The following is a 50,356-nucleotide window of genomic DNA, read 5'->3' on the forward strand; positions in this document are numbered from 1 at the left end:
ACTCGAGCTGATCGTAGCTTGATTCGCGAGTGTATTCTCGATGCGGCGCAAATCTGTGTCGCAACGAACCGTCAGGTACTGACACGTGATGTGCGCAACGCTCTACTGCACGTCGCCACGGACTCGCGCTTACCGGAAAAGCGTCGCGAACGTGCACAGGAAATGGGCGAGTCCATCGATCTCTTTTGCCAGGGCTTCGAGGGTGAACTCTTCGACCGTGAAGGCACTCCGTGGCCGGAAAGCGATGTGACCATCGTCGATCTCGCCACTTACGCTCGCGAAGGCTACGAGGCCCAGATGTCCATCAGCTACATCAGCCTGATGAACACCGTAAACAACCTCGCAGAGCGCGACCAGTACTTGGGCCGACCGATCATCATGGTCACCGACGAGGGGCATATCATCACCAAGAACCCGTTGCTGGCGCCCTTCGTGGTCAAAGGGACGAAGATGTGGCGCAAGCTTGGCGCTTGGTTCTGGCTCGCCACGCAAAACCTTGCGGACTTTCCCACGGCTGCGCAGACCATGCTCAACATGATCGAATGGTGGATTTGTTTAAACATGCCGCCGGCGGAAATCGAAGAAATCGCACGGTTCAAGAAACTCACGCCGGCACAGAAAGCCTTGCTGCTCTCCGCCAGCAAAGAGCCGGGAAAATACACCGAAGGAGTGGTGCTATCGAAGAAACTCGAAACATTGTTTCGGGCCGTGCCGCCTAGTCTTTATCTCGCCCTGGCCATGACTGAGCCAGAGGAGAAAGCCGAGCGCTGGACACTGATGCAAAACACTGGCTGCTCTGAGCTGGAAGCGGCATATCGAGTAGCGGAGCGAATCGATAGAGCGCGAGGAATAGCCCCTGTATAGGTAAACCTATTCAGCGCTCTAAAGCGAATAACATTTATTTCCGTACACCTCGGAGACGCTGCTGAATCCTCAACAAAAATCCGGCTTCGAAGGCATCCTGGCAGTCACCGACAGGAAGAGTCTTGCGTGTTTGCGCCAGCTCCCACCACAGTGGTATTTCGCCAGGTGCATCAAGCCAGGCCTGCGCGCATTGCACGCCACGCTCAATCATTGAGGAAAATTCGCTACCCCACGGCGTCAGAAGACTTGGGCAACCATCCGCCGCAGGAATTGAAACGTAGTTTTCGTCCATACACACCTAATTTTCTGATTTATTTTCAGACGCAAAGGCCAGCTTCTAAAACATTTAGGCTCTAGGTAACAGCCATAAGCATTCAAATGGCATAGATCAGCGCTAATGCAGACTATATCCCGTGGATTGAGAGTCCCTCAAGGCGCAATTTGCGCGCATGACTCACGACTACGAACAGCTGCGTCTGCAATTGGCGGAAAACATCCGCTTGATGCGACGCGTGAAAAACCTTTCCCAAGAGCAGCTCGCGCTCATGGCCGAGGTCGATCGCACCTACGTCAGTCAAATTGAACGATGCACGGGCAATCCGTCGTTGTTAGTTCTTTTTAAGCTCGCGAGCGTTTTCGAAATTACCGCAGATCAGTTACTTGTGGAACCCGAGGTACTGCGTAGCTCCCTTCACGTCAAATAATAGTCTTACGTATCACAAAGCCGATAGATTGGCCTTCATAATTTCCGCTGACAGTCTTCAGCCCCTCACCGAATCTGCCCAGGCCATACATATTGAGCCTGGATTATGACTGCCATTTGCTCATCGATATCGCCTGCAAAGCTAAGACCCTTGGCACTGAGCATCCTGCTGGCATGCGGCCCAAGCGTGGCTCTGGACACCGGAAGCATCACGTCCTCCGTGCTTTCGCCAGACTGCCTCGAATACAGGGTCGTCGGCATTTGTTTCTGGCTGCTCTGCACGCCGTTCGGCTGCACAGTCAAAACCTCGACCAAGGTTCGTCATTTCATTCCTGAGCTGGTGGTCTCGAGCTACTCCACCACCGGCAATAACCCCTGGACAGAGATGGCTACCCTTTCCTCTCCCACCAGCGGCGCGGAAGGAGGCGGCAACCTGATCACCCCGAACCCTCACCGCGACAACCTGCCCCGCTTCAAGAACGTCGATGGTATCGGCCATCCTGGCGGATGGGCAGCCACGCAACTGGCTTCGCAATCCGGCTACGCCTGCGCCAGCGGCGCAACTGCCTTTATGCCCTACTACTTGAGTACCTTGGACTCACTGGCCTGGCGCCATGGGATACCGGAAAATCTCTACCCCGAGTCACTTGTGCCTGGGGTCCGCGAAGTCGGCAGTCAAGTCTTAGGAAACATGTGGGGCAACATTTATCCCCGGCAAGGTTTTCTGGTACAGCCCGATGATTTCAAGGCAGCCGCAGTCATGGCGCAACGGGCAGGTGATGTGGTTACCCGCAACTGGCAGCCGCACGTGTACTTACCACTCATACCAGCCAGACACGACGGCTATTGGCCGCCTGGCCCGATCGTCGAAAACGACGCTTCGACCCACAAATGGCAATTGCTCTCCCCCCAAATTCAACCCATGTGCGCCATCTTCCCCAGCAATCCAGTCCAGAGCGCGGATGGCGGCTACGCCTGGTCGCTTTGGCGTCCCTATAGTTGCTGCAAACGTGAGGGACAGACCTTTCTGTTCAGCATCGACTTCGAAGGAGGTGCTTCATGAGTCGGCTTCTGGCACGACCATGGTTGGGCGCGATGAGTCTGTTGTTCTGTGGACTGCTTGCCATGGCCGCGCATGCCCACTCCGCCGAAGACGATTACCGCCTGGGCACTCAAGGCGAAGTGCTCGATGACCGCGTGATGTACACCATTGGTGGCGGCTCGGCAGTCGGATCACCGAGCTCGCTCTATCGACCCAGTGGTCTCGGTGTCGGAGGGTCTTGGCGAGCGAACATGATGTGCGGAAACATGAGCCTCACCAACACCCTGCAAAACCAGCTGAACGGCGTCACCGAAGGTTTCCAGCAGATCATGGGCAGTATCGTGCAGAACGCGACCCAAGCCGTTATGTCGCTGCCGGCCTTGATCATACAGCGCGCCAACCCAGGTCTCTATGAGTTGCTCAGTAACGGGGTGATGCAGGGGCGCATCGACTTCGACCGCTCCAAACTGACCTGCCAGGCCATGGCCGAAAAGATGGCGGACAAGGTCGGTCAAGCCGGTTGGGGTGCGCTGGCCAAGAACCAAGAAATGCAAGGCAATCTGGAGCAAACCGGCGGTGATGCGGTGGCCGCGGTGAAAAACACCGAGGCCCATAACGGCAACAATGGAGTAGCCTGGGTCGGCGGTTCAAAGGCCGGAGGTGATGGGCAAACGCCCATTCGGGTGACTGCCGACGTGGTGCGCGCGGGCTATAACCTGCTGCATAACCGGACGGTTACTGACAGTACCTCAGTCAGTAACAATGATTGCCTGGGTGGTGCCATTTGTCAGACCTGGGCCTCACCGCGGGAGGAATCCGAATGGGCCGTTCGCGTGTTGGGCGAGAGCGAAGTCTCGACCTGCGACAGCTGCGAAACACTGCGTGCGACCGCTGGCAGCGGATTGACGCCGCTGATTCAGGAGGCCTACAGCGAACACCTCAAAGCACTGCAAGGGTTACTGTCCGGCTCGCTGCCGTCTACTCCTGACAATCTGGCTAAAGCCTCCAGCCCGATGCTGCCGGTAACCCGTGGCGTGGTCGAAGCACTGCGTGACGATCCCGACCAGGATCTGCTGGCACGGCGTTTGGCCAGTGAGACGGCCCTATCCAGCGTACTCGACAAGGCACTGCTGCTACTGCGCACGCTGCTGGCAGGCAGTCACGAACCGAACATCGCCTCTGCCGAGCCGGCCCAGATCGCCTTAACGAAAAACATCGACGCCTTAGAGCGCGAAATTCGCCTGCTGCAGACCGAGCTGCAGGTCAGGCAAATGCTGACGACCAATACCGCCAGCTTGGTGCTCGACCGGCATGCCGGTGGCGCCGATGCTTCGCGCACCGTCGAGCAAGGTGACCCTGAGCCGGGTCGCCTCAATGATGCTGACGCCAGGCGCAAGTGAACCATGAAACGCTCACCGCTATTCACTTTGCTTTCGAGTCTGGGGATTGCCGCAGTGATGATCCTGACCGCCGCACTGGTCGCCTGGGTCGGCCGCGCTGCGCTGGGTAGTTTAGAAGTCTGGCAGCAGGCATTCGAATCCGCACGACCTTACCTGCAGTGGTGGCGCGCCCTGCTCTACGCCGCCCTATTTGCGCTCTGGTGGGACCTGCTTCGGCGCTACCGACATCGACCACAGGATCGACTGCGCGTGAAACGCATAGGGACATTAGGGCTCGTGCTCTTTACCTGCGTCGAACTCACCCGCCTGTGAGGTCACCACCATGCTCATGAGCACAAACAGCTACCTGGAGTTTTACCTCTCTCTGCTCGCCTGGATCATCAACAACGGCCTTTGGAGTGTTCTTTCCGACACCGGGCTATACGCCGCGCCCTTTGGTGCAATCATCTTGCAGGAATGGTTGTCTGCCCGTCAGCAAGGTGCGGATGAGGGCAACAAGGGACTGCTCTCGGTGCCGCGGATCGAAAATCGGTTATGGCTGGCCTACATCGTCGTGTTGTTCGGCTGCGCGCCGGTCTTTCCGTTGAGCCTCTCGTCAATGACGTTCGATGATGTGGCGAGCCAGCGCTGCGGCGTGAGTGTGGCCAAACCAGCAGAAACCGCCTGGGGGACGACCTTCAATACCATTGGCGAACGCTCTGCCAATGTGCCGATCTGGTGGTTTCTGGTGCATGCTTTGAGCAAAGGCGTAACTGCGGCAGCCACAGCCTCCATCCCTTGCGCACCGGATATCCGACAAATGCGAATGGAGATCGACAGCTCGCGCATCGATAATCAGGTCCTGCTGCAGGAAGTCGCCGACTTCACTCGCGACTGCTACGGCTATTCCCGTTCTCGGCTGTTCACCAACCGTCCTCAGTTGGACAAAGCACAAAGTCACGACGCAGCGTGGATCGGTTCAAGCTATTTTCTCGACACACCCGGCTACTACGATAAGGATCGCTCACGTACACCGAGAGTCAGCTGGCCGTATGACGACAACCGCGATGTTTCCTTGCCGCGGCTGGAGAATGGCGCGGGCTACCCCGCCTGCAAGCAGTGGTGGAGCGACAGTGGTGTCGGGCTACGCGAGCGCTTGATCGAGCAGGTCGATCCTTCGTTGCTGACTCAGCTGAAAGGTTGGTTGACTGGGCGTTCAAGAAACGAGATCGAAGATGCCACCCTTCGCGAGCTGGTCAGCCCGCGCCAGCAATCAATGACCATGTCGCCCGGACAGGTGTACCAAGACTACGGCTCCAGCGCTCGTGGCGGTTCGATCAATCAGGGACTCAATAACCTGGCCACCAATACCGGGTTGGCCCTCGGTTCCTTCAGCAACTTCCCGGCAATGAATGCACTACGTGCAGCCTTGCCGATGGTGCAGGCGTTCCTGATCATGGGCGTCATCATCAGCTTGCCGCTGATCCTGCTGGTCAGTACCTACCAGCTGAAGACCGTCATGACGGTGACGTTCGCACTGTTCACGCTGCACATGCTGAGTTTTTGGTGGGAGTTGGCCCGCTGGGTCGACTCCAGCATGCTCGACACCTTGTACAACCAGGTGTCAGCGTCCAATCAGGTGCTGTTGTCGCTGCCCACATCCGGCTTCATGGATGGAACAGTTACGGCGCAGGTGATCGAGTATGTAATGGGGGCGATGTTCATCGTGCTACCGATGCTGTTTCTCGGGGCAATGAGTTGGGCCGGATATTCAGTCGGCAACGGGATTCAAGGCATGTTGGCGAACGGTAGCAAAGCTGCAAGTGATTCAGCGAGCAAAGGTACGGATCAAATATTGGGTGCTGCTAAGCGCTCAATTAGATGACTTGCTGTCGCCTATATAATGTCCATTGTCGTCGAAGTCGCCGATGTAGAGATCAGCTCCTAGGTAGTCTGGCCCTGGATTTTTATCTTCGCGATCGACACCAATAAAAGCCCTGAGCCATAGCAAAGTGATGACAGCCAGCATCATCACAATGAAGGTAACCAGCCAAACACTGACAAAGAGCAATCCTCCGATCAATGCCAGTTTGGCAATCAGAGAACTCCCGCGAACAAGAAATTTACCTGCGGGCACACCTGCGGTCTCCGCACGCTCAACCACGTGGGATTCAAAAGTTTTCAACCTGCGGTAACCACGCTTCACCGAAAGACCACAGGCATACGCCCAGCGGTGGGCACGTGAATTCTGAACAGGCTGTTGAGTCGGCATGGTCTCGTCCTCTTCTGAACGTTTTCATGGTTGAGCCTAGAGGAATAGGCTACTACCGAAAACGGCCCATGCCTGACCGTTTATCAGTTTCCCCGGTCGAAAAATCCTCATTGGAAGCCAGAAGACAAGCTCCGCGAAACATCGTCTCTACAGCGATTGACCCAGATAAATCGTCCGGCTAAATACAAGGTACGGATCGCTGTTATCGACAGCACTTTCCCAGGTAGCCAGAACCTTCAAGGCTACGTCACTTCGATGATGGTTCCCCCCAAGTGCGATTAGCGTTCGGTAGCTCGCACGGTGACCGTTTCTACGGTGATGAACGCCTACTGCTCTTATGAGCGCATTTCGAGCTCTGCTCGTGAGGTAAGCCCTCTTGATTCTCTTCAACCCACTGCGGGGAAATCTTTCTCCGCACGGGACAGGTTTCTTCGCGTTTTCAACGGAGACATACCATGCCCGACTCACTTACACCGGAAACACTGAACACCCTTCGGTTGCCCATCGTGTTCACTCCTGGCGCGTGGCAACGCGCAGTACTGCTCGATCAATCCGATCACGCTGAGAAGCTGCAGGTCGATCGGTTGAGCCACGTATTGCGCGCAGCCTTCGAAGCCCACCTGGCCTTTCCGCACAAGCCTTATGTGCTGTTCGAGGTAATGCATATTGAACCAGCCGATCACTTAGGCCACGACCCGTTGCTGCAATTGAGTCTGAGCCTACTCCAAGAGCCGGATCAGCCTAGCGCCTTGCTGATAGCGCTTGAAGGAGAACACCAGCGCTAAGCGCAATGGGCGGCGTTCAACTCCACATTCGAACGGCATGCAAGACCTGCACCTGTCCAGCACATCACCCAAACGGGGAACCCTCCCCGATGGGCACGGCGTTCCTCCGTTTTTCTCTCGAGGAAATTGCCATGCGCGATATCTACCAAGACGTAACTGACAAGATCGTTACTGCGTTAGACCAAGGCGTTGCACCCTGGATCAAACCCTGGTCCTCAAGTGGCTCCGCTCACATCGGTCATCAACCCTACCCCGTCAACGCCATCACGCGACGTCCGTATTCGGGCATCAATTTACCGCTGCTCTGGGCCGAGGCCAGGTCGCAGGGGTTCGCTCAAGATCGTTGGCTGACTTTCAATCAAGCCAAAAAAGCTGGCGGGCACATTCGTAAGGGTGAGCACAGCACTCTAGCGGTGCTTTACAAGCCGATGGAGCGCGAGGAACAGACCGAGTCAGGCCAACCCGTACTCGATGAAAACGGTCAACCGAAGATCGCTCACTTCGGCATTCTCAGGACGCATTTTCTGTTCAACATCGAGCAAACGGAGGGGCTCGAAACGCTCAATGACACCTTGCTCGAGACGGAACAGATTGATCCCTTCCAGCCCAACAGAGCCGCGGAAGATCTGCTGTTAAGTTCAGGTGCATGCATCGTTCATCGGCCCGCCGACGAGGCCTTTTACCACCCGATCAGGGATCTCATCCAACTGCCGAAAAAAACACAATTTCACGATGAAGGCGGGTACTACGCCACTGCACTTCATGAGCTGACGCACTGGACCGGGCATCACGCTCGGTTGCAGCGCGACGGCGTGACGTCAGCCTGTCCGTTCGGCTCGCCAAGCTACGCGTTTGAGGAGTTGATCGCCGAGATGGGCGCTGCTTTTTTATGTGCCTACGCCGGTATAAAGGGGGAGTTGCGGCACGAGGGCTACATCGACTCCTGGCTCGGCATGCTCAAGGCTGACAAACGGGCGATCTTTCGCGCCAGTGGTCAGGCCCGAAGCGCCTCGGAGTTTGTACTCAACCTGGAGCAGCAACGGAAGCAGATGATAATGGATGACTCACGATGCATGAACGATGTAGTGTGATCATTATCTCACCGCTGCAATCGCATCAAAGGGCCCAACACGAGTTGGGCCCTTTTTTCTGCGCCCAGAAACCCCATGCTGCGGGGGCTCTGATGCAAGGAGTAAGGGATTTGCACACACTCGCAGCCTGTCATTCCGCATCCAGGTTCTGCGCCAGATAATCCACCAGCTCGAGCGGGCTTCGGCTATCGATTACCTTGTAGATTAGATCACGCTTACTGCGCGGCAACTTCTTGACCACGCTCTTCGCCGAGGCCCGGACGGCTTTGTCGGTCCCATGGATACGTGCCGCGAGCAGCAGCACGAGCGTAGCGTCAGTGAGGTTCATGGCAAGACCCAAAAAATATGCACCGCAGTGTACCGACTCTTTTCTTTGCCGTACTAGCCCCAACAAAACGATGCATAGCAGTATCGATATTCCGATTGCCGCGCAAAGGGACACGCGCCAAAAGGACGGTAAGGGTTGGAAAGGAATGGGGGGCAAGGGTAAAAGCCCTATCCGAAAAGGCTAAAAGGCCACTGACCCAGCCACTTCCCGGAGGTCACGATGCTCAGCCTGTTTCGCCGCAAAAGGCAGAAGCCCTCTCCGCCACTGACCGTCAACGTCGCCGAAGGTTACCTGCCCATCGAGTCGGCTCACAGCTTGTTAGCTGCGGAGCACCGCCGCCAGTTGCTCGATCGCATCTGGCAGTACACCGCCCTCTCCCACGCACAGTTCATCCAGCTCTATTTAGATCCGATCCATCGCTACGCCGAACAGGTCCAGCAACTCCCGGCCAGCGAGACCCACCACCATGCGTATCTCGGCGGTATGCTCGACCATGGACTGGAACTGGTCGCCTGTAGTTTGAAACTGCGCCAATCCTATCTGCTTCCCACCGGCGCTGCGCCCGAAGACCAAACCGCCCAGGCCGATGCCTGGTCGGCGGGTATTGCTTATGGTGCCCTACTGCATGACATCGGCAAGATCGCCGTAGACCTGCTGGTCGAACGCCAGGATGGCCGTGTATGGCATCCTTGGCAGGGTGCCCTGGATCAGCCCTACCGTTTTCGCTACCTCAAAGGCCGCGACTACCACCTACACGGTGCCGCCGCAGGCTTGCTCTACACCCAAATTCTCGATCGTCCTATCCTGGACTGGCTCAGTGGTTTTCCGTCGCCGTGGGCGAGCCTGCTGTATGTGCTGGCGGGCCAGTACGAACGTGCCGGCGTGCTGGGTGAGCTGGTTATTCAAGCCGACCGTGTTTCCACTGCGCAGAACATTGGCGGTAACCCAATCAAGGCGCTGCAAGCGCCGATTCATTCGTTGCAACATCACTTGATCAGCGGACTGCGTCATCTGGTTCAGCACGAGCTGAAACTCAACCAGCCGGGTGCCGCGGGTTGGTTGACTCAAGACGCACTCTGGCTGGTCAGCAAGACCGTCACCGACAAGTTGCGAGCCTATCTGCTATCGCAATCGATTGAGGGCATTCCCTCCTCGAATATTGCTGTGTTCGACGAACTGCAATCGCATGGGCTGGTCGAGTCGACTCCAGAAGGTAAAGCGATCTGGACTGCGCAAGTGACACAGGGAGACTGGCAGCAGAGCTTCACCTTTTTGCGCCTTCAGCCGGCGTTGATCTGGGGTAGTGAAGACCGGCCCGAAACTTTCAGCGGAACGGTGAGCATTGCAGCCAATGACACCCCGGCTGAAACTCCAGCAAAGGCACCAGGTCCCAAGGCAGTCAGTACAAGATCAACTCAAAGCACATCGCAACTCGATCCCCTTGCGCTAGAGGATGCCGATTACCTCGGAACGTTGCTGGACATGTTCGAGTTGGAAAAGCCTGAGGCCAGTGATGCACCGTCAAAAAACGCTCTTGAAACTTCAACCCTCCCTTCGGATAACCCTGGCTACGTATTCCTGAATTGGGTCAAGGAAGGCCTCCTAAGCCACAAGCTAGTCATCAACGACAGCAAGGCCAAAATCCACACGGTGAGTGGCAGCATATTTCTGGTCACGCCTGGTCTCTTCCAACGTTATGTCCAGGAGTTTCCTGGCGTTTCGCAGGGTTCAGATCAGGAGATTGAAGAATGGCGTTGGGTACAGAAGCAGTTCGAGAAACTGAAGGTCCACAGGAAGCGAGACAACGGTCTGAACATCTGGACATGCCAGGTACAAGGTCCCAGGAAGAAAACGACCTTGAAGGGATATCTGCTTGCGGAGCCGAAGTCACTTTTAGAATCGGTACCGTCAGATAATCCTTTTCTTAAAATGGCAGAAGCTTAATACATAGCATGAGGGCGTCCGACGTAAGGCTTGAGAGGAAGCCTCAGATGCGTCGATCTAAACGGACACCTGCCTAGGTATGGAAGCGGCTACATGTCCAAAAAAGCTATCGCATTCGGATCGCACCTGATTGCGTGAGTTCGCGATTCCGTGCCTTTACGATGGCCCTCGAATACACCATGATAGCGTTTTGACCACAAGCTTGGGTTCATCATGGACGAATTTTGGAAAAGCGCTGTCAAGTATTGCGGCAGTGCGGCGCTAGCTGGCCTGGTGGGGTACACGGTTTATCCGCAAATCATCTCCTCGCCTTACCTCAAGAATCTGACACATACCGAACTGTTCGCTCTGATGTGCCTCCTGGTGGTTGTGACCGTCGCATTATGCGTAGCATTGATTAATGCCGGTACAAAAGGACGCTCTGGAAGCAATACCGTGAACATCAAGGGTTCCACAGTTCATGGTTCAGTGCGGGCGGGCAACGACACAAACAACTCGTCCAAATGAATAAAGCAAGCATTTGGGGCTCAAGCATCCAGGGCGGCGTACGTGTGGGTGATGACACCAACTACGTCATCAACCTACCCCCTGCAGATCCGACTGCAATTACTCGCGCACTTGCAAGAATCCAAGAGTTGAGTGAGCACGATGAAGATTTCATGTACTTCATCGAACGTCTGGATTTTTTTACCAACCAGAAAACTCAGTCTCCGATGATCGGGCTGGAGCAAAAACTCAAAAACGGGGGGCGTGAGGATTTGGTAGAGGTAGCAATCGAGCGCAAAGATACCTTTGCGAAGAGATTAATGAAGTCCCAGCTCAATCGAAGACGACAGGCTATCTTTCTCTACATTCTCCAAAAAATTAGTTTTGGCTTCGAAGAATCCATTCGACCGCTAATAAAACAAAATGTCCCGAATGATGTTATCGACGGGGTAATCCTCAACGGAATTGTCGATACCATTTACCGGGAGATTATGGCGGAAGACTTCACAATAGATCAGTACATGATTTCAGGGATGTTATATTTTCTCACTGGTAAGTGCCACTTGATCTGGGAGAAGCCAAAATGCTGATGTATCACCCAGCCTTCGATGCAAACCACTGCCTTTACAGAATAATATCAATTCTCAATGCGACTGGTAGCACGCCAATTAGTTGGCCCCTGTTTCGCATGCTTGATTTTTATTATTTGTTCCCTAGTCAGCTGAAGGCGATAAAACCGTGGCCCAGGGAAATCGGCAAGTACAAATCAAAAACCGCTAACATTCATGATCAGTTTGAAGATTTGACAAATCCCGCTCGCACATTCTTTGACCTCCAAAGTTTCCAAAAGGCAGCAACACTCGAGCTTATTGCGAAAGGTTGTTTATCGAAATCCGAATTCGATAAAGGCATCATGCAGTTAGAGCCAGACGCTTTGCCGCCCGGGTATATTGCACTCCTTGAAACCGATGAGTTTTTGAGGAGCGACGCATTCATAGTCATTACAAAAGGTCTGCCAGAAGCACCTTTTTACGGATCAAACGGACTCAAATCTCGCTCCGGCCTAATAGAATTTATTTATGACATCTAAGCCTTCAACATTATTTGTGAACCGATTCATAATTACCAGGTCGGGGAAGGCGGTGTATGACGCAGTATTCCACAAGGGCGTCAATATAATCCGAGGTGCTAACAGTGTGGGAAAGTCAACAATCATGGACTTTCTATTTAGCTGCCTAGGTGGGGATATAGCCGAAGATCGGTGGAATGAAGAAGCACAAACCTGTGATGGAGTTTTTGCTGAAATTGAGATTAACGGTCACGTGATGACCATACACAGGACGGTAGAGCCTGGAAAGAAGCCACCCATGAGCTTTTTCGGAGGGTCATACAATGAACTCCGCGAAGCAGGCACGTCAGCCGTGTGGCAAAAATATGGCTTGATTCGAACCGACGAAAAATTGAGCTTTTCTCAACAAATCTTTGAGCTACTAGATTGGCCTCACGACCAAACTGATGACTTTGCCAACTTGACTATTCATCAGGTCTTGCGACTGATTTATGTCGACCAAGGCACCGCAGTAAACAAGATCTTGAGGGCTGAGCACACAACCTTCGACAAGCCTAGCATGCGGCAGGCGATAGGTGATTTCCTACTCGGCCTTGATGATCTCGGGATTTACTCGCTGAAGCAAAAGCTCGCAAAAGCCGAATCAGAATTCGCCAAAATTGATGGGCAATTAGACTCAATCTACAGATACGTGTCGCCATCCGAAGGCACGTTGCGTGAGACCTCACTCAATACCGCCATCAAAAATTCCAATATCGAACTACAGGAGCTTCTAGCGGAACGCGAGCGCCTGATTGTCCAGCCTGAAGAAACCTCTGACGCGGCGCTTAATGTAGAGGCGGAGAAGGCAGCCAAAGCCATTGGTGAGCTTTCTAAGGAGATCGACATTCGAACTGCTAAGCAGGCGGAGATGGTGAATGAAATAGTAGAATCCGAACTTTTCATTTCGGCAATAGACTCAAGAATCAAATCCCTTAAAGAGTCGAAGACTGCCTATGACTTTTTTGGCGAAGTAAGATTTAAATTTTGCCCAAGCTGTCTTTCCGCCATTACCAATCACGAGAGAGATCAGTGCCACCTGTGCAAAACCAAGATTGATACCAACTCTAGAGAGGCTTCTTATTTAGCAGCCTTGAATGAGCTGATTTTTCAAAAAAAGGAAAGCACTCAAGTATTACTTGAAATGAGGACGAAGTTTAGTGAGCATTCCCATTATCTGGGGTCTAACCAGCTTGCACTTCAAGCGTTAAGGGCCAAACATGTCACAACTTTACGTATAAGCTCCAACCGGACTCTGCAACTTAACGAGGTCTCTACAAAAATCGGAAGCGTAGAGGAGCGGATTAAAAATTACGACACCAAAGCCAAGCTGGTTGCTGCGATAGAGGGTCTCATCGAGAAGAAACGGGTTCTTAATGAGTCCATTCTAAATCTGGCAGAAGACATCAAGATCAAGAGGGGTCAAACTAGCACGCGCAGAGAAACTGTTGAAAGCCGCATTTCTGAAAAGACAGTCGAATTGCTGAAGCAAGATGGTGGTTTCGAGCCGGCCTTCAATAACGCCGAAGTGGTGATGTTCGATTTCGGCAAAGATTTTATGCTTGTTGATGGTCGTTCAAAATTCTCCGCAAGTTCGGAAACGATTCTTAAGAATAGCTTTCATCTTGCGATCCTACTGGAGTCGTTGGAAGATCAGACGATGCGTTACCCTAGGCTTTTGTTGCTGGACAACACTGAAGACAAGGGAATGAACTCCGACCGTAGTCAAAATTTTCAGCGAGTCTTGGTAGAGTCCCTATCGCATCATAATTCCACGCCTTTTCAGGTCATCATGACGACCTCCATGGTTGACCCGGAGCTAGACAAAACTGCACTTTGCGTAGGGCCGCATTATGCGAAGGGGATGCACACGCTGAATCTGTAGAGCAATTGGCTAAGCCTTTGCACAGTGTGAAGACTGACGAAACCGTGTCTAATAAGCTAAGAATCAGTGTGAAACTGTAGAAGTCTCCCAACACGGAAGAGCAACATTGTAGGACGTTTGGCGTCCTTTCCTGATGGCGGGACAGCAGAAAGCATATTGCCCAGACCTGTCTGCAAGGCGTATGTGCGACAGGACGCTCAATCACCACTGGTGAAGACCTTTGCCACAAGGCTTCGCCCGATCAATTTTCGCCTGTCATCTCATTGCGGCTGCCCTTATTAAGTCGATAGCTCCGTCAGACTCAGCCTAACTCCCAGAAGACGCTAAACTGGATAGACATCCAGTGCAAAAACCATATGAGCCGGTGCTGCTCCATGTAGCTGCCCTTACGGCAACGAATTCATTATGATGAACCCCGGATTCGGCTCGCTCGGACATAAATGCGCCAGCTAGGAACGCAGACGAGGAGCTAGGAAGGGATATGGCAGAGACACAGATCGAGTGGACGGACTCTACTTGGAACCCAGTAGCTGGTTGCTCCATCATTAGCGCTGGGTGCAAAAATTGCTATGCCATGGAGATGGCGCGCCGCCTCGAGGCCATGGGCACTCCCAAGTACGTTGGACTGACCCGCAAAAAGAATAAGCGCATCGTCTGGAACGGTTCAATTATTGAAGATCACGACTCTCTGGCCATCCCCTATCGGTGGAAGAAGCCCAGAAAGGTGTTCGTGAACTCCATGAGCGACCTGTTCCATGAGAAGGTCAGTGATGAGTTCATCATCGCGGTCTGGAAAGTTATGCGAGAGACCCCTCGTCATAATTATCAAATCCTAACCAAGCGTCCTGAACGGATGAAGCAGATCCTAAACGAGGTTATCACTGAGGTTTTGCCAAACGTCTGGTTAGGCACCTCGGTTGAGGATCATGATGCCGCTGATCGTGTCCAGTTTCTCAAAGAGACTCCCGCTCAGATCAGGTTCATATCCTTCGAACCGCTAATAGGGCCAGTGGGCAGCATTGATCTGTCACAAATCGACTGGGCAATCGTGGGCGGGGAAAGCGGTACTAAAGCGCGCCCTGTGAAGGAGGCCTGGATCGATGAGATCTACACACAATGTCTTGAAAGTGGTACAGCATTTTTCTTCAAGCAGTGGGGAACATGGGGCGAAGACAATGTTCGCCGCTCTAAAAAAGCCAACGGTAGAGAATATCGTGGCAAGACCTGGGATGAAATGCCTATAAAGCTGGTAGGCATGTCCTAGTAGATTGACCGTAGCCTGATAAGGAAGATCCATGGCTGAGAAGAAATACGCTTGGGAGGAAGGCGCGACCCTTGCTGAGCATTCAAGGAAAAAGCATCAAATTCTTCGTGAGTATTTCTACGAATACGTCATCACGCGCTGCAAGCACCCTCAGGTAAGAAAATTCCGTCTTGCAGTAGTCGACGGGTTTAGCGGTGCTGGTAGGTATCACTGTGGCGCAGCCGGCTCACCTGTGATTTTTGTTGAAGAATTGAGCCGGGCCATCAATGCCATCAATATATATCGCGCCTCAAGCAATTTGCCTCTGGTTGATATCGAATGCAGCCTCATTCTGAATGACGCCGACCGCAATGTGATTGAGATTCTCAAGGGCAATCTAGCCCCAACCTTGATTCAAAGCACCTTATCGAACAGTCATCTGAAAATCATACCGCACTATTTCAGTGACTATTTTGAGACCGTATATCCCGCAATCAAAGCTTTGATTCGTTCAGAGCGACATAAGAATATTATTTTCAACCTTGATCAATGTGGTCATAGTCATGTACGGACTGAGACGCTCACCGACATGATGAGCCTTAATGACTCTGTTGAAGTTTTCTACACGTTTTTCATTACTGCCCTACTAGCTTTTTTAAAACAAAACGACCCAAATGCACTTGGAGCACAGCTCTCTTACCTACAGCTGACTGATCATGACTTTGAAGCTCTCGTTGAGCAGACTTCCAAACGTGCATGGCTGGGTGTAGCTGAACGTATCGTATTTGATAGCTTCAAAAAATGTGCGAAATTTGTCAGCCCTTTTTCTATCAACAACCCTGAAGGTTGGCGATACTGGCTTATACATCTAGCAAACTCTCATAGAGCCAGACAGGTCTACAACGACATTCTTCATCAAAATAGCGAGATGCAAGCGCACTACGGACGATCTGGCTTGAATATGCTTGCCCATGATCCGAACGAAGAAAAAACTCTATACCTTTTTAATACTTCTGCACGAGATCAGGCAAAGGATCAGCTACTGGAAGATATCCCGCGTTTCTTACAAGATGGTGGGCAACCGCTATTGGTGAAGGATTTCTACGAGCGAATTTACAACAACACCCCTGCACATAGCGATGACATCAACGCCGCGATAATCGGAAGTCGCGATCTTTCGGTAAAAACTTCAACAGGCGGTGTCAGGCGCAAGCCAGGACAGATTGATACCAAGGATTATATTGAATTCAAAAAGCAGGCAAGCTTCTTCTTCAAATAGGGAGAGACTCTCGATGGAGTTAGGACTGCAATCATCACGCGTATAACCTGCTCGCGGCTGGGCTGGCAATTTCTATAGCTAAGGACGACAAATGTCCCCACCAATGGCGAATCCCAATCTCGAAATCACAACAACCGAATTCGAGCGGTTGGTCAGGGATCCTCAAGCAGGGTGGTGAACTAACCTCGCACGAGGTGATGCAACACGTGAAGGTAGAGGTCTAGGACTCAAACTACTAGATCGACGTCCTAGTGAAATTCCAGGCGTTTGCAGACGCCAAACTCACGGTTCTGATTAAATCCAAAAAATACCGAAACGCAGCCGAAGGAGAGCTGGTTCAGGTACTGCACGACAATACAAGCAGCAGATTCCTACCACGCTCAAAAATCCATTGAACGTCGGCCGCGCTGCGCCATGTATGCTTCTGGCCTAGGTGGAGCAAAGCCGATCTCTAGGGCATCTAATAAATCCGCCCAATACTGCATCATCTTACGTCTCGGCTCGACGTATTCCGCATGATTGTACGCAGCCCGAATTTGATTGGCATCAGCATGGGAAAGCTGCGCCTCAATCCACTCTTCCACAAAGCCAACCTCGTTGAGCGCCGTTGAGATGGTGGCCCTGATGCCATGCCCGGTGAGCCTTCCTTTGTAACCCATCCGGCTGATCGCGGTGTTAAGGGTATTTTCACTGATCATTTCCTGCGGTTCGTATCGGTGAACCAGCAGGTACCGCGCACCGCGCGCCCTTAACTGCATTAGCCGCTGCACAATTGCAATTGCTTGGGTAGACAGTGGAATTACATAAGGTGGGATCTCATTCCCCTGGGTTCGAACACGACTCCGGAGTTGCTTGACACCCTCCGGCGGCACCAGCCAGATCCCCTTGTCGAGGTCGAATTGGTCTGGCGTCGCCGCCCGTAGCTCTCCTGTACGCACCCCTGTCAACAGCAATAGACGGATACCAAGCCGTGTCGCTTCTGCACACCCATAGTTGGTTACGGTCCTGAGCAGTCCTGGAAGTTCATTTACCTGGAGGAAAGGATTATGGCGAACTGGCCGCGGCGTCTCGGCAACGATATCAAGATCTGCTGCTGGGTTCACATCAACGAGCCCTTCCGCTATGGCAAAACGGAAGATCTGGTTGAGCCAGGTGCGCACCTTTCGAGCAGAGACCAGCGCCCCTCTGCGCTCAATTCGCCTAATGAGCTCCAGCACGTCACCACGAGAAATATCTGAGATCGGAAGATCGCCCAAACACGGCAGCATGTCCTTCTTCAGGTATTTGCTCGCTTGCCCTGCACTGCCCTTCTTACTTTTCGTCAGCTTTTTACTTCGGAACTCATGCCAGCGACCAGCAACCGCTTCAAACGTGTTGTTGGCGGCGTGAGAGGCTTTTTGGCGCTCGGCGCGACGATGTGAGCGGGGATCGATATTGTTGGCCACCAGCGCGCGTGCAGCCTCTCTCCGCTGGCGAGCCTCCTTGAGACTGACGTCGGGATAGATGCCAAGGGAAATACGCAATTGCTTGTCATGCCAATAGAAGCGGAAATGCCAGCGCTTCGAACCCGTCGTGGGCACTTGCAGAGATAAGCCATCCCCATCAGTTAACGTGTAAGGCTTGCTGGCGGGCTTGGCTTGCTTGATCGCTGTATCTGTCAGAGCCATCAGACACCTCCTTTTGCATCAAGGAGGGGAATACAACCCAGCGGTAGACGGACCAAGACAAAAATTGATGCGCAAGGAATCGTAAAATGCTGTGCGAGCGGTGTACTTAAATGTGTACTTAAAAACCGTGGCTGGAGATGGATTCCAGTAGAATTCAGAAAACGAAAAAAGCGGCTCAAGGCCGCTATTTCCGCAGCTTCCAGGCGTTCAGTGGGCCTTAGTGGAAGCAAATATGGCGCAGCGGACGGGACTCGAACCCGCGACCCCCGGCGTGACAGGCCGGTATTCTAACCGACTGAACTACCGCTGCGCGTAACACATGAAGCGAATGGTGGGTGATGACGGGATCGAACCGCCGACATTCTGCTTGTAAGGCAGACGCTCTCCCAGCTGAGCTAATCACCCTTCGTTTCGGTGTGGCGCGCATTCTACGGAGCGACCTTAAGTCTGGCAAGCACTTTCTTAAATCTTTTTTTTGATAGCTTCCAATGGCTTAGGCAGGGTTGGCCTGGGACGTTATCAAGAGAATAATGCCACCCTTTGTATAAAGGAGAGACTCACCCCATGTGGTTCAAGAACCTGCTTATCTATCGCCTGACCCAAGATCTGCCTGTTGATGCCGAGGCGTTGGAAGCGGCCATGGCCACCAAGCTGGCGCGCCCTTGTGCCAGCCAGGAGTTGACCACTTACGGTTTCGTCGCGCCGTTTGGTAAAGGTGAAGACGCTCCCCTGGTTCACGTCAGCGGCGACTTCCTGCTGATCGCCGCGCGCAAGGAAGAACGTATCCTGCCGGGCAGCGTGGTGCGTGACGCACTTAAAGAGAAAGTCGAAGAGATCGAGGCCGAGCAAATGCGCAAGGTCTACAAGAAGGAACGCGACCAGATCAAGGATGAAATCATCCAGGCCTTCCTGCCCCGCGCCTTCATCCGTCGTTCGTCGACCTTCGCCGCCATCGCGCCAAAGCAGGGCCTGATCCTGGTCAACTCCGCCAGCCCGAAACGCGCCGAAGACCTGCTGTCGACCCTGCGTGAAGTGATCGGCACCCTGCCGGTTCGCCCGTTGACCGTGAAAACGGCACCGACTGCGATCATGACCGACTGGGTCACCACTCAGAAGCCGGCCGATGACTTCTTCGTCCTCGACGAGTGCGAACTGCGCGACACCCACGAAGACGGCGGCATCGTGCGCTGCAAGCGCCAGGACCTGACCGGCGAAGAGATCCAGCTGCACCTGACCACCGGCAAAGTCGTGACCCAACTGTCCCTGGCCTGGCAGGACAAGCTGTCCTTCATGCTCGACGACAAGATGACTGTCAAGCGCCTGAAGTTCGAAGACCTGCTGCAAGACCAGGCGGAACAGGACGGCGGTGAAGAAGCACTGGGCCAGCTGGACGCAAGCTTTACCCTGATGATGCTGACGTTCGGCGACTTCCTGCCGGCGCTGGTTGAAGCACTGGGTGGTGAAGAGACCCCGCAGGGTATCTAAACCGTGTGAAATTCAAAATGTGGGAGGGGGCTTGCCCCCGATAGCATTCTGTCAGTTAAAACACCTATGACTGACAGACTGCAATCGGGGCAAGCCCCCTCCCACATTTGATCGAATCCAACAAAAAAGGACATCCCATGCGCGCTCTCGCCGCCTTGAGCCGCTTCGTCGGCAATACCTTCGCCTATTGGGTGTTGATTTTCGCCGTCGTCGCTTTCCTCGAACCTGGTTGGTTCATCGGCCTGAAAAGCGCCATCGTCCCTCTGCTGGGCCTGGTGATGTTCGGCATGGGGCTGACCCTCAAACTCGATGACTTCGCCGAGGTCGCCCGCCATCCCTGGCGCGTCGCCCTGGGCGTGGTCGCGCACTTTGTGATCATGCCGGGTGTGGCATGGCTGCTGTGCCGGGCCTTCCACCTGCCACCGGAAATTGCCGTCGGCGTAATCCTCGTCGGTTGCTGCCCAAGCGGCACATCGTCCAACGTAATGACCTGGCTGGCCCGTGGCGACCTGGCGTTGTCGGTGGCCATCGCCGCCGTCACCACCCTCCTCGCCCCACTGCTGACGCCAGCATTGATCTGGCTGCTGGCGTCGGCCTGGCTGCCGGTGTCGTTCATGGAGTTGTTCTGGTCGATCCTGCAAGTGGTGCTGCTGCCGATCGTGCTCGGCGTACTGGCGCAACGCGTGCTCGGTGAGAGGGTCCGCCATGCGGTCGACGTGCTGCCACTGGTGTCGGTGGTGAGCATCGTGATCATCGTCGCGGCGGTGGTTGCCGCCAGCCAGGCGAAGATCGCCGAGTCGGGCCTGCTGATCATGGCGGTGGTGATGCTGCACAACAGCTTCGGTTACCTGCTGGGTTACTTCACCGGCCGTGTGTTCAAGTTGCCGTTGGCGCAGCGCAAGTCGCTGGCGCTGGAAGTGGGCATGCAGAACTCCGGGCTGGGCGCCGCGCTGGCCAGTGCGCATTTTTCGCCGTTGGCGGCCGTGCCCAGTGCACTGTTCAGCGTCTGGCACAATATTTCCGGGGCGTTGCTGTCGACCTACTTCCGCCGCATGAGCGAAAAGGAAGACCGTCGCGTGCTGGAGAACACGCCGCAAACTTGATCAGCCGGGCACTTTTCGGCACTCTACCGAGCTTCGCGGGGACGACCCTGCGACGCTCCATAGCGCAGAATCCGGGGACGACCCCATCTATAGAAGGGGAATCACCATGTCCTGGATCATTCTGTTCTTTGCCGGGTTGTTCGAAGTCGGCTGGGCCGTCGGCCTGAAGTACACCGACGGTTTCAGCAAGCCGTTGCCCACCGCCCTGACGATTGCCGCCATGGCCATCAGCCTCGGTCTGCTGGGGCTGGCCATGAAGGAACTGCCGCTGGGCACCGCCTATGCGATCTGGACCGGTGTGGGTGCCGTGGGCACTGTGATTGCGGGGATTATCCTGTTTGGCGAGTCCATGGCGTTGTTCCGCTTGGCCAGTGTGGCGTTGATCATCTGCGGGCTGATTGGCCTCAAGATCAGCACCTGAGCCACTATCCTCATCGGGGGCAAGCCCCCTCCCACCTTTGATGTGTGAACACAGTCAACATGTGGGAGGGGGCTTGCCCCCGATAGGGCCGGTACAGCCAAAACCAAAACTACCTGACACTCCCCCGCAACCCGCCTACCACCTCCTGCAACCTCGCAGGTGTCGGCCCCTCCACCGGCTCCCCCGCCACCAACACCACCCGCGACCAGATCCGATGAAAGAAGCCCTTGTTCGGATCGCGGCTGAAAAAACTCCCCCACAACCCCTGCAACGCCATCGGAATCACCGGCACCGCCGTCTCTTCCAGGATGCGCGTCACACCACCGCGGAATTCGTTCATCTCGCCATCGGCGGTCAACTTGCCCTCCGGGAAGATGCACACCAATTCCCCTTCCTTCAGGTACTGCGCAATCCGCGTGAAGGCCTTTTCGTAGATCTGGATATCTTCGTGACGCCCCGCAATCGGAATCGCCCCGGCGGTACGAAAGATAAAGTTGAGCACCGGCAAGCGGTAGATCTTGTAGTACATGACAAAGCGAATCGGCCGACGCACCGCGCCGCCAATCAACAGCGCATCGACGAACGACACATGGTTGCACACCAGCAACGCCGCGCCTTCATCCGGAATCGCCTCCAGGTTGCGATGCTCCACACGGTACATGGAATGACTGAGCAGCCAGATCATGAAACGCATGGTGAACTCGGGGACGATCTTGAAGATGTAGGCGTTGACCGCGATGTTGAGCAACGATACCACCAGGAACAGCTCGGGAATCGACAGCTTGGCGACGCTGAGCAGCAGGATCGACACGATTGCCGAAACCACCATGAACAGCGCATTGAGAATGTTGTTGGCGGCGATGACACGCGCGCGTTCGTTCTCGGCGGTGCGCGACTGGATCAGCGCATACAGCGGCACGATATAGAAGCCGCCGAACACGCCCAAACCGAGGATATCGAACAACACCCACCAGGCCTGGCCGTAGCTGAGCACGGCGAGCCAGTCGTTGGCCTGCACGTTCTGCGGGAAGCCGCCGGAGTGCCACCACAGCAACAGGCCGAACACCGTCAGGCCGAATGAACCGAACGGCACCAGGCCGATTTCCACCTTGCGCCCGGAAAGCTTTTCGCAAAGCATCGAGCCCAGTGCGATGCCGACAGAGAACACCGTCAGGATCAGCGTCACCACGGTCTCGTCGCCGTACAACCATTCCTTGGCGTAGGCCGGGATCTGCGTCAGGTAGATCGCACCGACAAACCAGAACCACGAGTTGCCGACAATGGAACGCGAAACGGCCGGCGTCTGCCCCAGGCCCAGGCGCAGGGTGGCCCAGGATTCGCTGAAAATGTTCCAGTTCAGGCGCAACCCCGGGGTCGACGCCGCCGCCCGGGGAATACTGCGACTGGCCAGGTAACCCAACACCGCCACGCCGACAATCGCCGCTGCCACCACCGGCGCATAATGGGTGGACGACATCATGATCCCGGCGCCAATGGTGCCGGCCAGGATCGCCAGGAACGTGCCCATTTCCACCAGGCCGTTGCCGCCCACCAGCTCATCTTCATGCAGGGCCTGGGGCATGATCGAGTACTTCACCGGCCCGAACAGCGCCGAGTGGGTCCCCATGGCAAACAGTGCCAGCAGCATCAATTCCAGGTGATTGAACAGGAAACCGGTGGCGCCCACGGCCATGATCACGATCTCGCCGATCTTGATCGCGCGGATCAACGCGTCCTTGTTGAATTTCTCGCCAAACTGCCCGGCCAGCGCCGAGAACAGGAAGAACGGCAGGATAAACAGCAAGGCGCAGAGGTTGACCCAGATGGAACGGTCGCCGTCGATGGTGAGCTTGTAGAGAATGGCGAGGATCAGCGATTGCTTGAAGATGTTGTCGTTGAACGCGCCTAGCAACTGGGTGATGAAAAACGGCAGGAAACGCCGTGTGCGCAGCAAGGTGAATTGCGAGGGGTGGCTCATCGTCCGTGTTCCTGCGTGGCCTAATAGTTATCAGGCCACGACTTTACCTAACTCCGCTTACTTATTCCCTAGTCCCGCAATGCACGGCGAAACAAAAAGCTCACCTTTATAGGCACCCTGCACCGTGCGCTTGGCGACGATCAGCCACATCAGCGCCAGCGCCATCACCAGCACACTGCCGAAGACGCTGAAGAAACCCAGGTGCAACAGGCTCGCCAACTTCAACGTGGCCAGCGCGTACACCCCCAACGGAAAGGTGAAGCCCCACCAGCCCAGGTTGAACGGGATGCCTGCGCGCAGATAACGCAGGGTGATCAACACTGCGATCAGCATCCACCACAGGCCGAAGCCCCACAGGGTAATACCGGCCACCAGCCCCAGGCCGTTGGCCATTTCACCCACGCCCGGCAAACCGTTGGCCGCGAAGATCGCCGGCGCATCGCCCCCCAGCAGCAGCATGCCCAGCGCACCGGTGCCGATGGGCCCCAGGGCCAGCCAGCTCGACGCGGCCATATTGGCGTGGGGCAGTTTATGCAAGGCCATGCGCAGCATCAGGATGGTCAGGATGCTGAACGCCACCGGCAGCGAAAACGCCCACAGCACGTAGCTGGTCACCAGCATCACCAGTTGCGAATGCGCATCTGCCAAGTGCGGCGCCAGCAGGCCACCGCTGGCGGCGGCGACTTCGGCGGCAACCACGGGCAGCAGCCACACGGCGGTCATCTGGTCGATGCTGTGTTCCTGGCGGGTGAACATCATGAACGGGATGAGTACGCCACAGGCCATGGCCATGGCCACGTCCAGCCACCACAAGGCTTCGGCCAGCGGTATCACGTCGCAGCCCCAACGCGGCAAGCCGAACAGCAGCAAACCATTGAGAATCGTCGCAAGGCCCATGGGAATCGTGCCGAAGAACATCGACACCGTGGAGTGCCCGAAAATCCGCCGCGCCTCGTGGAAGAACATTACCCAACGGGCCGCATACAGCACGCTGAACAACACGAACAGGCCGATGGTGAACAACCACAGCGCTTCGGCGATGGCGTGCAAACCTGGCAGGTTGACCGGCAGTTGCGCCAGGGCCAGCGCCAGTACGCCGGTGCCCATGGTCGCGGCGAACCAGTTGGGGGTGAACTGGCGAATCACTTCCCGTGGACGGGCCAGGTGACTGAAGGGTTTGTAGCTGAGGGTATTCGTGCAGGGCATGATGGCGTGCCTCTTTCTCGTATGAGGTTGAGGCCATCATAGAACCTGATCGAATATCTATATAACGGGTAATATCTCTAACTGTTATCTGTTTTACCAATATATGCGCAGTAACCATTACCGTCAGCTGTCCGTGGTCACCCGCACCCGCGCTGAATCCTGCCACAACAATGCGACGAGTGCGCCGAGCGCCAGCAGGATGAGGACCGCGCCGTAGCCGTCGGTGGTGGCGATCAGGCCAAAGCTGCGAATCAGGTTGCCTGCCAGCAATGAAGGCAAACAGAACGCCAGGTAGCTGAGCACATAAAACGCCGACATCAGCCCCGCACGTTCATGGGGCAAGGCCAGTGGCACCACACTGCGCAAGGCGCCGAGAAAACCCGCACCAAAGCCGCTGCCGGCGATCAGGGTAGCGATGAAGAACAGTGCCAGGCTGGCGCTGTGCACGGCGGTGAGGATCAGCGTCACGCCGATGGCGAGCAAGCCGGCGCCCAGACGCAGCACCTTGTCGGCCGCACGATTGCGCAGGGTAAAGATCATCAGTGCGCCGCTCAGGGTCAGCACGGCCACCAGGCCGCCACCGATCAGGTTTGAAGTGGAGCCGGTGGCCGCACGCACCAGCGATGGCGCAAGGGACAGGTAGAACCCGCCCATTGCCCAGACGGCGATATCCACCGGCAACGACAGCCACAATGCCCGGCGCGCCTGGGGCGGTACGTGCAACGTCGGGCGCAGCGACGCCAGTGCGCCGGGGATACGGCTCACGGTCTCCGGCAAACGCCATACGTAGAGGGCCTGCAACAGCATCAAGGCCAGCAGCGCCCAGTAGATCAACTGGGTCGGCAACGGCGCGTACTCCACCAGCAGACTGCTACCCATCGCCCCGCAGGCCATGCCCAGAAGCGGCGCCACGCTGTTGACCAGCGGGCCCTGCTGGCGGTCGGTGTCGAGCAATGCCGCGCCCAGCACGGCGGTGGCCATGCCGGTGGCAAACCCTTGCAGGGTACGGGCGGCAATCAACCAGGCCACGCTGCCTTCATTGATAAACAGCAACATCGCCAACATATTCAGAAGCAGCGCAGCAAAAATCACCGGCTTGCGCCCCAGGTGGTCCGACAATGAGCCAACGGTCAGCAGTGCCGCCAACAGGCTCAGGGCGTAGACCCCGAAGATCAGCGTGAGCATGCCTGCCGAAAAATGCAGGCCCTCCTGATACAGGTGGTACAACGGCGTCGGCGCACTCGAAGCGGCCAGGAAGGTCAGCAAGGTGATCGCGAGGAACACCAGGCTGGAACGATGGGAAACAGGACTGGACATACGCACGCTCCGCTAAAGCTAATATTTTGCTTTTGCAGAGTGTGCTACCGGCCAGCGCTTAAAGCAAATTCTTTGTGTTAAGGTCACCAGCATGGCGATTAAAGAAGGCCTTCGCCCGGGGGGCCGCAGTGCCCGGGTCCAAGAATCAGTGCACAACGCGGTGCGCGAACTGCTGGAAACCCATGAGCGCTCCAGCGTCACCGTGCCGATGATTGCGGCGCGCGCGGGGGTTACGCCCTCCACCATCTACCGACGCTGGGGCGATCTGTCCGTGCTGTTGGCGGACGTGGCACTGGCACGCATGCGCCCCGACAGCGAGCCGGCCAACACCGGCAGCCTGCGCGGCGACCTGCAGGCCTGGGCCGAGCAGTACCTGGATGAAATGAGTTCGGAACCGGGTCGCAACATGATGCGCGACTTGCAGTGCTTGATCACGCCGGGGTACTGCGTGAGCATTCTGAGCGGGCAGTTTCAGGCGATTATCGAGCGCTATCCGGACGAGATGCCACCGAACGTGGACCATCTGATCAACCTGATCGCAGCGCCGACGGTGTTTCGCATTCTGTTCTCAAACGCGCCGCTGACGGTTGAAGAGCTGCACGGGCTGATCGAACTGGCACTGAAAGCCTGACATTACTCAAATACAAATGTGGGAGGGGGCAAACCCCCTCCCACATTTTTGACCGCGTTTACGTACGCATCCCGCGCCCACTCACCAGCAACCGTGCACAACCGATATACAGCACCACGGTGGCAATCAACATGAACGTGATCGCCACGCTGATCTTGATATCCGACACACCCAAAATGCCGTAGCGGAAGGCGTTGACCATGTGCAGCACCGGGTTGGCCAGCGACACGGTCTGCCAGAACGGCGGCAGCAAGGTGATGGAGTAGAACACCCCGCCCAGGTAGGTCAGCGGCGTGAGCACGAAGGTCGGGATGATCGAGATATCATCGAAGTTGCGCGCAAACACCGCGTTGATGAAGCCCAGCAGCGAGAAGATCGTCGCCGTCAGTACCACCACCAGGATGGTGACCCCAAGGTGATGCACCTGCAGGTGGGTGAAGAACAGCGACAGCAAAGTCACGATCACGCCGACCATCAGGCCCCGCAGCACGCCGCCCAGGGTGTAGCCGATCAGGATGGTATGGGGCGACACCGGCGACACCATCAGTTCCTCGATGGAACGCTGGAACTTGCTGCCGAAAAAACTCGAGACCACGTTGCCGTAGGAGTTGGTGATCACCGACATCATGATCAGGCCCGGCACGATGTACTCCATGTAGGTGAAGCCACCCATGTCGCCGATCTGCCGGCCGATCAGGTTCCCGAAGATCACGAAGTAAAGGACCATAGTGATCGCCGGCGGCAGCAGGGTCTGCGGCCAGATCCGGGTAAAGCGCTTCACTTCGCGGTAGACGATGGTTTGCAGTGCGACAAGGTTGGGTTGCAGTTCGGAACTCATACCGCCACCTTCGTCAGATTTTTCTCCACCAGGGACACGAACAGCTCCTCAAGGCGATTGGTTTTATTACGCAGGCTCAGTACTTCGATGTTCTGGGTCGCCAACTGCGTGAACAACGCGGTGATGCCCACGGCCTTGTCCACCTGCACTTCCAGGGTGTGGCTGTCCACCAGGCGGCTCGGGTAGCCGAGCAACTGTGGCGCTACCGACAGGTTGTTCTTCAGGTCGAGCAAGAAGGTCTCCACATGCAGCTGGCCCAGCAGGTTGCGCATGCTGGTGTTCTCGACGATGGTGCCGTGGTCGATGATGCCAATGTTGCGGCACAGTTGCTCAGCCTCTTCCAGGTAATGGGTGGTGAGGATGATGGTGATGCCCTTCTCGTTCAGCTCGGTGAGGAAGGTCCACATCGAGCGGCGCAGCTCGATGTCCACGCCCGCGGTGGGCTCATCGAGGATCAGCAGGCGCGGTTCATGCACCAGTGCGCGGGCGATCATCAGGCGACGCTTCATGCCACCGGAGAGTGAACGCGAAGGCACATCGCGCTTGTCCCACAGGCCCAGTTGGGTCAGGTACTGCTCGGCGCGTTCCTTGGCGATTTTCGCCGGGATGCCGTAGTAGCCCGCCTGGGTCACCACGATATCGAAGGTCTTTTCGAACTGGTTGAAGTTGAATTCCTGGGGCACCACGCCGATGGAGCGCTTGAGCGCCGCCGGGGATTTGTCCAGGTCGTGGCCGAAGATATTCACCGTGCCGCTGGTCTTGTTGACCAGGGTGGAGAGGATACCGATGGTGGTGGATTTGCCGGCACCGTTGGGGCCGAGCAAGGCGAAGAAGTCACCTTCGGCAACGTCCAGATCGATACCACTCAGGGCCTGGAAACCGTTGCCGTAGGTTTTGGTTAGCTGCCGGATGGACAGAGCGGAACTCATATCGGAATACGCACCAAAGAAGGGAATAGAAAGAGTAGATGGGGGCGCAGCCCAGGTAGTTCAACGGCGGCGCATGACGAGCATGGTGCTTGCCCGCGCCGCACAAGTACAGTCACCCGTATTAATAGTGGGTATTAAGTCAACGCGGTCATGACCGCTTTGCGGTAGGCCGGGCGTTGCTGCAGGCGCTGGTACCATGCCTCGAGATGGGGCATCGCAGGCCGTTCGATAGGCATTTCAAACCAGGCGTAAATAAAGCTGCCCAACGGAATATCGCCCATGCCGATCTCGTTGCCCGACAGATACGGCTGTGTGGCCAGGGCTTGATCAACGGTTTGGAGTACATCGATGCAGGCCTGGCGACCGGCGTGGATGTTGTCCCAGTTCTGTTTTTCCGCCGGGGTGCGCAACACGCCCCAGAACACGATCTTGAACGGTTCGGCGAAGGTGGAGGTGGTCCAGTCCATCCACTTTTCCGCATTGGCGCGAGCCTTCAGGTCGCTCGGGTACCAGCTGGAGGCCTGCCTGGCGCAGAGATAGCGCACGATGGTGTTGGACTCCCACAGCACAAAGTCGCCGTCCTCGATCATCGGCACCCGACCGTTGGGGTTCAGCGCGCGGTACTGCGGCGTGTCGACCACGCCAAAAGCCCCGCCCGCATCAATTGCTTCATAGTCCAGGCCGAGTTCCTCGGCGCACCACAGTGCCTTCCTGACGTTTGATGAATTTTTACGACCCCAGATCTTCAGCATGACCGCGCCTTTATTGTTGATGAACATGGCTTGATGAAGGCAGCAGCATACGCCGGTTCACGCGCGGCTCAAATCGCTCTGCATATCACCCAGCAGGGGCGGCATTTCCTCGGCAAACAGGTGGGGGTAACACTGCTGGATATGCGCGAAGAAAAACGCCTCGGGCACGTCGGGAAATTGCCCATGGTCGACCACATACTCCATCGAGCGCAGGCCCTGGCGGTTGAACGCATGGAAGACGCTGTCGTGAATGCCATCGAAGTCCAGCGGCGGCACATCGAAGAGATCGCATAGCTGCTGGTTGAATGCGGGCGTGGCCTTGACCCAGCGATGGTTCAGGTAAAGCTCGGTGTAACCGTGCATGGCGAACACATCACTCTTGAGCAAGGCGATCAGGCGCTGTGTCGACAGGTGATTGCGTACATCCGCCAGGCCGATGCGCGCCGGGATGCCGCAGTGTCGGGCGCAAGCTGCGAGCAAGGTGGCCTTGGGCACGCAATAGCTTTCGCCGGTGCTCAACGCGAAGCTGGCACTCAAGGTGTCTGGATCACGGCTGAAGGTGTAGGGGTTGTAGCGAATCGCCTCACGCACGGCGTAGTAAAGGCTGACTGCCTGGTCACTTGGAGCCGCGTGGGTTCCGCGATGTTTTTCGGCGAACTCCACCACCGCAGGGTGGTCACTATCGATGAAGCGGCTGGGACTCAGGTACGTATCCATGAGCTTTATCTCCGAAGGAAGCCTGGAGTCTAACCACAGGTCTGCCGGGGAGATAACGACGAATCGGCCAAATCTCGTTACACCCTGATCACCCCGCTTGTTCGGATGCCGACTAAGCTCCCTGGTGGTTTCGCCCCTGGTTTCACGGAGGATTGAATATGCTGTTGTTGTGGATACTGGTGCTGGTGGTCGGCATTGCCTACCTCGCACACCGCCGCGTCGCCCCCCTGCCCGCCCTGGGCGTGGTCGCCGTCTACCTGCTGGCGATGGGCGCCTGGGGCCACGCACCGGGTTGGCTGCTGCTGATCTTCTGGGTGTTGATCGCCGTGGTGGCCGCGCCCCTGCTGTTGCCTGACCTGCGCCGCCAATACTTCACCAAGCCACTGTTCAATTGGTTCCAGAAAGTCCTGCCGCCGATGTCCGAGACCGAGCGCGACGCCATCGACGCCGGCACCGTGTGGTGGGACGGCGAGCTGTTCAGCGGTCGCCCCGACTGGGACAAGTTGCTGGCCTATCCCAAGGCCCGGCTGACCGAAGAAGAACAGGCCTTCATCGACGGCCCCACCGAAGAACTGTGCGCCATGGTCAGCGACTGGGAAATCGGCCAGGCCATGGACCTGCCGCCCGCCGCCTGGGAACACATCAAGACCCACGGTTTCTTCGCCTTGATCATTCCCAAGGAATACGGTGGCAAGGGATTCTCCGCCTATGCCCACTCCCAGGTCGCAATGAAGCTCGCCACCCGCAGCGGCGACCTGGCCTCCACCGTGATGGTGCCCAACTCCCTCGGCCCGGCCGAGCTGCTGTTGCACTATGGCACCGAAGAACAACGCAACTACTACCTGCCGCGCCTGGCGCGTGGCGATGATATCCCGTGCTTCGCGTTGACTGGCCCGCTGGCCGGCTCCGATGCTGGCGCGATGCCCGACACCGGCGTGATCTGCAAAGGTGAATGGGAAGGCAAGGAAACCCTCGGCCTGCGCCTGAACTGGGAAAAACGCTACATCACCCTTGGCCCGGTCGCGACCTTGCTCGGGCTGGCCTTCAAGGCCCATGACCCGGATCACCTGCTGGGTGACGAGGAAGACCTGGGCATCAGCCTGGCGTTGATCCCCACTGACACCCCCGGCGTGGAAATCGGCCGGCGCCACCTGCCCCTGGGCGCCGCGTTCATGAACGGTCCCAACTCCGGCAAGGACGTGTTCATACCCCTGGAGTTCCTGATCGGCGGCCAGGAAATGCTCGGCAAGGGCTGGATGATGTTGATGAACTGCCTCTCCGTGGGTCGTTCGATTTCCCTGCCGGCGGTCGGCACCGGCGCGGCCAAGTTCACCAGCCTGGTGACCGGCCAGTACGCCCAGGTGCGCGAACAATTCAACGTGCCACTGTCGGCCTTCGAAGGTATCCAGGAAGCCCTCGCCCGCATCGGCGGCAACGCCTGGCTGATGGACAGCGCGCGCATGCTGACCGCCAATGCGGTGGACCTGGGGGAAAAACCGTCGGTACTGTCGGCGATCCTCAAGTACCACCTCACCGAGCGCGGCCGCGAGTGCATCAGCCACGCCATGGACGTGCACGGCGGCAAGGGCATCATCATGGGCCCGAACAACTACCTGGGCCGCAACTGGCAAGGCGCGCCGATCTTCATCACCGTGGAAGGCGCGAATATCCTGTCGCGCAACCTGATGATCTTCGGCCAGGGCGCGATCCGCTGCCACCCGTTCGTGCTCAAGGAAATGGCCCTGGCCGGTCGCGAAGACCATGACCAGGCGCTGAAGGAATTCGACAGCCTGCTGATGCAACACATCGGTTTTGCCGTGAGCAACGCCGCCAGCACCCTGGTGCTCAACCTCGGCGTCGGCCATTTCGAAAAAGCGCCAGGCAACCGTTTGAGCCAGGGTTATTTCCGCGCACTCAACCGCCAGGCCGCCGCGTTCGCACTGCTGGCCGACCTGAGCATGATGCTGCTGGGTGGCGAGTTGAAGCGTCGTGAACGCCTGTCGGCGCGCCTCGGTGATGTGTTGAGTCATATGTACCTGGCGTCGGCCGCACTGAAGCGTTACCACGACCTGGATTCGCCGGATCACCTGGAACCGCTGTTCGCTTGGGCCATGGAAGAAAGCCTGGGCGAATCGGAGCGCGCACTGGATGAGCTGCTGAGCAACTTCCCGAACAAGGTGCTGGGCTGCCTGCTGCGGGTGATCGTGTTCCCGTTCGGGCGTCGCCATACCGGCCCGTCCGATGCGCTGGACGCCGAAGTCGCCGCCGTGATCGGCCGCGCCAAAGGCGACCCGACCCTGGAAGAGTTGCTGGCCGGCTGCTACCGCCCGCAATCGGCGGAAGACCCGGTGGGTGCCCTGCAACATGCCTACGACCTGCTGGGCGCCAGCCATCCGCTGCAAAAGAAACTGCACACCGCGCTCAAGAGCGGCCAGGTCAAACCTGCTGCCGGCGAGCATGCCATTGATGCGGCATTGCACGCCGGCGTGCTGCAACCCGCCGAAGCGCAGACCCTGCGTGACGCTGAAGCAGCGCGGCGCAAGGTGATCGACGTGGATGACTTCAGCAAGGAAGAGTTGACCCAGGCTGAGGGTAAAGTCCGCTGAGTCGAGTGGTCATATAAAAACGGGCGCGAGGGGCATATACTCTCGCGCCCGTTTTTGCTTTAGAGGACTTATCTCGTGTCCAACGTCGTTGCCGATCATCTCGTCTTGCTCGACCACTTGCGCAGCATCCTGGTTGCCGTCGGCGAAGCCGAACAGGTGCCCGAGGAAAGCCATTCCCTGTTCCTGGAGCGCTTCGACGAACTGCGCGCCCTGCTGCCAATCGACCCGATCGAAAGCCAGTACCTGGGCCAGGACCTGATGAGCCAGGTCATCCTGCGCTACCCACAGATCGCCCACCTGGTGCCACGCGACCTGCTGTGGTTCTTTGGCGGTGACTGCCTGCACTTCATGCCCGATGAAGAACTGGACCTGTACCAGGCCCTGGAAGAGCGCCGCTTCGAAGCCGAACAGAACGACGAACCGTTCGACTGGAACCAGGAAAAACAGCTGCTGGCCATGCCCGACGACCAAAGCAAGCACTGATCAGCGATCCGGAATGGGCCGTCGCAATGTCGGCTCCTTCGCCATGCACGCCACTAGATAATCAATAAACACCCGCAACTTCGGCGGAAGATAGCGCGTGGGCGAATGCAGCAACCACGCCTCGCCATGATAGGACGCGATAAAGTCCCACGCCGGCAACACCTGCACCAAACGCCCCTCCTCCAGCGCATGGCGCGCCGTAAAGTACGGCAGGCTGCCAATCCCCACATGCTGCAACACCGCATCCAACCGCACCCCGGTGTGGTTCGCCGCATACCGCCCGCGCACCACCACCGTCACCGCCTTGCCCGCCTGGCGGAATTTCCAGCGCGAGTCCCCTGGCGTTTCCCCCAGGTAGATACAGCTGTGTTCCAACAGATCATGGGGATGGCCCGGCACTCCATGCTCGGCCAGGTACTGCGGCGTCGCGCACAACAAATGCTCGATGGGCAGTAACTGCCGGCCAACCAACCCCGGCGGCGGGCTGTCGGTGATGCGGATGCTAAGGTCGACATTGTCATCAATCATGTCCACCTGCCGATCCTCCAGGAGCAACTGCACGTCGACCTTGGGATAGCGCCGCAGGAACTCCGGCATATGCGGGTGCACCACAAACCGCCCCACCGCCTTGGGCACGCTGACCCGCACCAGCCCTTCAGCTTCGTGGGTGAACTGGCCGCTGATCTCCATCACCGAACGCGCCGCGTTGACCATCTCCTGGCAACGCTTGAACACCTCTTCCCCGCCCTCGCTCAGGCGCAATTTGCGCGTGGTGCGTTGCAACAAACGCGTGGCCAGGGCCTTTTCCAGGCGCGAGATGCTGCGGCTCACCGAGGACGGCGAAGCGCCCAGTTGCCGGGCGGCTTCGGAGAAGCTGCCGGTTTCCACCACTTTGACGAAGATCGCCATCTCGCCCAGCAGTGGCAACGGTAGATTGATGCTCATGGTGCACAGGTCCATTGATAATTGAGCGGATTATCACCCATCTGCGCACTATTTATACTGCCCGCAGAACCCTGATGCGGATGTAGATCATGACCGAACGCCTGTTTTTCACCCACGACCACCTGACTGCCGAACTGGAGGTGCTGAGTTGCACGCCCCACGAAGACCAGTTCGCGGTGATCCTGCAGTCGACGATTTTTCATCCACAGGGCGGCGGGCAACCTTTCGATACCGGTTGGCTCGGTGAAAGCAGCGTGCTGCGCGTGACCCAGGAAGCCGATCATGTGGTGCATTACGTCGACCGCCCGCTGGCGCCGGGCCCCGCCACCGCACGGGTCGATGAACAGCGCCGGGCGTTGCACACCCGTCTGCATTCCGCCGGGCACTTGATCGGCAACGTGGGCGAGACCCTGGGCTGGATGCCCATCAAGGCTCATCACTGGCCAGGCGAAGGCAAGATCACCTTTATCCGTGGTGAAGCCGCGCAGAGCATGGACGCCGAGACGATCCAGCAACAGGTCAACCAATGGATCGCCGCGGACTACCCGCGCCATATGAACCTGGAAGACGGTACCCGCCAGGTCGGCTTTGGCCAGTTGCCTGCGTATGCCTGTGGGGGTACTCATGTGCAGACCTTGGGTGAACTGGGTCGGGTCACCATCCTGGCGTTATCGGAGAAAAAGGGCGCGTTGTCGGTACGCTACGAAATCACCTGAACCAGCCGCATTCACCCTTGTGGCGAGCGGGCCTGTTGTGGCAAGCCCGCTCACCACAGAAAATCGGCTTGTCAGAACAAACTTCCCTACACCTCAACCGCCCCCGCCCGCCCCGACTCCACCACAAACGACTTCAGCGTCGACACCCTGGCCGCCGGATCACGCGGGTCGGTAATCACGCGCAAGTGCGTGAGCATCCTGCCCGCCTCCACCTCCACCGACACATACCCCCGCTGGCGACTGTCAAAGAATTTCACATGGGGGTTAAGCGGCAGGATCTTGCTGAACGCCTCAAACGGCGGCCCGTCGGACGTCACCGACGTACCGACGAACTCCGTGGCGACCACCGGCGAATCCGGGTTGTTGCCATCGGCATGCAAGTCCGTCACCCAGAACGAATGGATATCGCCGCCCCAGAACACCGGATTGTTGACCCGGTTGCGCTCGAGGGAAGCCAGCATCCGCGAACGATTGGCCATGTAGCCATCCCAGCCATCGGTCCAGCGCCCCGGCTTGTGGTTGGTCAGGTCGCGCTGGGTCAACGGCGCCACCAGCAAGTCCTGGGCGATGATGTTCCACTGTGCCTTCGATTGGGCAAAGCCCTGGTCCAGCCAGGCTTCTTGCTGCCAGCCGAGCAGGGTGCGGGCAGGGTCGCGCAAGTCGTGGCAGAGGTTATCGGCGATATGCCCCTGGTGGCTGCCATTGGCCAGGACGCACGGTTGTTCGGAGCGGTACTGTCGACCGTCCAGCACGTGGAAACGGGCCAACCGGCCGTAATCCATACGCCGATAAATGCGCATGTCCGGCCCTTTCGGCAAGCTACTGGCACGCAGCGGCATGTGCTCATAAAAGGCCTGGTACGCCGCCGCCCGTTGCTGCAGAAACTGCCCCACCGGGATCTTCGGGTCCTGGGACCAGCGATTGGCGTAATCATTCTGCACTTCGTGATCGTCCCAGGTCGCCACGCTCGGTGCAGCAGCGTGCAGGGCCTGTAGATCCGGATCGGTTTTGTACAAGGCATAGCGGTTGCGGTAGTCGCTGAGGCTCACCGCGTTGCCGCTGCCATGGGGACGAATGATCTTGCCCGAGTCCGCTGCGTAGGAACTGTCGTAGATGTAGTCCCCGAGAAAAAACACCAGGTCGGGTTGCTCCTGCGCCAAGTGGCGATACGCACTGAAATAGCCACGCTCCCAATGGGAGCACGAGACAAACCCCAAGCGTGCCGACACCATGGCATGCACCGCCGGTGCCGTGCGCGACTGCCCCACCGGACTTTGCGCGCCGAGCCCTTCGAACTGGTACCAGTACGACCTGCCCGGCTCCAGGCCCGCCACCTCCACATGCACCGAATGCCCCCAGCGCTCGCTGGCCATGACCTCGCCCTGGCGCACCACGCGGGTCATCGCCGCATCGTGGGCAACCCGCCAACGCACCGGCACCGGGCGGCTCAAGCCACCCCGGCCATCGCCAGCATTGAACAGCGGCGCCAGGCGCGTCCAGATCACAAACCCGTCAGGCAATGGATCGCCGGAGGCCACGCCCAAAGTGAACGGGTAGTCCACCCCGGCGAGGACCCGCCGCCGGCCGTGATCGACGTCACCCCTCACAGCCGAAACTCCCAATCCTCACGCAGGGTGGCGAACACCAGCATGTCTTCATGCACCCCATTCTTGAGGAACGCCCCGCGCAGGCAGCCTTCGTACTGCAGACCGATTTTCTCCATGACCCGCGCCGATTCCTTGTTGCGACTGAAACATTGGCTGCCCACACGGTGTAGGCCCAGTTCGCCAAAGCCGTAGTCCATCAGCGCGGTCGCCGCCTCGGTCGCATACCCCAGGTTACGTGCATCCGCCGCCGTCCAGCCGCCAAGGTGCCCATAGTGATGAGCCGCATTGATGCGCAGGCTGGCGATGCCGATCAGTTCGCCGCTGTCGCGCACATGCACGCCCAGGCTCAACAACCCCACCGAGCGAAATTTCTCCTGCATGCCGTCGATAAAACCCTGCGCCGTTTGCAGGGTATAGGGCGACGGAATGCTCGCCGTGTTATCGGCGATCTTCGGCCCGTTGGCGAGGGTGCACAACGTCTCGGCCTGGTGCTTTTCCAGTGCTTTCAATAGAAGTCGCGGAGTGGAAAGACATGGCAATTCGCTACTCATCTTCGGGGGCCCTCGATGTAAAGTTTTTGAGAATGCCCCTGTCGGGTTTCAATTCTGTTACGTCACGAAAATGACTCAAGAGTCGCCTGTAATACCCGTCCTAGAGCCCTCAAAACGTCAATTAAAGTTAACCAATCGGTCATTTTTGGTTGTTAGCGTGTCGCCCCTAATTCAATAACGGGGTAGCGGAATGAGAACCTGGGACGAACCGAAAAAACGCAAGGCGCACATCGAACTGATCCCGATGATCGACGTGATGATGTTCCTCCTGGTGTTTTTCGTACTCGTGAGCCTGAACGTGATTCCGGCCCTCGGCATGAAGACCCAACTGCCGAGCGCCAGCAGTTCGCAGCAGCTCAAGCCGCAGAACAAATTCATCCTGACCCTGGGCCTGGAAGGCCAGTTGCAACTGGACGGCAAGGACCTCACGGTCGATGGGCTGGTGCCGGCGTTGAAAGCGGCCGAAAAGCCTGACACCAAGTCGACCATCATCGTGAACAGCGACAAAGGCGTCGAGGTTTCGCGCCTGGTGGAGGTGATGGACACCCTGCGTCTGGGTGGCTTTACCTCCGTGTCCATTGCCACGCGTAAGTCCTGATCATGTACGTATTGTTTCGTGCGCGTCAGCTGCTGGGCAGCGTCCCGGCCCTGATCGCCCTGGTGCTGATTGCACTGGGTATCCAGTCCCAGACCTTGAAGGTCGAACCGGTGTATGACGAGTCCGCCGTCGAGCTGGCGCTGGTCGAACCGGAGCCGGAGGTGATCCCGGAACCGGTGGTGGAACAAGAGCCGCCACTGCCGGTGATCGAGGATGAAGAGGCCGAGCCGGCCCCGCCGGCGCCACCACCCAAGCCGCTGCCAAAACCCAAGCCTGAGCCCAAACCCAAGCCCGTGCCCAAACCCGTGGTGGCCAAGCCAACGCCTGCGCCGACGCCGCCACCGGTCGCCGCCAAACCGACGCCTGCAGCCGTGGCCCAGGCCGCGCCGACACCCGCGCCGCCCGCCCCTCCCAAGGTCGACGGCCAAGCGCTGGAAGGCAGTTACCTCAAGGGGCTGCGCAACGAGTTGGACACCTACAAACAGTACCCCACCGGGCGCCAGGCCTCCCTCGAACGCCCGAGCGGCGAAGTGGTGGTGTGGTTGCTGGTCGACCGCCAGGGTCGGGTTCTCGACTCCGGCTTGCAAACCCAGGCCTCGAGCATGTTGCTCAACCGGGCCGCCACCAACAGCTTGCGTCGCATCAAGCAAGTCAAGCCGTTCCCCGAGCAAGCCTTCGGGGGCCGCAATGAGCAGCGCTTCACCGCCACCTTCAACTACAGCGTGCAATAAGCACCCGACACCAGGACGACAGAGATGAGGTTCACACGGATTCATCTGGCACTTGTTGCCGCAAGCATGGGCCATGGAATGGTCATGGCCGATACCAGTGACAGTGACGTCGGGACCATTGGGGTTCAGGGCAAGGCCACGGCAGGTGGCGGCTACATGGTGCAGGAAGAAAGCATCAAGGGCCGCTCCACCGTGACCAAGGAAGCGCTGGATAAACAGACCGCCACCGGCAACGCCGTGGACAAGCTCAAGTACACCCCGGGCTTGAACATTTCCAGCGAAGACAACACCGGTCTGTCAGGCTTTCGCTTTACCATGCGCGGCCTCAACTCCGACCAGGTGGGGATGTCGGTGGACGGCATGCCGATCAACGACTCCGGCAACTACGCGTTGTACTCCAACCTGCTGGGCGACCCGGAAAACATCGAGCAGATCTTCGTCACCCAGGGCTCTTCGGAAGCCGACGGCCCGCACATCGGCTCCAGCGGCGGCAACATCGGTATCGTGACCATTCGCCCGACCAAGGAAACCGGTGCGTTCGTCAAACAGATCATGGGCAGCAACGCCACCCGCAAGACCTTCGCCCGCCTCAACACCGGCGAGATCAACGGCCTGAGCAACTGGCTGTCGGCCTCCCATACCGAAGGCCAGATGTGGCGCGGTTCGGGTGCCGTGCGCGCGGACAAGGTCGAGTGGAACAGCTTCTTCGACGCCGGCGATGGCAACACCACCAACCTGATCCTCAAATACCACGAGCAGGACAACAACAGTTACAGCCAACTGACCAAGGCCCAGTTCCAGCAGAACGGCCGCAAATACGACCCTTACCCCGCTACCCCCACCGTGGGCAGCAACGGCAAGTACAACAGCTACTACGCCCTGGCGCAGAACCCGTTCCAGACGTTTACCGCGGTGCTCAACACCCAATTCAAACTGGCCGACAACCTCGCGCTGTCGGTGATCCCGTATTACTACTGGGGTAACGGCAGCGGCGTTGGCTCGTCCAGCTACGCCCTGAACCGCGGCTCGAACCAGGGCGGCGTGTTCGACCTGGGCAACCTGCCCACCGGCGCTCAATACAACGCCGACGGCACCCCGAACAGCGGCGTGTACTATCGCCCTTCACGCACCCAGACCTGGCGTCCGGGCATCACCACCAAGCTTAACTGGGACCTGGGCGATCACAGCCTGCAAGTGGGCTACTGGTACGAGCGCGCACGCCAGAGCCAGACCCAGCCGTTCATTCCGCTCAAGGCCAGTGGCAAGCCGGTCGACACCTGGCCGGATTCCAACGAGGCGGTGGTGGATGCCAATGGCAACACCATCCAGGGCCGCGACCGCTTCACCATCACCCCAGCGCAAAAGGTCTGGGCCCAGGACACTTGGTACATCAACTCGGACTGGACCCTGATCGGCGGCCTGGCCTATATGAACGTCAAGCGTGACGGCACCAACCATGGCAGCCTCACCGAGCAAGCAGAAAAACGTAACCAGACCTACAACAAACTGCTGCCCAACGCCGGCCTCAAATACCAGGTGGATGAACGCGACCAGGTGTTCTACAGCCTGTCGCGCAACATGCGCATCCCGCAGAACTACGTGCTGTACGACAAGGGCGCAGGCTCCATCGACGCCAAGCCGGAAACCAGCTGGAACCACGAACTGGGCTGGCGCTACACCGATGAAGACATGACCGTGGCCGCCACCTTGTTCTACATGCAGTTCAAGGATCGCCAGGTGTCGTCGCGCGATATCAACGGCGACTTCGCCGACATCAACGCCGGCTCCGTCAACAACAGCGGCCTGGAACTGGAGTGGAGCGGCCTGTTGCCCAATCACTTCAACTACTACACCTCCTACACCTACACCAAGGCCGAGCAGCAAGACGACTTGACCGTGTACAACGCTGGCAAAGCGATCGTACTGCCCACCAGCGGCAAGCAGTTCGCCAACGTGCCGAAAAACATGCTGGCCGCCAACATCGGCTACGACGACGGCCGCTTCTACGGCACCTTCGGCGGCAAGTACACCAGCAAGCTCTACGGCGATTTGACCAACGACGAAGCCATCTCCGGGCGCACCGTATTCAACGCCGGCGCCGGTATCTACCTGCCGGTGGACAAGAAAGTGGTCAAGGACGCGACCCTGCGCCTGAACGTCGACAACCTGTTCGACAAGAAGTACCTGGACGGCGTGTACACCACCAAGACCAACGCGGCCACCTACGGCGGTTTCCGTGACGGCGACCCGGCCTACATCGTGGGCCTGGAACGCACCGTGACGGTTTCCCTGGAAGCCAATTTCTAATTGCGAGGTAAGTGAACATGGACATGAACCTGCTCCACGACATCACCTTCTATGTGATGTATGCCGCGATGGCCATCGCGATCTTCATCACCATCGAGCGCGGGATTTACTTCGCGTATGTACGCCGCCAGGCCCATGCACTCACCGAAGTGCTCGGCGCCAACGTGCACAGCGAACGCGACCTGCCGGAGAGCCTGACCCGTCGCGACAGCCTGCCGTTGAGCATGGTGCTGCCGGTGCTGGCACAGAAGGCGTCGAACGGCTCGCGCAAGGACCTGGATGACGTCATCGAGACCCAGTACCTGACCACCCGCGCGCCGCTGGCCCGCAGCCTGTGGATCATCGAAACCATCACCACCGCCGCGCCGCTGTTGGGTTTGCTGGGTACCATCCTCGGCATCATCGACACCTTCAAGGCGTTGGCGACGGCAGGCGTGTCGGACCCGGGCCAGATCTCCGGTGGCATCGGTACGGCCCTGTTCGCCACCGGCCTGGGGATCGCCATCGCACTGTTTTGCGTGGTGTTCCACAACTTCTTCCAGGACCGCCTGGAGCGCATCAACGACCAGCTGAAAATCCTGCTGATCCGCGCCGCCACCGGTGCCCGCGTGCAGAGTGAAGTGCCGCATCGGGTACCGACGCCGTTGCATAGCCGCACCGCATAAACCTGTGGTGAGCGGGCTTGCCCCGCGTTGGGTGGCGCAGCCACCCCATATCCAGGCACCTCGGTCTTTCTGGGACAACGCGGTGGACTGTTTGGGGCGGCTGCGCCACCCAGCGCGGGGCAAGCCCGCTCACTACATCAGTGAAGAGAGTGTTATGTCCGTCTCCTTGAAATTGCGTATCGCCGGCCTTGCCGGCTTGCTCCTCAGTCCGCTGGCCCAGGCGGACTTTTCGATTCCGGGGTTTGAACTGGTACACACCGTACCGGTGGACACCGCCCTCGGCACCGACGACCTGCGCCAGCCCGGCCCGGTATGGAGTGAACTGTTCGACGGCGCCAAAAGCCGCATCGATATCGGCCAGTTCTACGCCGCCGATCACCCCGGCTCGGTGATGGACCGTGTGATCGAGCGCCTGGAAGCCGCCGGCAAACGCGGTGTGAAGATTCGCTTTTTGCTCGAAGAAAAAGGCATCAAGTTGTCGGAGGCCTCCACCCTGGAACGCCTGCGCGCGATCCCCAACCTGACCTTTCGCGTCTTGCCCTACGCCCGTGTAAGCGGCGGGATCATCCACGCCAAGTACCTGGTGGTGGATGGCAAGCAGGCGTTTGTCGGCAGCCAGAATTTCGATTGGCGCTCGCTGGAGCACATCCACGAAACCGGCCTGCGCATCACTGATCCGACGGTCGTGGGGCAGGTGCAGGCCATCTTCGAACAAGACTGGAAAGCCCAGCAGGCCTTGGCCGACAACCAGCCGGTGCCACTGCCCGTCGTGGGTAAAGAACCACCGCGCACCGGCAACTACCTGGTCGCCAGCCCGCAGCGCTACAACCCGCGCGGCGTGGGCGACTCGCAGCTGGAACTGCCGCGTTTGTTGAGTGAAGCCAAACAGGAAGTGCGCGTGCAACTGCTGGACTACGCACCGTTGTCCTACGGACCGGACAAGACCCGTCCGTACTACGCGGTGATCGACAACGCCGTGCGCGCGGCGGCGGCGCGTGGGGTGTCGATCAAGCTGATGGTGTCCAACTGGAACACCGACAAGCTGGAACTGCCCTACCTCAAGAGCCTGGCGGTGCTGCCCAACGTGCAGATCAAGATCGTCACCCTGCCCGAGGCCAGGCAGGGATTCATTCCTTACGCGCGGGTGATCCACAGCAAGACCATGGAGATCGACGGCCAGGTTGCGTGGGTCGGCACCAGCAATTGGCTGGGTGGCTACCTGGATAATTCGCGCAACCTGGAAGTGGTGATGCGCAACGAAGCGATGGCCAGGCGTGTCGGGGAGTTGCATGAGCAGCTGTGGGATGGGCCATATGCCAAGGCATTGGATGTGACAGCTGAATACGCGGCTGCGCACCCGGGTACTTTGTAATACACCATCAGTTGCGGACATTTGAATTCTTGAGATTGGCAGCTAGCCTTCTCAGGCTCCGGACGCAGCTTTAGCGGTGCTGCGGCTGGAGCCCACTGACATGAGAGCATTGCCATGAAAACCGCACCCTTTCGCACCTTGTGTACATTGCTTCTGCTTATTCCACTCAGCGCCTGCGTCAACAGCCCGCCAACACTCACTCTGGTGACCTTTGCCGACGGTACACGGGGCCTCAAGACGCCCGTGGATACTGGCGCACCGGGGCCTTCCCAAGGCGACCTGTTTGTCTTCGCTCAACCCCTGATGGATCAGGATCGCCAGGACATCGGACACAACAATGGCTATTGCGTCACCACGCAGCCTGGCGTTCACAGCCAATGCCAATGGACACTGATGTTCGTGGATACCGCCGGGCAGATCACGGGCACCCTTGTCGTCGGCGGACAGGAGTACGAAACCGGCTTATCCACCGTCGCACTCCTGGGCAGTACCGGCAAGTATGCCGGCTTCACTGGCCATATGACTTCCGAACCCATGCCCGACGGTACATTCAAGCAAACCTTGTATCTGACTCCTCGCTGAACCCGCAAAACGCCGCTCATCAACGCGCGGCGTTTTCTTATTGAAGTAGGACATTTCACTGATCCGCACCTCCCATCTCACGCCTTCACAGTGTTAGTGTGTGGAAATGTTTCTGACAGATCGATCAGAAACCTCCTACTTACTACCTGCAAAGGAATGCGTCTCTCCATGCACTTTCCACTCAAGCAATTGGCGGCTGCCACCCTGTTTGCGGCGAGCCTTTCGGCTGTTACCTGCCCCGCCTTCGCCAACATCACGCCCGAGCAAAGCACGGCGATTCTCAAGAACTTCAACGAAACGTCCGTCACCGATTTTCGCGGTTTCCTCGGCGCGCTGGCTAAAGGCGACCTGGGCAAGACCAGCGACGTCGGCCCGGCAATCAGTGCCTTTCTCGACAACAAAACCCTGAGCGCCGACCAGCAGAACGAAATCAATCGCCTGCTGGGCATCTACACCCGGGTGAAGTACGGCAAAGCCGCCCCCGAAACCCTGCGCGAGCTGGTGGAAATCCCGACCTTCAACGTGGATGGCCTGCCGCAGTACAAGAACCCGGAATTCATCAAGATCGCCGGCAAGCTCCAGGACCTGGCCAAGGCCTTTAACCTGAACTTCCGCAACATCGACAACCGCGTGTACGAAATTTCCCTGGAAGGCAGTGGCGACGAAGTCGTCGGTATCCACGCCCACGCCGATGTGGTGCCGGTGACGCCGGAAAATTGGGTGCTCAAAGATGGCACCAAACTCGACCCGTTCAAGGTCACCCTGATCGGCAACCGCATGTATGGCCGTGGCACCGAAGATGACAAGAACGGCATCGTCGTGGCGATGTATGCCATGAAGGTGATCAAGGAAGAAAAGCTGCCACTGGCGCGCAATTTCAAGCTGCTGGTCGACACCACCGAAGAAACCTCCGGCGACGCGATCCCTTACTACTTCCAAAAGAACCCGACACCGCAATACAACCTGGCGCTGGATGGCGGCTACCCGGTGGTGATTGCCGAGAAAGGCTACGGCACGGTGATGGCAACCTTCCCGCGCCGCAAGGGTGAAGGCAAAGGCGCGGAAATCATCGCGATGACCGGCGGCATGGCCACCAACCAGATTCCGTCGGCATCGGTGGCGACCTTCGTCAGCGACAAGCCTGCCGAGTTGGCCGCCAGCCTGCAAAAGGCCGGCAGCGAATACGCCAAGCGCAACGGCGGCGATTTTGAAGTGGCCGCCAAGGTCGACGGCAAAGACGTCAAGCTGACCGTCACCGGCGTGTCCGCTCACTCCTCCGAGCCGGAGTCCGGGGTCAACCCGGTGGCGCGCATGCTGGAGCTGATCCACAGCGTCGACGGCAAGATCGCCCTCAAGCACAACCACATCACAGACGCGGCGCGGTATGCCTCCGACAACTGGGGCCTGGACTACCTGGGTAGCAAGTTGGGCGTGGGCTTCTCCGACGAGTTCATGGGGCCACTGACTACCTCGCTGACTTTTGTCGGCCTGGATGAAAAAGCCTTCAAGCTGGCGGTGAACCTGCGGGTGCCGAAGGGCAAGTCGCCGGAGAAACTCAAGGCCGAGATCGCCGACAAGCTGAGCGCCTGGGACAAGAAAGCCAAGGTCAAGGTGGACTTCACCTACTCGGTGGCCGAGCCGATGTACCGCAACCCGGAAGGTGAATGGGTCAAGGCACTGCTGGCAGTCGCCACGGAAAACCTCGGCATGGAGCACAAGTTCGGCACCTCCGCCGGCGCAACCTCTGTGCATGAACTGCCCAACGGCGTGCAATTCGGCCTGGCGCGCCCGGAAGTCAAATACACCGGGCACACCGACGGCGAGTTCAAGACCGTCGACCAGTTCCTGCTCGACCTGCAGATCGTCACCGAAATGATGGGCCGTATCGGCCAACTGCCGAAGCTCTGAGCCCAAAGCACTGATGCAAAGGAGCCCGCCGCAACGGCGGGCTCCTCAGGCTTGCAGCCTCAACATATCCTCGAAAAAACCACCGACCGGTTCCGTGGGATGGCACAGCTGGATTTCCAGCACCCAGGCCATTTCACTCGGTGGGATGTCCAGATCCGCCAGTTCCTTGTTCTCGAACAACGCGTGGGGGAAATCCGCCAGGCGATGCCCCGCAAGGTTGCGCGCCAGCCTCCAGCCTTTTGCCACGGCGCTCTGCTCGGCGAAATCATACAGCTCTCGACCGGTGAGGCCTCGCAACCAGGCGTCGCGGGTCTCGTCGAACACCTCGTGCAGCGCGGTCGTGCACGCCAGGTGCAGCGGCGCGTCACCGAACACAAAGGTATCGCCGTAGTCGCCTTCATAGCCGTCCCACACCGGGCCCAAATCAACCACGACGATATCGCTGGCGCGCAGCCTGCGCTGGCGGTCGACCCCTTCGCGGGGTGGGCGGACCGTGTCGGCGCCAAAGCGAATATAGGTCGGGTGCCAGGTGTGCGATGCGCCCATGGCCTGCAGTTGTTCGGTGGCCATCTCGAGGGCTTCGCCGGTGGTCATGCCTACCCGCAGTCGGCTGGCAATGGCCGCCAGGGCGCGGATGGATTGGTCACGGGCCGCCAGCATGCCGTCAAACGAGTAACGGGGGCCGACCTTTTCCCAGATCGGATCGAACGCAGGTGTAGGCGCTTGCGTGCCTGCGCCACCACTGGGCACAAAGGCTTCGGCGACAAACCGGTGAGCCGGCAAGCCCGCGTCGAGGCACTGCTCGCGGACCTGGCGGATCATTGCGCCGTTGCCGCACGCGTACACCTGGGCGACTTGCCAGTGATGCCCATGACCCAGCGCAACGTCCTGCACGCGCCCCTGCGAAGCCAGCACCGGGTGCCAGTGAAAACGCGGGTGATCGATGACGGACTGGTCCAGGAACACGCGGTCATAGAAGTCTGACGGTTGCGCGCCGCCCCAGTACAACGTCACTTCGACATTGCGCTTCAAGGCGCTCAACAGGATTGGTTTGATGCCGGCATAGCCGGTGCCCGTGGCGAACAGGACCACGGGGCTGTCATCCACGTCCTGCCAGGTGCAGGCACCAAAAGGCCCCTCCAGTTGCAGCACGTCGCCGGCCTCCAGGTCGCCCAGAACAGCCTCGGAAAACAGCCCGCCGCGCACCTGGCGAATCTGAAAGACCAGGCGCCCGTCATCTTCGGCCGGCAGGTTGGCGATCGAGAAACACCGCGAGTCACCGTCGACCAGACGGAACTTGAGGTACTGGCCGGCACGCACCGCCAATGGCAGGTCCGGCATCAGCACCAGCTCAATGATGTCAGGGCTCAATGCGCACTTGCTCAGCACTTGCGCCTCGACACTCAGCGCGGGGGTGTCCAGGGACCAGCCGGGAATTTCCAGGCGCATATCGCCGCAGGCGTGGCTCTGGCACAACAACATTTCATTAGCCGCCAATGGATAGCACGGCGCGGGGGCGTTCGGCGCCAACTGCCTGGCCCGGTACTGCCCTTCTGCGACTACCACCTTGCACGATCCACAGGCACCGCGCCGACAGGAAAACGGCACGGACAGGCCACTGGCGAGCATCGCATCGAGCAACAGCTCATCACCGGCCTCAAAGGTTTTCCCCGAGGGGGACAGTTCGATGACATGACGTGTATTCATAACAACCTCGGGGGTGAGTGAGGCTTGATTGTTGCGCTAGACTAGGCCCATTAAAACCTCCAGTTTTGGATACTTCAGATGGTCCAGATGCGTAAATGGCGGCCGCTGCTCAAGCTGGACGAGAGCGCCAGCCAGGCGTCCTACCGCAAGATCGCCGAAGGCCTGGTGACGGCAATCGTCGAGGGTCGCTTGCCGCCCGGCACCTTGCTGCCGGGCACGCGGGAAATGGCGCAATTGCTCGACGTCAACCGCAAGACCGTGATCCTGGCCTACGAAGAAGCCATGACCAAAGGCTGGCTGGTCAGCGAGCCGCGACGCGGGACCTTCGTCAATGCGCAATTGGCGCCCAAGCCATTGCCGAATCGCGCGCAACCGTCCTTCGCACCGCCCGTCCTGGCCCAGGCGAACGCGCCGTACTTCACCCAGAACGCCCAGGCGACGGCACTGCAACATCGGCGTGGCGCACTGTTTTTCGACAACGGCACCAGTGACCACCGCCTGCTGCCCCAAGCCGTGCTGCACCGCCACTACCGCAATGCCCTGCGCAACAGCTTCGCCTCCAATACGGTGCGCTATGGCAGTGAGGGCACCGGCTATGAGTTGCGCTGCGCCCTGGCCGAAATGCTGCGCAACAACCGCGGGCTGACGGTCAGCGCCGAGAATATCTGCCTGACCCAAGGCACCCAGATGTCGCTGTACCTGAGCGCCAGCCTGCTGCTCAAACCTGGCGACGTGGTGCTGGTGGAACGCCTGAGCTACCCGCCGGCCTGGGAGATTTTCCGCAAGCTGGGCGCGCAGTTGGTCACCGTGGATGTCGACGACGAAGGCTGCCGCACGGACCAGATCGATCGTCTGTGCCGCGAGCACAAGGTGCGGATGATCTATCTCACGCCGCACCACCAATTCCCCACCACCGTGAGCCTGCACGCAGCGCGTCGGCAACAGCTGCTGGCATTGGCGGCACTGCATGACTTCTGCATCATCGAAGAAGATTACGATCACGAATATCACTTCAACGGGCGACCTTACCTGCCGCTGGCCAGCGACCGTTCACAGCGCCATGTGCTCTACGTCGGCTCGCTGTCCAAGGCGCTCGGTTCGACGTTTCGCTGCAGCTATGTGGTGGCTCCCACACCCGTCATTGAAGCCCTGCACGGCAACGCTGCGTTGATGCTGGGCGATGCCGACGCGGTGGCGCAGAAGATGCTCGCGGACCTGATCAACGCGGGTGAGTTGAAGAAACACCTGCGTCGGGTATCCAAGGAATACCGCGCCCGCCGCGAAACCTTGCAGGGCTGTTTGCATGCGGCATTCGGTGATCGGATCATGGTGCGCGAACCCGAAGGCGGGCTGGCGCTGTGGGTGCGTTTTGACGAAAGGATAAACGTCGAGCAGATGGTGGCCACCGCATTGGACCATGGGCTGGTCGTACGCAGTGGTCGGCAATTTTCGCCCATGGACCAGCCGGAAAATGCGTTGCGCCTGGGCTTTGCCTCACTCAATCAGGCGGAAATCCGTGAGGCCACGGTGCGCCTGGCCAAAGCGGTGAACCTGTGCGCACACAAAAATGCCGATCATCGCTGATCGGCATGCGGTTAGAGCGGCAGCAGGAAGCGGGATTTCTCTTCGGCCCGGGCCAGTTCCGGGAACTCCAGCAGCAGCGCCCGGTTGCCCCGGCCAATATGCTCCATCACCGCCCGTGTAATGTACTCACGCACCATGCCCGTCGAGACGTAATACATGGCCCAGGCTTGTTCGGGCGTACAGTGGCCGATCTGTTCTTCGATTTGCGTGTACGCCTCGTCATCGTCCGACTTCACGTCGCGCTGATATTCCGCTTGGCCCATGATTGATCTCCTTCAACGGCACGCCTGCAACAGCCCGGCATGCCTGGTCATTCAGCCGGTCACGTGCCGCTCTTCACTTTGGTCCACACACGCGTGCGGATTCGCTCCAACTTCAAGGGCAGCGGTTCAAGGGGAACCAGTGTGGCAATGGTCTCTTTGGACGGATAAATCCAGGGGTTGTCGCGCAGCTTCTGCTCGACCAACTCGGTAGCGTCCTTGTTGGCGTTGGGGTACAGCGTGTGGTTGGAACTCTTGGCAATCACTTGCGGCTCAAGCATGTAGTTGATAAACGCCAGACCCTGCCTGGCATGCGGCGCATCCTTGAGCAGCACGAAGTTTTCCGACCACACCAACCCGCCCTCGCGCGGCAGGCTGTAGGCAATCTTGCGCCCGGTGTTGTTTTTTTCATTGATGGCCTGTGCCGTCAGCGCCCCGCTCGCCCAGCCCACCACCACACAGATGTTGCCATCGGCAAAGTCGGCATCCGTCCTGGATGAATCAAAGTAAAGGACGTAAGGGCGGATCTTCAGCAGCAGCGCCTGGGCTTTCTGGTAATCCTCAGGGTTCTGGCTGTTGCTGGGCAGCCCGAGATAATGCAAGGCGATCGAAATGATTTCACTCGGGGAATCGAGCATCGCCACGCCACACGACTTGAGCTTGCTGATGTTCTCTTCCTTGAAGATCAGGTCCCAGCTGTCTACCGGGGCATTCTCGCCCAGGGCGGCCTTGACCTTATCCACGTCGTAACCAATGCCGGTGGTGCCCCACAGGTAGGGCACGGCGTAGCGATTACCCGGGTCATTGGCGGAGAGCAGCGCCAGCATCTCCGGATCGATATGCGAGAAGTTGCTCAGTTGAGAGCGGTCCAGCGGCGCCAGTACGCCAGCCTTGATCAGGCTGGGCAAGACATTCGACGTGGCGACGACCACGTCATACCCGGTACGCCCGGCCATGACTTTGCTCTGCATGATCTCGGCACTGTCGAAGGCATCCATGTGCATCCGGGTGCCGGTTTTCTGCTCGAATTCCTTGGGTGTTTCCGGGGCGATCAGCCCGAACCAGTTGTAGAGGTTGACCCGGGGTTCGGCCGCCGAGACCGGCGCGCTCGCGCCAACACAGACCAGCGCCGCCATGAACATGGCGCGCAAATGGGGTTGACTCATATCGCTATCCTTGTCAAAAACGACAGGCCATCATGGCCTTCATCCGCTGAGGGGTGAATATACTCGGCACGTCCGATTAGTAAATACCTAGAAGTACTTAGCCCAGCCCCATGAATGCCTAACCCTAAAGGGGTAGTACATGTCGCTCGACCTTCACAACCTGGCCTGGCATCGGTCGGCCGGGACGCTGATCATGCAACTGAACCGACCGGCGTTCTGGAGCTCACTGGTTCGCGTGCTAAAGGAATACGTCCAGATCGACAACTGGGTCGTGCTGATCTTCAGCGACCACCAGGTACGGGTGGTCAGCGTGACTGAGGTCGCCGATGCGGACGAAGTGGACGCGTTGACCCAGCGCTACGTAAAAGGGCTGTACCTGCTCGACCCGTTCTACATTGCCAACCGCGAAAACCCGCAGAGCGGCTTTTTTCATCTGTCCGACATTGCGCCGGAGCACTTCCTGACCACCGAGTATTACCACCAGTATTTCGCCCAGTACATCAGCGTGGATGAGGTGCAGTACAACGTACAACTCGACGCCGACAGAACGCTGTGCATTTCATTTGGCAGCAACGCGCGATACAGCCCGCAGCAGATCGCGACCCTGGACATTATCAAGCCATGGGTGATGGCGTTGATGCATCAACGCATGTGCTTTGAGACTGATGCGGAAAAAAGCCAGGACGAACCGCCACCCTGGTCAGAGGCCATCGTGCAACTGGGCACACAAATCACTGCGCGCGAAAAAGATGTGCTCAAGTTGCTGTTGAGCGGTTTTTCCAACAAAGAAATCGCCGGCAAGCTGAACCTGTCGGCAGAGACCATCAAAGTTCACCGTCGCAACCTCTACAACAAACTGAACATCAAGTCTCAGTCCGAGTTGTTTGCGCGTTTTTTCATGCCGGCGCAGGAGGCCCAGACGGCGCATTGAACGCTGCCGCAGCGGGCCTGCGGCGTCTCCGCACAAATCACGCACAAACAAAAACGCCGATCATTGCTGATCGGCGTTTTTGTCGAATATGGAGCGGGAAACGAGACTCGAACTCGCGACCCCGACCTTGGCAAGGTCGTGCTCTACCAACTGAGCTATTCCCGCAAATGGCGTCCCCTAGGGG

48 protein-coding genes and 3 tRNA genes (1 of these 51 cut by a window edge) are annotated in these 50,356 nt (G+C 58.2%); 31 read left to right on the plus strand and 20 right to left on the minus strand.

What is annotated here, in order from left to right:
- Positions 1–864 carry the final stretch of a conjugative transfer ATPase gene (locus BMX59_RS15225; RefSeq protein ID WP_093122980.1) on the plus strand. It extends 1,890 nt beyond the left edge of the window, so only the last 864 of its 2,754 coding nucleotides appear in the window; the start codon falls outside the window, past its left edge; the stop codon is at positions 862–864.
- 34 nt (positions 865–898) lie between these two features.
- Here BMX59_RS15225 and BMX59_RS15230 read toward each other — a convergent pair whose 3' ends face one another.
- Positions 899–1,156 (minus strand): LasR-specific antiactivator QslA, encoded by a 258-nt coding sequence (locus tag BMX59_RS15230; RefSeq protein WP_093122985.1) that lies wholly within the window; start codon positions 1,154–1,156, stop codon positions 899–901.
- Positions 1,157–1,313: 157 nt separating this feature from the next.
- Between BMX59_RS15230 and BMX59_RS15235 the strand changes: the two genes are divergently transcribed.
- From BMX59_RS15235 to BMX59_RS15255, 5 genes are all read left to right on the plus strand, one after another.
- Positions 1,314–1,568, plus strand: coding sequence for a helix-turn-helix domain-containing protein (locus tag BMX59_RS15235; RefSeq protein ID WP_046035953.1), 255 nt, complete (start codon positions 1,314–1,316; stop codon positions 1,566–1,568).
- Between the two features lie 105 nt (positions 1,569–1,673).
- Positions 1,674–2,630, plus strand: a complete 957-nt coding sequence (locus tag BMX59_RS15240) for a TIGR03756 family integrating conjugative element protein (RefSeq protein ID WP_093122990.1) — start codon at positions 1,674–1,676, stop codon at positions 2,628–2,630.
- Positions 2,627–4,009, plus strand: coding sequence for an integrating conjugative element protein (locus tag BMX59_RS15245; RefSeq protein ID WP_093122994.1), 1,383 nt, complete (start codon positions 2,627–2,629; stop codon positions 4,007–4,009). The genes BMX59_RS15240 and BMX59_RS15245 overlap by 4 nt, the downstream gene beginning before the upstream one ends.
- A gap of 3 nt (positions 4,010–4,012) precedes the next feature.
- Positions 4,013–4,321, plus strand: coding sequence for a hypothetical protein (locus BMX59_RS15250; protein ID WP_093122997.1), 309 nt, complete (start codon positions 4,013–4,015; stop codon positions 4,319–4,321).
- Between the two features lie 10 nt (positions 4,322–4,331).
- Positions 4,332–5,873, plus strand: coding sequence for a conjugal transfer protein TraG N-terminal domain-containing protein (locus tag BMX59_RS15255; protein WP_093123000.1), 1,542 nt, complete (start codon positions 4,332–4,334; stop codon positions 5,871–5,873).
- Here the strand turns inward: BMX59_RS15255 and BMX59_RS15260 are convergent.
- Positions 5,862–6,260, minus strand: a complete 399-nt coding sequence (locus BMX59_RS15260; protein WP_093123003.1) for a DUF3742 family protein — start codon at positions 6,258–6,260, stop codon at positions 5,862–5,864. The genes BMX59_RS15255 and BMX59_RS15260 overlap by 12 nt on opposite strands.
- Positions 6,261–6,715: 455 nt before the next feature.
- On the opposite strand from BMX59_RS15260, the gene BMX59_RS15265 reads away from it, so the two are divergent.
- Entirely contained in the window at positions 6,716–7,045 is a 330-nt protein-coding gene (locus BMX59_RS15265; RefSeq protein WP_093123007.1) for a hypothetical protein, read from the plus strand.
- Positions 7,046–7,176: 131 nt separating this feature from the next.
- Positions 7,177–8,136: an ArdC family protein gene (locus BMX59_RS15270; protein WP_093123369.1), complete on the plus strand. Its 960-nt coding sequence runs from the start codon at positions 7,177–7,179 to the stop codon at positions 8,134–8,136.
- A 130-nt stretch (positions 8,137–8,266) separates the two neighbouring features.
- Here BMX59_RS15270 and BMX59_RS15275 read toward each other — a convergent pair whose 3' ends face one another.
- Complete coding sequence (locus BMX59_RS15275; RefSeq protein WP_093123372.1) at positions 8,267–8,464, minus strand: DUF7740 domain-containing protein; 198 nt, start codon at positions 8,462–8,464, stop codon at positions 8,267–8,269.
- A 219-nt stretch (positions 8,465–8,683) separates the two neighbouring features.
- Here BMX59_RS15275 and mobH point away from each other — a divergent pair, with 219 nt between their 5' ends.
- The 7 genes from mobH (at position 8,684) to BMX59_RS15305 (ending at position 16,409) form a co-directional block, all read left to right on the plus strand.
- Complete coding sequence (mobH, locus tag BMX59_RS15280) at positions 8,684–10,408, plus strand: MobH family relaxase (RefSeq protein ID WP_093123010.1); 1,725 nt, start codon at positions 8,684–8,686, stop codon at positions 10,406–10,408.
- 213 nt (positions 10,409–10,621) lie between these two features.
- Positions 10,622–10,915 (plus strand): hypothetical protein, encoded by a 294-nt coding sequence (locus BMX59_RS30175; protein ID WP_139212890.1) that lies wholly within the window; start codon positions 10,622–10,624, stop codon positions 10,913–10,915.
- Positions 10,912–11,484, plus strand: coding sequence for an ABC-three component system protein (locus tag BMX59_RS15285; protein ID WP_093123014.1), 573 nt, complete (start codon positions 10,912–10,914; stop codon positions 11,482–11,484). The genes BMX59_RS30175 and BMX59_RS15285 overlap by 4 nt, the downstream gene beginning before the upstream one ends.
- A complete protein-coding gene (locus BMX59_RS15290; RefSeq protein ID WP_093123019.1) occupies positions 11,478–11,984 on the plus strand; it encodes an ABC-three component system middle component 5 in 507 nt (168 codons plus the stop codon). Before BMX59_RS15285 ends, BMX59_RS15290 begins: the two co-directional genes overlap by 7 nt.
- 124 nt (positions 11,985–12,108) lie before the next feature.
- Complete coding sequence (locus tag BMX59_RS15295; RefSeq protein WP_256572966.1) at positions 12,109–13,887, plus strand: coiled-coil domain-containing protein; 1,779 nt, start codon at positions 12,109–12,111, stop codon at positions 13,885–13,887.
- Positions 13,888–14,368: 481 nt separating this feature from the next.
- Entirely contained in the window at positions 14,369–15,151 is a 783-nt protein-coding gene (locus BMX59_RS15300) for a phage Gp37/Gp68 family protein (RefSeq protein WP_093123027.1), read from the plus strand.
- 31 nt (positions 15,152–15,182) lie between these two features.
- On the plus strand, positions 15,183–16,409 hold the full coding sequence (locus tag BMX59_RS15305) for a three-Cys-motif partner protein TcmP (RefSeq protein ID WP_093123031.1): 1,227 nt from the start codon (positions 15,183–15,185) through the stop codon (positions 16,407–16,409).
- A gap of 380 nt (positions 16,410–16,789) precedes the next feature.
- Here BMX59_RS15305 and BMX59_RS15315 read toward each other — a convergent pair whose 3' ends face one another.
- The 3 genes from BMX59_RS15315 to BMX59_RS15325 form a co-directional block, all read right to left on the minus strand.
- On the minus strand, positions 16,790–18,076 hold the full coding sequence (locus BMX59_RS15315) for a tyrosine-type recombinase/integrase (RefSeq protein ID WP_093123036.1): 1,287 nt from the start codon (positions 18,074–18,076) through the stop codon (positions 16,790–16,792).
- A gap of 233 nt (positions 18,077–18,309) precedes the next feature.
- Positions 18,310–18,386, minus strand: a tRNA-Asp gene (locus BMX59_RS15320).
- Positions 18,387–18,405: 19 nt separating this feature from the next.
- Positions 18,406–18,481, minus strand: a tRNA-Val gene (locus BMX59_RS15325).
- A gap of 159 nt (positions 18,482–18,640) precedes the next feature.
- Between BMX59_RS15325 and rdgC the strand changes: the two genes are divergently transcribed.
- The 3 genes from rdgC (at position 18,641) to sugE (ending at position 21,085) form a co-directional block, all read left to right on the plus strand.
- Positions 18,641–19,561 carry a recombination-associated protein RdgC gene (gene rdgC, locus BMX59_RS15330; protein WP_065901389.1) on the plus strand — a complete coding sequence of 307 codons (921 nt, stop codon included), beginning with the start codon at positions 18,641–18,643 and terminating at the stop codon, positions 19,559–19,561.
- Between the two features lie 137 nt (positions 19,562–19,698).
- Positions 19,699–20,664, plus strand: a complete 966-nt coding sequence (locus BMX59_RS15335; RefSeq protein WP_093123040.1) for a bile acid:sodium symporter family protein — start codon at positions 19,699–19,701, stop codon at positions 20,662–20,664.
- Between the two features lie 106 nt (positions 20,665–20,770).
- Positions 20,771–21,085, plus strand: a complete 315-nt coding sequence (sugE, locus tag BMX59_RS15340; protein WP_003237114.1) for a quaternary ammonium compound efflux SMR transporter SugE — start codon at positions 20,771–20,773, stop codon at positions 21,083–21,085.
- A 109-nt stretch (positions 21,086–21,194) separates the two neighbouring features.
- Here sugE and BMX59_RS15345 read toward each other — a convergent pair whose 3' ends face one another.
- From BMX59_RS15345 to BMX59_RS15355, 3 genes are all read right to left on the minus strand, one after another.
- Positions 21,195–23,063, minus strand: a complete 1,869-nt coding sequence (locus BMX59_RS15345; protein ID WP_071492249.1) for an MFS transporter — start codon at positions 23,061–23,063, stop codon at positions 21,195–21,197.
- A 57-nt stretch (positions 23,064–23,120) separates the two neighbouring features.
- Complete coding sequence (locus BMX59_RS15350) at positions 23,121–24,269, minus strand: TDT family transporter (protein ID WP_093123044.1); 1,149 nt, start codon at positions 24,267–24,269, stop codon at positions 23,121–23,123.
- 123 nt (positions 24,270–24,392) lie between these two features.
- Complete coding sequence (locus BMX59_RS15355) at positions 24,393–25,586, minus strand: MFS transporter (protein ID WP_093123046.1); 1,194 nt, start codon at positions 25,584–25,586, stop codon at positions 24,393–24,395.
- A 91-nt stretch (positions 25,587–25,677) separates the two neighbouring features.
- Between BMX59_RS15355 and BMX59_RS15360 the strand changes: the two genes are divergently transcribed.
- The gene (locus BMX59_RS15360; RefSeq protein ID WP_092247969.1) at positions 25,678–26,217 is read left to right on the plus strand and encodes a TetR/AcrR family transcriptional regulator; all 540 of its coding nucleotides are present in this window, start codon (positions 25,678–25,680) and stop codon (positions 26,215–26,217) included.
- A 58-nt stretch (positions 26,218–26,275) separates the two neighbouring features.
- Here BMX59_RS15360 and BMX59_RS15365 read toward each other — a convergent pair whose 3' ends face one another.
- The 4 genes from BMX59_RS15365 to BMX59_RS15380 all read right to left on the minus strand — a co-directional run bounded on the left by BMX59_RS15365 (position 26,276) and on the right by BMX59_RS15380 (position 29,453).
- Positions 26,276–27,055 (minus strand): ABC transporter permease, encoded by a 780-nt coding sequence (locus tag BMX59_RS15365; protein ID WP_025858807.1) that lies wholly within the window; start codon positions 27,053–27,055, stop codon positions 26,276–26,278.
- Complete coding sequence (locus BMX59_RS15370) at positions 27,052–27,984, minus strand: ABC transporter ATP-binding protein (RefSeq protein ID WP_058427204.1); 933 nt, start codon at positions 27,982–27,984, stop codon at positions 27,052–27,054. The genes BMX59_RS15365 and BMX59_RS15370 overlap by 4 nt, the downstream gene beginning before the upstream one ends.
- Positions 27,985–28,118: 134 nt before the next feature.
- On the minus strand, positions 28,119–28,736 hold the full coding sequence (locus BMX59_RS15375; RefSeq protein WP_058427209.1) for a glutathione S-transferase family protein: 618 nt from the start codon (positions 28,734–28,736) through the stop codon (positions 28,119–28,121).
- 57 nt (positions 28,737–28,793) lie between these two features.
- Complete coding sequence (locus tag BMX59_RS15380) at positions 28,794–29,453, minus strand: transglutaminase-like domain-containing protein (protein WP_093123051.1); 660 nt, start codon at positions 29,451–29,453, stop codon at positions 28,794–28,796.
- A gap of 158 nt (positions 29,454–29,611) precedes the next feature.
- On the opposite strand from BMX59_RS15380, the gene BMX59_RS15385 reads away from it, so the two are divergent.
- Together BMX59_RS15385 and BMX59_RS15390 are read left to right on the plus strand one after the other, a co-directional pair.
- A complete protein-coding gene (locus tag BMX59_RS15385) occupies positions 29,612–32,059 on the plus strand; it encodes an acyl-CoA dehydrogenase (protein WP_071492244.1) in 2,448 nt (815 codons plus the stop codon).
- Between the two features lie 75 nt (positions 32,060–32,134).
- On the plus strand, positions 32,135–32,542 hold the full coding sequence (locus tag BMX59_RS15390; protein WP_010211653.1) for a PA2817 family protein: 408 nt from the start codon (positions 32,135–32,137) through the stop codon (positions 32,540–32,542).
- On the opposite strand, the gene BMX59_RS15395 is transcribed toward BMX59_RS15390, so the two are convergent.
- Complete coding sequence (locus BMX59_RS15395; RefSeq protein WP_093123055.1) at positions 32,543–33,487, minus strand: LysR family transcriptional regulator; 945 nt, start codon at positions 33,485–33,487, stop codon at positions 32,543–32,545.
- Positions 33,488–33,576: 89 nt separating this feature from the next.
- On the opposite strand from BMX59_RS15395, the gene BMX59_RS15400 reads away from it, so the two are divergent.
- Positions 33,577–34,203, plus strand: coding sequence for an alanyl-tRNA editing protein (locus BMX59_RS15400; protein ID WP_093123064.1), 627 nt, complete (start codon positions 33,577–33,579; stop codon positions 34,201–34,203).
- Positions 34,204–34,289: 86 nt separating this feature from the next.
- On the opposite strand, the gene BMX59_RS15405 is transcribed toward BMX59_RS15400, so the two are convergent.
- The gene (locus BMX59_RS15405; RefSeq protein WP_256572967.1) at positions 34,290–35,810 is read right to left on the minus strand and encodes an alkaline phosphatase D family protein; all 1,521 of its coding nucleotides are present in this window, start codon (positions 35,808–35,810) and stop codon (positions 34,290–34,292) included.
- Positions 35,807–36,361, minus strand: coding sequence for a GNAT family N-acetyltransferase (locus tag BMX59_RS15410; protein WP_093123071.1), 555 nt, complete (start codon positions 36,359–36,361; stop codon positions 35,807–35,809). Before BMX59_RS15410 ends, BMX59_RS15405 begins: the two co-directional genes overlap by 4 nt.
- A gap of 190 nt (positions 36,362–36,551) precedes the next feature.
- On the opposite strand from BMX59_RS15410, the gene BMX59_RS15415 reads away from it, so the two are divergent.
- The 7 genes from BMX59_RS15415 to BMX59_RS15445 all read left to right on the plus strand — a co-directional run bounded on the left by BMX59_RS15415 (position 36,552) and on the right by BMX59_RS15445 (position 44,524).
- The gene (locus BMX59_RS15415) at positions 36,552–36,959 is read left to right on the plus strand and encodes an ExbD/TolR family protein (RefSeq protein ID WP_071492239.1); all 408 of its coding nucleotides are present in this window, start codon (positions 36,552–36,554) and stop codon (positions 36,957–36,959) included.
- A 2-nt stretch (positions 36,960–36,961) separates the two neighbouring features.
- On the plus strand, positions 36,962–37,690 hold the full coding sequence (locus tag BMX59_RS15420) for an energy transducer TonB family protein (RefSeq protein WP_093123074.1): 729 nt from the start codon (positions 36,962–36,964) through the stop codon (positions 37,688–37,690).
- Between the two features lie 24 nt (positions 37,691–37,714).
- On the plus strand, positions 37,715–39,997 hold the full coding sequence (locus tag BMX59_RS15425) for a TonB-dependent receptor (protein ID WP_093123077.1): 2,283 nt from the start codon (positions 37,715–37,717) through the stop codon (positions 39,995–39,997).
- 17 nt (positions 39,998–40,014) lie between these two features.
- Positions 40,015–40,662, plus strand: a complete 648-nt coding sequence (locus BMX59_RS15430; protein ID WP_092247942.1) for a MotA/TolQ/ExbB proton channel family protein — start codon at positions 40,015–40,017, stop codon at positions 40,660–40,662.
- 154 nt (positions 40,663–40,816) lie between these two features.
- A complete protein-coding gene (locus tag BMX59_RS15435) occupies positions 40,817–42,034 on the plus strand; it encodes a phospholipase D-like domain-containing protein (protein WP_093123081.1) in 1,218 nt (405 codons plus the stop codon).
- A 114-nt stretch (positions 42,035–42,148) separates the two neighbouring features.
- Entirely contained in the window at positions 42,149–42,616 is a 468-nt protein-coding gene (locus BMX59_RS15440) for an allene oxide cyclase barrel-like domain-containing protein (RefSeq protein ID WP_092247936.1), read from the plus strand.
- Positions 42,617–42,784: 168 nt separating this feature from the next.
- Positions 42,785–44,524, plus strand: coding sequence for a dipeptidase (locus tag BMX59_RS15445; protein WP_093123084.1), 1,740 nt, complete (start codon positions 42,785–42,787; stop codon positions 44,522–44,524).
- Positions 44,525–44,569: 45 nt separating this feature from the next.
- On the opposite strand, the gene BMX59_RS15450 is transcribed toward BMX59_RS15445, so the two are convergent.
- Positions 44,570–46,231, minus strand: a complete 1,662-nt coding sequence (locus BMX59_RS15450) for a M24 family metallopeptidase (RefSeq protein WP_093123087.1) — start codon at positions 46,229–46,231, stop codon at positions 44,570–44,572.
- A gap of 78 nt (positions 46,232–46,309) precedes the next feature.
- On the opposite strand from BMX59_RS15450, the gene BMX59_RS15455 reads away from it, so the two are divergent.
- Positions 46,310–47,815, plus strand: a complete 1,506-nt coding sequence (locus BMX59_RS15455; protein ID WP_093123089.1) for a MocR-like pyridoxine biosynthesis transcription factor PdxR — start codon at positions 46,310–46,312, stop codon at positions 47,813–47,815.
- 11 nt (positions 47,816–47,826) lie between these two features.
- Here BMX59_RS15455 and BMX59_RS15460 read toward each other — a convergent pair whose 3' ends face one another.
- Positions 47,827–48,078, minus strand: coding sequence for a hypothetical protein (locus BMX59_RS15460; RefSeq protein ID WP_071492230.1), 252 nt, complete (start codon positions 48,076–48,078; stop codon positions 47,827–47,829).
- A gap of 59 nt (positions 48,079–48,137) precedes the next feature.
- Positions 48,138–49,241 carry a polyamine ABC transporter substrate-binding protein gene (locus BMX59_RS15465; protein ID WP_093123092.1) on the minus strand — a complete coding sequence of 368 codons (1,104 nt, stop codon included), beginning with the start codon at positions 49,239–49,241 and terminating at the stop codon, positions 48,138–48,140.
- 139 nt (positions 49,242–49,380) lie between these two features.
- Here BMX59_RS15465 and BMX59_RS15470 point away from each other — a divergent pair, with 139 nt between their 5' ends.
- Positions 49,381–50,172, plus strand: a complete 792-nt coding sequence (locus BMX59_RS15470; protein WP_071492228.1) for a response regulator transcription factor — start codon at positions 49,381–49,383, stop codon at positions 50,170–50,172.
- An 89-nt stretch (positions 50,173–50,261) separates the two neighbouring features.
- On the opposite strand, the gene BMX59_RS15475 is transcribed toward BMX59_RS15470, so the two are convergent.
- Positions 50,262–50,337 (minus strand) — tRNA-Gly (locus BMX59_RS15475).
- Positions 50,338–50,356: the final 19 nt, after the last annotated feature.

It is taken from the genome of Pseudomonas sp. NFR09, assembly GCF_900111535.1.
GTDB lineage: Bacteria > Pseudomonadota > Gammaproteobacteria > Pseudomonadales > Pseudomonadaceae > Aquipseudomonas > Aquipseudomonas extremorientalis.

Bases quoted from the DNA above. Each gene is read 5' to 3' on its own strand.
- BMX59_RS15230 (WP_093122985.1), bottom strand. From the start codon at position 1,156: ATGGACGAAAACTACGTTTCAATTCCTGCGGCGGATGGTTGCCCAAGT.
- BMX59_RS15235 (WP_046035953.1), top strand. From the start codon at position 1,314: ATGACTCACGACTACGAACAGCTGCGTCTGCAATTGGCGGAAAACATC.
- BMX59_RS15240 (WP_093122990.1), top strand. From the start codon at position 1,674: ATGACTGCCATTTGCTCATCGATATCGCCTGCAAAGCTAAGACCCTTG.
- BMX59_RS15245 (WP_093122994.1), top strand. From the start codon at position 2,627: ATGAGTCGGCTTCTGGCACGACCATGGTTGGGCGCGATGAGTCTGTTG.
- BMX59_RS15250 (WP_093122997.1), top strand. From the start codon at position 4,013: ATGAAACGCTCACCGCTATTCACTTTGCTTTCGAGTCTGGGGATTGCC.
- BMX59_RS15255 (WP_093123000.1), top strand. From the start codon at position 4,332: ATGCTCATGAGCACAAACAGCTACCTGGAGTTTTACCTCTCTCTGCTC.
- BMX59_RS15260 (WP_093123003.1), bottom strand. From the start codon at position 6,260: ATGCCGACTCAACAGCCTGTTCAGAATTCACGTGCCCACCGCTGGGCG.
- BMX59_RS15265 (WP_093123007.1), top strand. From the start codon at position 6,716: ATGCCCGACTCACTTACACCGGAAACACTGAACACCCTTCGGTTGCCC.
- BMX59_RS15270 (WP_093123369.1), top strand. From the start codon at position 7,177: ATGCGCGATATCTACCAAGACGTAACTGACAAGATCGTTACTGCGTTA.
- BMX59_RS15275 (WP_093123372.1), bottom strand. From the start codon at position 8,464: ATGAACCTCACTGACGCTACGCTCGTGCTGCTGCTCGCGGCACGTATC.
- mobH (WP_093123010.1), top strand. From the start codon at position 8,684: ATGCTCAGCCTGTTTCGCCGCAAAAGGCAGAAGCCCTCTCCGCCACTG.
- BMX59_RS30175 (WP_139212890.1), top strand. From the start codon at position 10,622: ATGGACGAATTTTGGAAAAGCGCTGTCAAGTATTGCGGCAGTGCGGCG.
- BMX59_RS15285 (WP_093123014.1), top strand. From the start codon at position 10,912: ATGAATAAAGCAAGCATTTGGGGCTCAAGCATCCAGGGCGGCGTACGT.
- BMX59_RS15290 (WP_093123019.1), top strand. From the start codon at position 11,478: ATGCTGATGTATCACCCAGCCTTCGATGCAAACCACTGCCTTTACAGA.
- BMX59_RS15295 (WP_256572966.1), top strand. From the start codon at position 12,109: ATGGACTTTCTATTTAGCTGCCTAGGTGGGGATATAGCCGAAGATCGG.
- BMX59_RS15300 (WP_093123027.1), top strand. From the start codon at position 14,369: ATGGCAGAGACACAGATCGAGTGGACGGACTCTACTTGGAACCCAGTA.
- BMX59_RS15305 (WP_093123031.1), top strand. From the start codon at position 15,183: ATGGCTGAGAAGAAATACGCTTGGGAGGAAGGCGCGACCCTTGCTGAG.
- BMX59_RS15315 (WP_093123036.1), bottom strand. From the start codon at position 18,076: ATGGCTCTGACAGATACAGCGATCAAGCAAGCCAAGCCCGCCAGCAAG.
- rdgC (WP_065901389.1), top strand. From the start codon at position 18,641: ATGTGGTTCAAGAACCTGCTTATCTATCGCCTGACCCAAGATCTGCCT.
- BMX59_RS15335 (WP_093123040.1), top strand. From the start codon at position 19,699: ATGCGCGCTCTCGCCGCCTTGAGCCGCTTCGTCGGCAATACCTTCGCC.
- sugE (WP_003237114.1), top strand. From the start codon at position 20,771: ATGTCCTGGATCATTCTGTTCTTTGCCGGGTTGTTCGAAGTCGGCTGG.
- BMX59_RS15345 (WP_071492249.1), bottom strand. From the start codon at position 23,063: ATGAGCCACCCCTCGCAATTCACCTTGCTGCGCACACGGCGTTTCCTG.
- BMX59_RS15350 (WP_093123044.1), bottom strand. From the start codon at position 24,269: ATGCCCTGCACGAATACCCTCAGCTACAAACCCTTCAGTCACCTGGCC.
- BMX59_RS15355 (WP_093123046.1), bottom strand. From the start codon at position 25,586: ATGTCCAGTCCTGTTTCCCATCGTTCCAGCCTGGTGTTCCTCGCGATC.
- BMX59_RS15360 (WP_092247969.1), top strand. From the start codon at position 25,678: ATGGCGATTAAAGAAGGCCTTCGCCCGGGGGGCCGCAGTGCCCGGGTC.
- BMX59_RS15365 (WP_025858807.1), bottom strand. From the start codon at position 27,055: ATGAGTTCCGAACTGCAACCCAACCTTGTCGCACTGCAAACCATCGTC.
- BMX59_RS15370 (WP_058427204.1), bottom strand. From the start codon at position 27,984: ATGAGTTCCGCTCTGTCCATCCGGCAGCTAACCAAAACCTACGGCAAC.
- BMX59_RS15375 (WP_058427209.1), bottom strand. From the start codon at position 28,736: ATGCTGAAGATCTGGGGTCGTAAAAATTCATCAAACGTCAGGAAGGCA.
- BMX59_RS15380 (WP_093123051.1), bottom strand. From the start codon at position 29,453: ATGGATACGTACCTGAGTCCCAGCCGCTTCATCGATAGTGACCACCCT.
- BMX59_RS15385 (WP_071492244.1), top strand. From the start codon at position 29,612: ATGCTGTTGTTGTGGATACTGGTGCTGGTGGTCGGCATTGCCTACCTC.
- BMX59_RS15395 (WP_093123055.1), bottom strand. From the start codon at position 33,487: ATGAGCATCAATCTACCGTTGCCACTGCTGGGCGAGATGGCGATCTTC.
- BMX59_RS15400 (WP_093123064.1), top strand. From the start codon at position 33,577: ATGACCGAACGCCTGTTTTTCACCCACGACCACCTGACTGCCGAACTG.
- BMX59_RS15410 (WP_093123071.1), bottom strand. From the start codon at position 36,361: ATGAGTAGCGAATTGCCATGTCTTTCCACTCCGCGACTTCTATTGAAA.
- BMX59_RS15415 (WP_071492239.1), top strand. From the start codon at position 36,552: ATGAGAACCTGGGACGAACCGAAAAAACGCAAGGCGCACATCGAACTG.
- BMX59_RS15420 (WP_093123074.1), top strand. From the start codon at position 36,962: ATGTACGTATTGTTTCGTGCGCGTCAGCTGCTGGGCAGCGTCCCGGCC.
- BMX59_RS15425 (WP_093123077.1), top strand. From the start codon at position 37,715: ATGAGGTTCACACGGATTCATCTGGCACTTGTTGCCGCAAGCATGGGC.
- BMX59_RS15430 (WP_092247942.1), top strand. From the start codon at position 40,015: ATGGACATGAACCTGCTCCACGACATCACCTTCTATGTGATGTATGCC.
- BMX59_RS15435 (WP_093123081.1), top strand. From the start codon at position 40,817: ATGTCCGTCTCCTTGAAATTGCGTATCGCCGGCCTTGCCGGCTTGCTC.
- BMX59_RS15440 (WP_092247936.1), top strand. From the start codon at position 42,149: ATGAAAACCGCACCCTTTCGCACCTTGTGTACATTGCTTCTGCTTATT.
- BMX59_RS15445 (WP_093123084.1), top strand. From the start codon at position 42,785: ATGCACTTTCCACTCAAGCAATTGGCGGCTGCCACCCTGTTTGCGGCG.
- BMX59_RS15450 (WP_093123087.1), bottom strand. From the start codon at position 46,231: ATGAATACACGTCATGTCATCGAACTGTCCCCCTCGGGGAAAACCTTT.
- BMX59_RS15455 (WP_093123089.1), top strand. From the start codon at position 46,310: ATGGTCCAGATGCGTAAATGGCGGCCGCTGCTCAAGCTGGACGAGAGC.
- BMX59_RS15460 (WP_071492230.1), bottom strand. From the start codon at position 48,078: ATGGGCCAAGCGGAATATCAGCGCGACGTGAAGTCGGACGATGACGAG.
- BMX59_RS15465 (WP_093123092.1), bottom strand. From the start codon at position 49,241: ATGAGTCAACCCCATTTGCGCGCCATGTTCATGGCGGCGCTGGTCTGT.
- BMX59_RS15470 (WP_071492228.1), top strand. From the start codon at position 49,381: ATGTCGCTCGACCTTCACAACCTGGCCTGGCATCGGTCGGCCGGGACG.